A 54,341-nucleotide genomic window follows, 5' to 3' on the forward strand; every position below is an offset into this window, starting at 1 on the left:
CCTCGGACGGACTCAGATACTTCAGTACCTGAAACAACCCTGCACCTGAATATTTCAGGATGTCAAGTAACCGGGTATCCTGGTGGGCATGTCCACCCCACCGAAGCCCCACCGTGCCGACGCCCTCACCATGGAGGTCGTCGAGCTGATCGGTGACGTCGTCGCCCGCTTCTACGCGGACTACGAGACGGCGGCGGGCGAGCACACGCTGACCGGCCCGCAGGCCCGGCTCCTCAGCCTGCTCTCGCTGGAGCCGCTGCCGATGCGCAAGCTCGCCCAGAAGCTCAAGTGCGAGCCCTCGAACGTCACCGGGATAGTGGACCGCCTGGAGTCCCGCGGCCTGGTGGAGCGCCGCCCCGACCCGGCCGACCGCCGGGTGAAGGTGGCCGCCGCCACCGAGGAGGGCCTGCGGGTCGCCCGGGACCTGCGCGAGGGCCTGCACTTCGCCCGCGAACCCCTCGCCGGCCTCTCCACGGACGAGCGGCGCTCCCTGCGCGACCTGCTGCGCCGGATGCTGGACGCCTGAGGCCGTACCTGGTGATCCACGCTTCCCGGGGCCGAGCGCGGCGGCTGAGACGCGCCCTTGGGTAAAGTCTCCGCCATGCGCGATCTTGGGGTGGGATTCGGTTATCTGCTGAAGGGCCAGCGCTGGGTGGCCCGGCGCGGCCGTAGTTACGGCCTCGGTCTGCTGCCCGGCCTGATCACGCTGGTCCTCTACGCGGCGGCGCTGGTCGCCCTCGCCCTGTGGGGCGAGGACGCGGTCACCTGGGCGACCCCGTTCGCGGACGACTGGTCCAGCCCTTGGCAGGGCCTGTTCCGCGGCTTCCTGACGGCCGTCCTGTTCGCCCTCGGGCTGCTGCTGGCCGTGCTCACCTTCACCGCCGTCACCCTGCTGGTCGGCCAGCCCTTCTACGAGAACCTGTCGGAGCAGGTCGACGCCGCCGTCTCGCCCGACGGCACCGCGCCGCAGTCCGCTCTCCCGCTCTGGCGCGAGCTGTGGATCTCGGCCCGCGACAGCCTGCGCGTCCTGGTCCGGGCCGGTCTGTGGGGCGTGCTGCTCTTCGCTCTCGGCTTCCTGCCGTTCGTCGGCCAGACCGTCGTACCCGTGCTCGGCTTCTTCGTCACCGGCTTCTTCCTCACCGAGGAACTGACCGCCGTCGCCCTGCAGCGCCGGGGCGTGGAACTGCGCACCCGGCTCACCCTGCTCCGCTCCCGCAAGAGCCTGGTCTGGGGCTTCGGCACACCCCTGGGCCTGGCCTTCCTGGTCCCGTTCGTCGCGGTGTTCCTGATGCCGGGCGCGGTCGCGGGCGCCACGCTCCTCGCCCGGGACCTGCTGGGCGAGGAGAACGCCGACGACGGCTCCGCCCCCGGCGGGGAGGCCGACACGGAGGACGTGACCTTGTGACCCAGATACTCGCCGTCGCCGTCATCACGGTCCTCGCCGTGATCGCCCCCGGCGCCGACTTCGCGATGATCGTCCGCAACAGCTACCTGTACGGCCGCCGCACCGGGCTGCTCGCCGCCGCGGGCGTGGCGGCCGGCGTCCTGGTCCACGTCACCTACACCCTGCTCGGCGTCGGCCTGCTGATCGCCTCCTCCACCGCCCTGTTCACGGTGATCAAGCTGATCGGCGCGGCCTACCTCGTCCACATCGGCATCCGCACCTACCGCACCCGCGGCGAGCTGCGGATCGACCTGGACGGCAAGCGGGAGCTGACCCCGCTCGCCGCCCTGCGCGCCGGCTTCCTCACCAACGTCCTCAACCCGAAGACGACCCTCTTCGTCGTCTCCACCTTCGCCCAGGTCGTCAGCCCCGGCACGCCGTTGTACCAGCAGGTGGGCTACGGCCTGTTCATGTCGCTGGCCCACCTGCTGTGGTTCGGCGTGGTCGCCGCGTTCTTCTCGCACTCCCGGATGCGTACCGTGATGCTGCGCGGCCAGAAGGTCCTCAACAAGGTGATCGGCTCCCTCCTGGCCGGTCTCGGCGTCAGCCTCGCGCTCGCGCCGTCGCACTGAGATCCGTCGCGCTCAGCGCGACCGCCACGATCGACCGCACCTGGTCGATGATGTCCAGCCGGTTGCGTACGAACTCCGGGTCGGTGACCGTTCCGGTCGCCGGGTCGGTGTTGCCGGTGCCGAACTGGAGAACGGGCGTGTGCACATGCCCGCCCGGCAGGCTGTCGTGCAGGCCGAGGCGGTCCCGCAGCAGTGTGGCCCGGTAGGCGATCTCGTTGGAGAGGTAGTCGCCGCCGCCCCCGGCACGCGCCGTCGAGCCGGGGCTCGGGCCGTCCGGCCGTACGACGGGGCCGGTTCCTCCCGCCGGGATCTCGGTCACCTCCGTGTGGTCGTAGACGGGGAAGCGCCCCGTGCGCGCGGCCACGATGGCGGAGTACGGCAGGGTCGTCGTCGTCCACTGGGGCTGTGAGGACGGATCGGCGACCGGTACGGTCTCCGTCCGCGAGACGTTGTCGTTGTCCGGAAAGCCGCCCCGCCAGGCGCCGTTGGTGCGCTCGATGTCGAACCGGCCGAAGCGGCCCTGGCTCACGGTCGTGAACAGATCCACCTTCGGCAGATACGGTCGCAGTGTCCGCTCCACCGTGCCTCCCCCGGAGCCGGCTGCCGGGGAGGTGCCACCGGTGAAGTCCTGCCAGCGCACCGGGAACACGGCGGTCTCGATGCGCGCCGGGCCCTGGGCGGTCTCGATCACCGTGCCGTCGAGCGCGAGCGCGGTGGCCCCGGAAGGGTTCGAGATGCGGATGTCCCGGTCGAGGGTGAAGGGGTCGAACCCGGTGAGGAGGACCCGCCGCACGTGCCCCTTCGCCGGGTGGCGGATGTCGGTCTGGCCGCGCGAGGTCCGCTCCAACTGGTCCAGAAGAGCCGACCTCTGCCGATCACTGATGCCGAAACCCGGTTGCCACGTGCGCACTTCACGTGTCAGCTCCAGCCGCGCCCAGTACAGCGGCCGGTCGTCGTCCCGGCTGATGTCACCGCCGGCCGGGCCCCGCCCCTGCGCCCGGTCCACGGCCCGCCGCCACAGCGCGGACCCCTCCCGTACGACGATGTGCCGGGCCTGCGCATAGGAGTGCGCGCGCGCCAGCTCGCGGCTGAACCCCGGTGCCACGTCGTCGAATCCGGAGCGGCGGAGAATCTCCTGCGGCACGGCCCCGTCGAGCCGCTGTTCCTCGACGGTGGGGGTGGGGACAGCGGCCGCCGGAGCGGCAAAGGCCGTGGCGGTGGGGGCGGACAGGCCGGTCAGCAGGGCCAGGCCGAGAACGCCGAAGCGAACGCGTGCGGATATCAAGGCGGTTCGGGTCCTTCCGTCGCTGCGGGACGCGTGGTGCGGTGGACGGCGGCAGTATCGCGTGACGGAAGTGACCGCGCCATGGTGCACACGGTCCTGACGGCGTGAAAGAGCCATGCGGCCGGCGCACGGCAACCATGCGAGACGTTCGCCCGTCGCATGTGACGGCCGGTCCCGGTGCCGGGAGCATGCAGACCACCTCGCCGGACCCGCCTCCGTGCCGCAGCCCCTGGGCCCGTACTGCTCCCAGGTCGCCTCAGTCGAACACGCCGACGGCAGCGCCCTGTCGTCGCCCGACCAGCGTGACCTTCGAGGTGCCGCGGCTGTCGGCCCGGAGGCCCGGAGGCCCGGATCGCGATCGTGGCGGCGGTGCCGACGGCGAGTGATACGGCCGCGCAGGAAGACAGCGAAGGCCGCGAACCTCGGCGCCCTCTTCCGCGTCGAACTCGGAGCGGGAGTCGCGGCGCTGTACGCGGCCGGGGCGTACGGGTGGGCGCTCGCCTTCGCTCTGGTGTGCCCGGCGAGCAGGGGCCTCGCGGTCGCCTGGGACCAGTGACCCTTCAGTCCGCCGGCTCGACCAGCGGCCCGCAGCAAGTCCCGGAACGACCCCGGCATGTCGACGGGCTCGCGGCCAATGGAACTGCCCCGGCGTACCCCTTCGGTCACGGCCTCGGCCACACCGACTGGGCCCACGAGTCCCCGCACCTCGACGGCACCACCGCTATCACCACTGCCCGGCCGGCTTCCCGTCCGCCGCGGCCGGACCGGCGGGCGCGTCGAGGTGACCGCGGGCCCCCGCGCCGCGCCTTCGAGGTCTGGGACGAGACGGCGAAGGTGTGGGCCTGTGTGAAGGGTTCGTACGAGATCGCCGCCGGACGCTCGATCGCCGGCCGCGGGCTGGCCACGCCGATTAACGTCTGATCCGGGACAGGTCTCCCCCCACGAACAGCCCCGGTCCGGGACCTGACCCCTGGACCGGGGCTCGTGACCTCCTGGGACGCGCGGCGGAGCCCCGGACCGCGCCCGCACACGTCCGCCGGACAGGCGAAAGAGCCCTTCCGCCGGGTGCCGCCGGTGGCCGCTGCTCGTTTCATCGAGCTGGGTGACCACCACCGCGAGGCCGGGCCCCGAACAACGGCATCCAGGTGGAGACCGAGCTGGGGACGCCGCCGGAAGGGTTTGGACGCCCTGCTCTCCGACGACCCGTGGCCGGGCGGGACGGCGCCGTCAGCAGCCGCGGACGCCGAAGCCGTACACCGTCTCCGAGCGGTACACCTCCCCCGGCCGCAGTTCCGTACGGGGGAACTGCGGCCGGTTGGGGGAGTCCGGAAAGTGCTGGGTCTCCAGGGCGATGCCGGCGCCGGGAGCGAACGGGTCCGAGAGATGGTCGGCCGTGTAGAGCTGGAGGCCCGGCTCGGTCGTCGCCACGGTCAGGGTCCGCCCGGACGCCGGCTCATGCAGCTCGGCCACCTCTTCCGGATGCTCGGTGACCCCCTTGTCCAGGACGAAGTTGTGGTCGTAGCCCGAGCCGACCTTGCGGGCCTCGCGGAAGTCGAAGCGGGAGCCGGACACGTGCTGCAGTACCCCGGTCGGGATCAGGTCCTCGTCGACCGGGGTGAAACGGGACGCCGCGAGCCGCAGTTCGTGCCCGCCGGCGTGGCCCGTGTCGTGGCCGGCCAGGTTGAAGTAGCTGTGGTTGGTGAGGTTGACCACCGTCGGCGCGTCCGTCACCGCCTCGTACGCGATCCGCAGCGCGCCGGACGCGTCCAGCGTGTACGTCACCGACACCTCCAGCCGGCCCGGGAACCCCTCCTCGCCGTGCGCGCTCACCCGGCTCAGCCGCACCCCGTGCTCGGCCGGCTCCGCGTCCCACACCCGCTTGTCGAAGCCGCGGACACCGCCGTGCAGGGAGCTGGGGCCGTTGTTCGGCTCCAGCGCGTACACCCGGTCGTCCAGCCGGAAGCGGGCGCCCGCGATCCGGTTGGCGTACCGGCCGACCAGCGCGCCGCAGTACGGCTCCGGGTGCGCGAGATAACCGTCCAGGCCGGCGAACCCCAGCACCACGCAGGCCCTGCGCCCCTCCCGGTCCGGGACCTCGACCGACCGCACGATCCCGCCGTACGTCAGGATCTCCGCCCGGGTCCCGGCGCGTTCCAGCGTCCAGCGATGGACCTCGGTGCCGTCGGAAAATGTGCTGAAAAGTTCGTTCATGTGGAAATGCTAGGTGATCGGCGCGTTAGGCAACCGGCTTCGGCGCGGTGATCGTCCGGTAGGCGATCGACGCGAGCCGTGCCTGGCCGTCCCTGCTCGGGTGGAACCAGTCCCAGTGGCTGAGCTGCTCGGTGCCGAAGTCGTAGTCGTAGACCGCGTTGCCGTCGAAGCGGCAGCGGCGGTCCTTGGCGCAGACCTCCTTCAGCACCTTGTTGTACTCCACCACCCGCCGCTGCACCTGGTCGCGGCGCAGGGTGGCCGCGCTGGTCAGGTCGTCCGCGTCGGCCAGCATCGACGGGCAGATGCCCAGCTTCCACACCTGCTTGCCCAGCGCATTGCTCCGGCCCTCGGACCACAGCCGCTTGAGGTTCGGCACGCTCGCCACGTACACCTGCGTCTTGGGCAGCGACGAACGCAGCGTGCTCAGCGCCTCCTCGAAGTTCGCGCGGAAGTCGGCGACCGACGTCATCGCCGACGCCGACGCCCGGCAGGCGTCGTTCGCCCCGACCATCACGGTCACCAACTCCGGGTCCCGGACGGCCGCCTGGGTCATCTGCTCCGGCAGGTCGGCCATCCGGGCCCCGGTCACCGCGTAGTTCCAGCTGCGCTCCGCCGCCCCGGTCACCCCGAGCAGCCGCACGGCCAGGCTGTCCACCTCGGCGTCACTGCCCGTCGCCCACGACGCCTCGGGGCAGTCCGACAGCACGGTGCACGCGTCGAAGCCGCGTGTGATGGAGTCGCCGACCGCGGCGATCGAGTGCGGGCTGCGGTTCCACAGCGAGGCGGGTTTCGCGGCCCGCGCCTTGGTCGCCTTGGTCGCCGGCGGACTCCCGCCACCGGCGTCGCATCCGGCGAGGCCCAGCACGGCGGCCGCCACGACGGCCAGGGCCGTCCGTGTACGGCTGCTTCGCTTCCGCATCCCCTGGTGATCCCCTCGTCGTGGCTCCGGTGCTTCCTCGGCGCTTCTCCCATAACAACGTGCGAGGGTTCCCGGCCGGGCCCGCCGGAACGGAGCACCCCCGTACAAGCGTCCCCCTGGGTGAATGACGGCGGTTTCCTGGCACCGGGACCGACGGTACGTCACACTCCTTGCGCCGACGCAGGGTAGCCTCGCCATCAACGCGGCCGTCGTGCCACTGCCGCCCAGCCAGTCCGCAAGATGTCCCGCTCTGCCCGGAGGTTCCGGTGACGACACGTGGAGTTCTGTACGTGCACTCCGCGCCGCGCGCGCTGTGCCCGCACGTCGAGTGGGCCGTCGCCGGGGTGCTCGGCACGCGCGTCAACCTCGACTGGATCCGGCAGCCCGCGGCCCCCGGCACCTGGCGCTCGGAGTTCTCCTGGCAGGCTGAGGCCGGCACGGCCTCCAAGCTCGCCTCGGCGCTGCGCGGCTGGCATCTGCTGCGCTTCGAGGTCACCGCCGAGCCCTGCCCGACCGCCGAGGGCGAGCGCTACAGCTGCACCCCGGACCTCGGCATCTTCCACGCCGTCACCGGCATCCACGGCGACATCCTCATCCCCGAGGACCGCCTCCGAGCGGCGCTGCAGCGCAGCCAGCGGGGCGAGACCGACCTGGAGGCCGAACTCGCCAAGCTGCTCGGCAAGCCGTGGGACGACGAGTTGGAGCCGTTCCGTTATGCGGGCGAGGGAGCACCGGTGCGCTGGCTGCACCAGGTGGTCTGAACACCCGGACATGAGGAAGGGCCCCCACCTGCCGGTGAGGGCCCTTCACTTACGTTCTCAGATGGTCCGGAATGCCAGAACCACGTTGTGACCGCCGAACCCGAACGAGTCGTTCAGCGCGGCGATCCGGCCCTCGACCGGCAGTTTCCGCGCCTCGTCGCGCACGACGTCCGCGTTCGCCTCCGCCTCGGGGTCGAGGTTCTCGATGTTGATGGTCGGCGGCGCCACCCGGTGGTACAGCGCGAGTACGGTCGCGACCGACTCCACACCGCCCGCGCCACCGAGCAGATGCCCGGTCATCGACTTGGTCGCGGACACCGCGATGTGGTCCGTGTCGTCGCCCAGCACCTTCCGCAGCGCCTTCAGCTCGGCGATGTCACCGGCCGGCGTCGAGGTGGCGTGCGCGTTGACGTGAACGATCTCGGCCGGGTCCAGGCCGGTGTTGTCCAGCAGGTTCTGCAGCGCGTGCGAGATGCCGCGGCCCTCGGGCTCCGGCTGCACGATGTCGTGGCCGTCGGCGGAGATGCCCTGCCCGACGGCCTCCGCGTAGACGCGGGCCCCGCGCTTGGCGGCGTGCTCGGCGGACTCCAGGACGAGCACACCGGCGCCCTCGCCGAGGACGAAGCCGTCGCGGTCGACGTCGTAGGGACGCGACGCGCCCTGCGGGTCGTCGTTGTTCTTGGACATCGCCATCATGTTGCCGAACGCGGCGATCGGCAGCGGGTGGATGGCCGCCTCGGTACCGCCGGCGACGACGACGTCGGCTCGGCCGGTGCGGATCATCTCGATGGCGTAGCCGATGGCCTCGGCGCCCGACGCGCACGCGGAGACCGGCGTGTGCACGCCCGCCCGGGCGCCCACGAGCAGGCCCACGTTGGCCGAGGGACCGTTCGGCATCAGCATGGGGACGGTGTGCGGGGAGACCCGGCGGACGCCCTTCTCCTTGAGCACGTCGTACTGGTCGAGCAGCGTCGTGACGCCACCGATGCCGGAGGCGATGACCGCGCCCAGGCGGTCGGGGTCGACGCCGTCGTCTTCGCCGGCCTTGCCGGTGAAGCCCGCGTCCTTCCACGCCTCCTGAGCCGCGACCAGCGCGAACTGCGCCGAGCGGTCCAGCCTGCGGGCCTGCGGCCGCGGGATGACCTCGGTCGGCTCCACGGCGACCGGGGCCGCGATACGGACGGCCTGCTCGGCCGCCCACTCCTGCTCCAGGGGCTTGACGCCGGACTTGCCGGCGATCAGGCCCTCCCAGGTAGAAACTGCGTCGCCACCCAGCGGTGTGGTTGCGCCGATACCGGTGACGACCACAGTGCGATTGGTCGGGCTCACGGGAATTCTTTCTCCAACGGATACGGGATTCTACGGCGCCACCGCCGGGTGGCGGGGCCTTGCAGCCTGCGGCCTAGGGGGTGGCTCAGGCCTGGTGCTTGAGGATGTAGTCGGTCGCGTCGCCGACGGTCTTCAGGTTCTTGACGTCCTCGTCCGGGATCTTCACGTCGAAGCGCTCCTCGGCGGCGACGACGACCTCGACCATGGACAGCGAGTCGACGTCCAGGTCGTCGGTGAAGGACTTGTCCAGCTGGACGTCCTCGGTGGGGATCCCGGCGATCTCGTTCACGATCTCGGCGAGACCGGCGACGATCTCTTCCTGAGTGGCGGCCATGTCAGGCGCTCCTTCTTCGATAATCCAGACGGTTTGTGGCAGTTGTCCCCCTGCCGGACCGCATGATCCGGCACGGAGTGCCTAGGGGAGGGTAACGACCGTGGCGGCGTACACGAGACCCGCCCCGAATCCGATGACGAGCGCGGTGTCACCGCTCTTCGCCTCGCCGGTCGCCAGAAGCCGCTCCATCGCGAGCGGAATGGAGGCGGCCGAGGTGTTGCCGGTGGTGCGGATGTCACGGGCGACCGTGACGTGCTCCGGCAGCTTCAGCGTCTTCACCATCGAGTCGATGATCCGCACGTTGGCCTGGTGCGGGATGAAGACGTCCAGGTCGTCCGCGGTGATCCCGGCCGCGTCCAGCGCCTGCTGGGCGACCTTCGCCATCTCGAACACGGCCCAGCGGAACACCGCCTGGCCCTCCTGCGTGATCGCAGGGAACTTGATGTTGCCCTCGCTGTCGACGGGCAGCTCGGCGACGTCGCCGATCCTGAACCGGTCCCACGAGACGGTCTGCTTGATCGTCTCGGACTTGTCGCCCTCGGAACCCCACACGGTGGGGCCGATCGCCGGCTCCTGCGAGGGGCCGACCACGACCGCGCCGGCGCCGTCACCGAACAGGAAGGCCGTCGCCCGGTCCTCCAGGTCGGTCAGGTCGCTGAGCCGCTCCACGCCGATGACGAGCACGTACTCGGCGGAACCCTCCACCACCATGCCCTTGGCGAGGGTCAGGCCGTAGCCGAAGCCCGCGCAGCCGGCCGAGATGTCGAACGCGGCGGCCTTGTTCGTGCCCAGCTTGTCCGCGATCTCGGTGGCCACGGCCGGGGTCTGGCTGAAGTGCGAGACGGTCGAGACGACCACCGCGCCGATCTGCTCGGCGTCGATGCCGGCGTCGGCGATCGCCTTGCCGGAGGCCTCGATGGACATCGCGGCCACGGTCTCCTCGGGGCCGGCCCAGTGCCGGGTCTCGATGCCGGAGCGCGAGCGGATCCACTCGTCGGACGAGTCGATCGTCTCGAGGATCACCTCGTTGGGCACCACCCGGGTCGGCCGGTAGCCGCCGACACCGAGGATGCGCGCGTACGGGGCGCCCTTGCTGGGCCTGATCTTCGCCATGTACGGCTCCTTAGGCACCTGCGTACTCCGAAAGGAGCGCGCGGGCCGCGTCGAGATCGTCGGGGGTCTTGAGGGCCAGCGTCCGCACGCCGGGCAGCGCCCGCTTGGCCAGGCCGGTCAGCGTGCCGCCCGGGCACACCTCGACGAGCGCGGTGACACCCAGCTCCTTGAAGGTCTCCATGCACAGGTCCCAGCGCACGGGGTTGGCGACCTGGCCGACCAGCCGCTCCAGCACCTCGGTGCCGGTGACGACCGCCTGGCCGTCCCGGTTGGAGACGTAAGGAATCTTCGGGTCGGCGGGCGTCAGCTCCACGGCGGCCTTGGCCAGCGTCTCGACGGCGGGGGCCATGTGACGGGTGTGGAAGGCGCCGGCGACCTTCAGCGGCACGACCTTGCGGACACCCTCGGGCTTGTCCTCGTTCAGCGCGGCCAGCTGCTCCAGCGTGCCGGCGGCGACGATCTGGCCCGCGCCGTTGATGTTCGCCGGCGTCAGGCCCAGCTTCTCCAGGTGCGCGACCGACGTCTCGGGGTCGCCGCCGAGCAGCGCCGACATACCGGTCTCGGTGATCGCGGCGGCGTCCGCCATGGCCAGACCCCGCTTGCGGACCAGGCGCAGCGCGGCGGTGTCGTCCAGGACCCCGGCGAAGGCGGCGGCGGTGAACTCGCCGACGCTGTGGCCGGCGACGGCGCCCGGGCCGGTCTCGGTGCCCGCCGCGTCAGCGGCGAACGAGTACGTACCCAGTGCCGCGCCGGACAGGATTCCGGCGGCGACCAGCAGCGGCTGGGCCACCGCGGTGTCGCGGATGGCGTCGGCGTCGGCCTGGGTGCCGTAGTGGACGAGGTCCAGGCCGATGGCCTCCGACCACGCGGCGACGCGGTCCGCGGCACCGGGAAGGTCGAGCCAGGGAGTCAGGAAGCCGGGCGTCTGGGCGCCCTGGCCGGGAGCGACGAGTACGAGCACTCTCACACTCTCTCTTGGGGGCGGCCACGGCCGCCCGTGGGGACAGGGACGAAGAACACGGAGGGGTTTTGTGGAGCCCCCACAAAACCCTATGCCTGGGCCTCACCGTCGGCCAGACGCCCCAGGATGAGCGCGATCCGCAGTGTGAACGCGGATCGTACATCGGAGGGTGACCATCCGGTGACATCGGTCACACGTCGGAGCCGGTAGCGCACGGTGTTCGGGTGAACGAAGAGCATCCGGGCCGCGCCTTCCAGACTGCTCGCCTGCTCCAGGTAGACACTCAACGTTTCCAGCAGTGCCGAGCCCGCTTCCTCCAGCGGTCTGTAGATCTCCTCCACCAGTTGCTCACGGGCGCTCGGATCGCCCGCGATCGCCCGCTCCGGCAGCAGATCGTCCGCCAGCACCGGCCGCGGCGCGTCCTGCCAGGCGGAACACGCCTTCAGCCCCGCGGCGGCGGCCTGCGCGGACCGCGTGGCGGCCAGCAGGTCGGGTACGACGGGCCCCGCGACGACCGGCCCGGCGGCGAACGGCCCGATCAGCGACTTGGCCACGGCGAGCGGATTGTCGCTGCCCCCGGCGATGACCACGAGCCGGGCCCCCAGGACCCCGGTGAGCACCTGGAGCTTGGCGTGCCGGGCGGCCCGCCGTATGGCCTCGACGGTCAGCTCGCTGTCCCCGTCGGGCGCGGTCCCGAGCACCACGCACACATGCTCGGGCGAGTTCCAGCCGAGCGCGGCGGCCCGGCTGACGGCGCCCTCGTCGGCCTCCCCGCTGAGCACCGCGTTCACCACCAGCGACTCCAGCCGCGCGTCCCAGGCACCCCGTGCCTCGGCGGCCTGGGCGTACACCTGGGCGGTGGCGAAGGCGATCTCGCGGGCGTACACGAGCAGCGCCTCACGCAGCACGCTCTCGTCACCGGGCGCGGCCACCTCGTCGATGGCGCTCTCCATGACCTCGATGGTGGTCCGCACCATCTCCACGGTCTGCCGCAGCGTGATGGCCCGCGTCAGCTCGCGCGGTGCGGTCCCGAAGACGTCCGTGGAGATCGCCTGCGGGGCGTCCGGGCGCCGGAACCACTCGGTGAAGGCCGCGATGCCCGCCTGGGCCACCAACCCGATCCAGGAACGGTTCTCCGGGGGCATGGCCCGATACCACGGCAGGGTCTCGTCCATGCGCGCGATGGCCTGCGCGGCGAGACTCCCGGAGGACTTCTCCAGGCGCTTCAGGGTCGCGGCGTGCGAGTGGACGGCGTGTACTGCGGGAGCGTTGCGGTGGGATTCGGGTTCGGGCACGGGGACAAGACTGCCTTATCGGGACGCCGGGGTGCGCTGCCGGGTCATGCTTGCCGATACCGGACCTGCCCCGCGCCGCCGGCGGGTGGGTCCGCCCGCGGCGGTACGGATGCGGCTGCGGCGGTTGCAGGTCCCCAGGGCGCGGGGAACCGCGCGACCGGCCATGGGGGACCCGCACCCGCGCACGGTCCCACGTGGTCCGGCGGGGGTGCGTTCCCTGCGGCTACCGTGGTGCGCGTGATGGACGTAAGGCGCGCCGACGAGCGCTACCGCGGAGGGGACCCGGAGACCGGCATCGACTCCCGCCACGCCTTCTCCTTCGGCCCCCACTACGACCCGGACAACCTGCGCTTCGGTGCGGTGATCGCCTGCAACGAGGAGCGGCTCGATCCCGGTGCCTGTTTCGACGAACACCCGCACAGCCACACCGAGATCGTGACCTGGGTGGTCGAGGGCGAGCTGACCCACCGGGACTCCACCGGCCACGAGACGACGGTCCGCCCCGGAGACGTCCAGCACCTCAGCGCGGCGGCCGGTGTCCGGCACGTCGAACGCAACGACGGCGACGCACCCCTGACATTCGTGCAGACCTGGCTGGCCCCGCTCGCCCCGGGCGGCACTCCGTCCTACGAGCTGGTCCCCGGCATCGCCGACTCCACGCCGTACGCCGTCCGCGAAGCCGGCGTCCTGCTGCACGTGCGCCGCCTGGCGCCGGGGGAGCGCACCGCCGTGCCGGACGCCGCGTACGTGTACGCGCACGTGGTGCGCGGGGAGGTCCGGCTGGCCGGTGAGGAGCTGCGCCCCGGTGATTCGGCGCGTATCACCGGGGCGACGGACCTGGAGGTGGAGGGGGTCACGCCGGCCGAGCTGCTGCTGTGGGAGCTGACCCGGTGAGCGGCGCGGTACCGCTCACTCCTTGCTGGTGGGCTCCTCGGCGTTCCGCCACACCGTGATGTCCACCGTCATGTAGTCGCCGAGGTCCGACTTGGGGGCGGTGCCCTGGAAGGTGACCAGGGCGATGTGGCCGGATGTGGTGTGCACGCACAGCTGGGAACCCCGGGACAGCTGGGAGAGCTTGGCCTCCTGCGCGTACCGGGTCTCGGCCCGGCAGGTGGCGAGCGAGCCCTGCTGCGCGTTGTTCAGCAGGACGAGCTTCTCGCCGCTGCTGCCGAGGACCTTCTCGTCGCCGAAGCCGTTGGTCTCGTAGAAGAGGTCGGCGTCGTCGACGTAGCGGGCGCCGGTTTCGTCGTACAGCGGTTTGGGGGGCGAGTCCGCGAACCGCACGTAGTAGTTCATCGGGATGTCGATGCCCTTGAAGGAGATCGGCTGGGGGTCGGGCCGGGCCGAGGAGCTGCCGGATCCGGTGTCCGGGCCGGAGCCGGAGCTGGAGTCGGAGCCCGAGTCGGAGTCGGAGCCCGAGTCGGAGTTCGCGGCGGAGCCCTTCGCCGAGTTGCCGGTGGCCTTGTCCTTGGTGTCGCCGCCCGTCTTGCTCAGGTAGAAGGCGCCGCCCCCACCGACCAGCACCGCCGCCACGACGACCGCGGCGATCACACCGACGCGGTTCCTGCGCCGCGGCCGGGCCTGGGGCTGCGGTTGGGGCTGGGGCTGGGGCTGGGGCTGTGCCCCGGGCCACGGAGCGGCCGGGGGAGTGGCGGCCGGCGGGTCGTACGGGTTCGGCGGCGCCGGCGTGTGCGGTGCGGGCGCAGCCGGCGCGGTGTGCGGTGCGGCCACGGTCGGCGCGGTGTGCGGTGCGGCCACCGTCGGCATGGCGTGCGGCGCCGGCTGGTCGACGTGGGTCACCGGAGCGGTCGGCGGCGGCGCCGGTACGGCCGCGGTGGGCAGGCCCGCGGGAGGGGTGGCCGGCGGCGCCGGTATCGCGGTGGCGGGCTGGGTCACCGGTGCGGTCGCCGGGGGCGGCGGTACCGTCCCGGTGGGGTGGGTCACGGGCGCGGTCGCCGGCGGTGCCTGGGTCGGCGCGGTGGGCTGGGCCGCCAGCGCGGCGGACGCCGAGACCCGCCGGGTGATCTGGGTGCCGATCGCCTCCGGCAGCCACTCGCCGGACTGGCGCAGCCCGCCCGGGGACGCCTCCTGGCACAACGCGATGACCTCCGCCGGGGACGGACGGTCGGCGGGATCCTTCGCCAGGCAGCGGGCGATGAACCCGAGTGCGTCGGGCAGGCTGGTGAGGTCGGGTTCCTCGTGGACGATCCGGTACAGCACGGCGTGCGAGGGCCCGTCGCCGTACGCGCCGGAGCCGCGGGCCGCGAACGCGGCGACCTGGCCGAGGGCGAACACGTCGGAGGCGGAGGTGATCTCCCTACCGGCGGCCTGTTCCGGAGACATGAAGGCGGGGGTGCCGACGGAGACGCCGGTGCCGGTGAGGGCCGTGGCGTCGGTGGCCCGCGCGATACCGAAGTCGATCACCCGGGGGCCGTCGCCGGCCAGCAGCACGTTGGACGGCTTCAGGTCGCGGTGCACGATGCCCGCGCCGTGGATGACCGTCAGTGCCTCCGCCACGCCCGCGACCAGCAGCAGGAGCGTGGGCACCGGAAGTGGGCCGTGCTCGGCGACGGCCGCCGCCAGTGAGGGGCCGGGCACATAGGCGGTGGCCAGCCAGGGCCGCGCGCCCTCGGTGTCGTAGTCGATGACCGGCGCGGTGTAGAGGCCCTGCACGCGCTGTGCGGCCTGGACCTCCTGCCGGAACCTGCGGCGGAACTCGGGGTCCTCGCTCAGCTCCGGCCGGATGGTCTTGAGGGCGATCGGATGCCCGCCGGGGGTGTACGACAGGTACACCGTGCCCATCCCGCCCGAACCGAGGCGCGCCGCGAGCCGGTAGGCCGCCACCGCCTGTGGGTCGCCACTCTCCAACGGCCGGAACTGGCCGTCTGCTTGATGCCCGCCCATCACTTTCCCCCGATGCCTGTGCCTGAGATCTCGTGGTGCACCGGGGAGGTTATCGGACGCTGATCAGTGTTCGCCGCGTGACTCCCGAAGCACCGCGTCCGTGAGGACCGGCCATGCCTCGATCGACCAGGGTCCGAACGCCCGGTCCGTCAGGGCGGTACCGGCCAGCCCGGCGTCGGGGTCGATCCACAGGAACGTACCGGACTGCCCGAAGTGCCCGAAGGTCCGAGGCGACGACGAACCGCCCGTCCAGTGCGGCGACTTTGCATCGCGGATCTCGAAACCGAGCCCCCAGTCGTTCGGGTTCTGGTGTCCGTATCCCGGCAGTACTCCCTTGGTGCCCGGGTACTGCACGGTCATCGCCTCCGCGACCGTGCGCGGGTCCAGCAGCCGCGGCGCCTGCACCTCGGCGGCGAACCGCAGCAGATCCTCCACCGTCGAGACACCGTCCTTGGCCGGCGAGCCGTCCAGCGAGGTCGCGGTCATCCCCAGCGGCTCCAGCACGGCCTGCCGCAGATACTCCGCGAACGGGATGTCCGTCGCCTTGGCGATATGGTCCCCGAGCTGCTCGAACCCGGCGTTGGAGTACAGCCGGCGCTCCCCGGGCGGGGCCATCACCCGGTGCTCGTCGAAGGCCAGCCCGGAGGTGTGCGCGAGCAGATGGCGCACCGTGGACCCGGGCGGACCGGCCGGCTCGTCCAGGTCGATGGCGCCCTCCTCGTAGGCGACGAGCGCCGCGTAGGCCGCCAGCGGCTTGGTGACCGAGGCGAGCGGGAAGCGGTGCCCGGCGGGGCCGTGCGTTCCGAGGACGGTTCCGTCGGCTCGTACGACGCCCGCCGCGGCGGTGGGGACGGGCCAGTTCTCGATCAGCGCCAGGCTCTGCAACGACATGGCAGCGAGCCTATGCGGCTCACAGCTCCAACCGCATCGAGGGGTCGGGCTTGCGCACGAAACCCAGCGAGGCGTACAGCGGCTCGGCCGCGGCGGACGCGTTGAGGTCGACCTGCCGGGCCCCCCGCGCGCGGAACCACTCCAGCAGTTCCTCCATGCACGCGCGCGCGTAGCCGCGCCGCCGGGCGTCCGGGTCGGTCGCGACACTGAAGACGTGTCCGACGCGCCCGTGCGGATTGCCGGCCCTGCCGATGCGGTACTCGAGCGTCCCGGCCGCGAGCGCCGCCAGCGCCCCGGGCCGGTCGGGATGGTCGACGACGACGGCCGTGAAGTCACCGTCCCGCCCGGCGAGCCGGTCCCGGAGGGTCCGCAGGGACTCGGCGTGCCAGCCGGTCGGGCCACCTCCCGACTCGGACATCGAATCGATCATGACCTGCCGCAGCCGCAGCACTTCGGGGGCATCCTCGGGCAGGGCCCGGCGTACGAGACTCATGGGCCGCACGCTAATCACCGGCCCTGGACGGCGTCCTGTCGATTTCTCGACCGGCCCCGCTTGCCTGGAGTGCACTCGAAGGCCATAGCGTGGGGGCATGACGGTGATGCAGACCCCGCCAGCGGACAGCGCAACCACCACCACTCCCGCCGACATCTGCTCCGCACCACCCCGGCGCCACCCACGCCCCGACGGCCAGGACCGCTACACGATCAGCGAGGTCGTCGCGTTCACCGGCCTGACCGCGCACACCCTGCGCTGGTACGAGCGGATCGGCCTGATGCCGCACGTCGACCGCTCGCACACCGGCCAGCGCCGCTACACCAACCGCGACCTGGACTGGCTGGACTTCGTGACGAAGCTCCGGCTGACCGGCATGCCGGTGGCGGACATGGTCCGGTACGCGGAGCTGGTGCGCGAGGGCGACGGGACCTACCCGGAGCGCCGCCGGCTGCTGGAGTCGACCCGCCGGGACGTACTGGCCAGGATCGCGGAACTGCACGACACCCTCGGCGTCCTCGACAGGAAGATCAGCTTCTACTCGGCGGAGCCGGTGACGCCCTAGGCGGCGGATGCTAAAGCTCCGCGAGCAGCTCCGCCTTCTTGGAGGAGAACTCCTCGTCGGTGACCAGCCCGGCCCGGTGCAGTTCACCGAGGTGCCGGATCCGCTCGGCGATGTCGGCGGGGTCGCGCCGTGACCGGGCCGGAACCGCCGCCAGGGGCCCTCGCGTCCGCACCGCCGCCAGTACGGCAGCCGCGAACGGCAGCGACTCGTGCACCGGCCCGTACCCGAGCCCGAAGACCACCGACGCCGGGTCCTGGTCGGGCTGCGCCGGCCGGCCGGATCCGGGCTCCCGCGGAAGCAACCGCAGATGCCCCTCGAAGACCTCCGGCGAGCGCCACTCCACTCCGCTGAGGCCGGCGACCGGAAAACTCTGGTCGCCGGCCTTCCACTTCGCCGAGGACGCCCCGGTCCAGGACCAGCGGAACTGCACGGACGCCCCGTCGAAGGACGCCTTCCCGTCGTACGCCTTGAAGTGCAGGGGCGCCTCGGGCGCCGCGATCAGATGCCGTTCGCAGGGGCCGGACGCGGTCAGCAGGCCCTTCACTTCGTCGGCGTAGTACTCGGCGAGGGTCTCCCGCTCGGCGGGCAGGACCAGCCGGTAGGGGTCGGAACCCTCCTTGAGCTGACCGGCCGCCGCCTCCATCAGCGGGTCGGCGCCGGCGCGCGGTACGAGGCGCAGGGCGACGGTGCCGCGTCTGCCCGGCGTGAGTGCCACGTCCTCGACCGCGGACAGCGGGATCCGCCGTTCCCCGAGTGCCTGGAAGAGCTTGGGTGTTCGAATCCCCCGTTCGTAACGGATGAGCACGGAGTCGGACTCGAACTCCCAGACGGCATGAAAACCCGCCAGTACGTCACCCATGCGGCTCATCGTATGCGGCACGTGCTCCTCCGTCGCCACCCGCGCAGACCGCACTTCCTGCTGCTTCTACGCGCGTCCGGCCGTCAGGGTGCCGGGCAGGCCGGCCCGGCACGCATCGTTCTCGCGTGCGCACGTCACCGCCTCGTACGCGCCCACCCCGACCTCGGCGAGGTTGCGCAGGCTGTCCGTGCCCGGCTGGAAGTAGCCGGCGTGCCCCTGCGCGTCCCGCGCGGACAGCACCCGCGCGCCGAACGCCGACGACACCGGATCGGCCCCGTGCCCGAGCCCACCCAGCTCCAGGTACGGAACGTCCCGGACCCAGTCGGTGGCGTCCCGCATGGCCCACACCCGGGCCGTGGTGTTCAGGCGGGACGCCTTGGTGACCCGCATGCCGGGGCTCGCGGCCACCGCTATGTCGGTCACCCGGCGCGGCATGCCGTGCGCGGCGACCCCGCAGACCACGGAGCCGTAGCTGTGGCAGACCATCGCCACCCGGGCGCGGCCGGGCAGGGCCCGCAGCAGGCCGTTCAGCCGTACGGCGCCCTCCTCGGCGCGCAGGCCGGTGGCCGCGTCCACGCCGAGCCCGTCGGGGGAGGTGTAGTCGGCCCAGGCGATCACGGCCGTACGCGTCGTGGGGCCGGCCGAGCGCTCGGCCGCGTACAGCGCCTTCGCCATGCCGACCGGGGCGCTGTACTTGCGATACGTCCTCTGGAAGGTGAGCAGATCGGTGTCGACGCCGGGGACGACCACCGAGATCCGCTGCGCCCGGTCGAGGCTGCCGAACACCTCGGCGACTCGGCCCGACCCCTGGGGGTCGAAGGCCAGGATGTGCCGGCCGGGCTCCAGCAGGGACTCGTAGCGGCGCATCCGGCGGCCCGCGTCCTGCTGTCCGGCCGCACTGAGCCGGCTGTCGTGCATGCGCTTCTGCTCGACCTCGCGCGCCTGCTCCAGCGCGATGTGGTTGGCCTTGTAGCGCAGCGTGGCGGGGGCGCCGTTCATATTGCCGACCGCGAGCGGGTAACGGTGGGCGAGACGGTCGCGATCCTTGTGGGTGAGCGAGGCGAAGAAACGGGTGAGCAGCGCCGGGTCGGCCTCGGGGTCCGGCAGGGGGAGGCCGTGGATGCGGCCGTGCTCCCACTTGGTGAGCGAGGCCTGCAGAGCTGCCGACTCCCGGTGACTGCGCAGGGCGGTCCAGCCGGTGGTCGCGAGCATCACGAACACCACGGCCAGGGCCAGCAGTGCGCGCCAGACGTTGAGTTGCGGGGAGGTGTCGAAGGAAGTCACTGGGAGGACACACTAGGAGAACGGGAGGGTCTCGGGGTAACCGAGTGACAGGGATCACGTTTCGGTGAGCGTCGAACGGTCTGCCGACGATCTCCCCGGCTCCCGGTCGGCCGATCTTCGGGACGACCTGCCAACGACCTCACGTGCTGCGCCGGTTCCCGGTCGGGTGCCGGAACCCACCTGGTCGAGGCACGGCGCGGTGAGCGTGCGCATCGCCTCCTGGCTGAACTCCCCGCCCGTTTTTTACCGCCGTCCGGTGACCCTTGTCACCCCGCCGAACACGGCCACGGCCGGCCGCGGCCGCGGGTCGACGTCCACGCCGACGCCCTCCCACTCGGCCGGCAGGCGCGCGACCGTCTCCTCCGCGGCGGCCGAGCGGCGCAGAGGGGCGGCGAGCAGCGCGGGCGTCGGCATCGCCCCGGTGGCCGAGGGCACCCCGGCACCGGCCACCGCGAAGATCACCGAGGTGGCCCGTCAGGCCTCCGCCACCGGGATGAGCCTCACCTCCCTGGCCGCGGCGGGTGTGGCGGCGGTCGCCGTCGTGGTCGCGCTGCTCTCCCAGCGGGGTGCCGGCGCGGAGGCGGGTGCGGGCGCGGGCCACGTCTGACCCGCGCTCTCCTGACTCGGGCGGATTTCGCCTATCAGGGTGACTCCGCTAAAGATTCCTCGCCCTCGGCGCGAGCCACAGGTCACAGTGGGTCAAGTCCTCCGCAGCGCATGGGAGGGCGGTCGGGCCGTGGCGCGCGCTGCTGGAGGGGGGCAGCGCGCGCAGGTCTGCCCCGGCGGAACCGGGGTACCCGCACACCGAAGCCGAACTGTCCATAGGCATCAGGGAGTTGATGATGGCTGGCTTCGGGCACGGAACGCGCGGGTACCCCCGGTCACGTGGCCGGATGTGGCAACGGACCGGGCCGGACCGTGCGACGCTCGGGATCATCGGAACCATCTGCGCGGTGGCCGGCTTCTTCGCGCTGGGCGTCATCCTCGGCCCGGTCGCGATGTTCTGCGGCTGGCAGTCCATGGGCCGCAAGTGGTCCAACGACCACAACGTCCCGGCCCTGGTGGCCCTGATCCTGGGCGCGATCGACACCCTGCTCGCCATCGTCGCCCTGGCGGGTGCGGCCACGTGGAGCCACGGGCTGCTCTAGCCGACGGCGGCGTCTCGCCGGTGCGGCAGGGGCCGTCGCCCGGCCGCGGGCGCGGGGACCGGGCGCCCAGTTCCCCGCGCCCGTTCAGGCGCTTCTCAGCTGCGGGCGGTCGTGCCGCTGGGACGGCCAGGGCGGGCGCGGCGGCCGGCGTCAGCAGGCGTCCCACCCCCGCCCAGCCCCGGCATCGGGCGCCAAGGTCAACGCCGCTGCTCCTGATATTCCGCCAGTCGAGCCACCTCAGCCCGCAGCAGCCGAACCTCCTCGGTCAAAGAGGTGATCGCCTCCGTCTGCCGCCGCTCCTCCACGTCGTCCTTCTCGAACCGCGCGATGAACCACGTGGCGATGTTCGCGGTCACCACACCCAGCAGCGCGATCCCCGACAGCATCAGCCCGACCGCGATCATCCGCCCGAGCCCGGTCGTCGGCGCGTGATCCCCGTACCCCACGGTCGTCATCGTGGTGAACGACCACCACACCGCGTCACCCAGCGTCCTGATGTTCCCGTCCGGTGAGTCCCGTTCCACGGACAACACCGCCAGCGAGCCGAACATCAGCAGCCCGACCACGGAACCGACGACGTACGTGGTCAGCCGGATCTGCGGAGCCATCCGCGCCCGCCGTCCCACCAGCAGCAGCGTCGACACCAGTCGCAGCAGCCGCAGCGGCTGCAGGATCGGCAGCACCACGGCGCACAGGTCGAGCCAGTGCCGCCGTACGAACTCCTTGCGCCGGGGCGCGAGGGCCAGCCGTACCACGTAGTCCACCGCGAACGACCCCCACACCACCCACTCGACGGCCGTGCAGACGGCCGTCAGCGAGTACCCCGCGGAACCGTCCACGATCGGCACCGCGTACGCGACGGCGAACGCCACCGCCAGCGCCAGCAGTGGCCGCTGGGTGCGCCGTTCCCAGGCCGCCTGCGCCGAATGTCGCTCCATGTCCGCATCGTAAAGAAAAGGTAAGGGCGGTGGAGAATCGGACTCCACCGCCCTTCACCCACTCAGGCTGCGCGGTACTACGCGTCGCCGCCCGCGACCCCCGGGTCCGCCGCCGAGACGTCCAGCAGCTGGTACCGGTCGATGGCCTGCTTCAGAACGGACCGGTCGACCTTGCCCTCGCGCGCCAGCTCGGTCAGCACCGCGACCACGATCGACTGGGCGTCGATGTGGAAGAAGCGGCGCGCCGCGCCCCGGGTGTCGGCGAAGCCGAAGCCGTCCGCGCCCAGCGACTGGTACGTGCCCGGCACCCACCGCGCGATCTGGTCCGGAACCGATCGCATCCAGTCGGACACGGCCACGAACGGGCCCTCGGACCCGCTGAGCTTCCGCGTCACGAACGGCACCCGCTGCTCCTCCTCCGGATGCAGCAGGTTGTGCCGCTCACACTCCACGGCCTCGCGGCGCAGTTCGTTCCAGGAGGTCGCGGACCACACGTCCGCCTTGACGTTCCACTCCTCGCCGAGGATCTTCTGCGCCTCCAGCGCCCACGGCACCGCGACACCGGACGCCATGATCTGCGCCGGGATCGAGCCGTCCGTGCCCTCATTGATCTTGTGGACGCCCTTCACGATGCCCTCGACGTCCACGCCCGCCGGCTCGGCCGGGTGCTGGATGGGCTCGTTGTAGACGGTCAGGTAGTAGAAGACGTCCTCGCCGTGCGGGTGCTCGGGCGAGCTGCCGTACATGCGGCGCAGACCGTCCTGCACGATGTGCGCGATCTCGTAGGCGTACGCCGGGTCGTACGCCACGCACGCCGGGTTGGTCGAGGCGAGCAGCTGCGAATGGCCGTCCGCGTGCTGCAGACCCTCACCGGTCAGAGTCGTACGGCCGGCGGTCGCGCCCAGTACGAAACCGCGCGCCAGTTGGTCGGCCATCTGCCAGAACTGATCGCCGGTGCGCTGGAAACCGAACATCGAGTAGAAGACGTACACCGGGATCAGCGGCTCGCCATGGGTGGCGTACGCCGAGCCGGCCGCGATCAGCGAGGCCGTGCAGCCGGCCTCGGAGATGCCGTCGTGCAGCATCTGGCCGGTCGGCGACTCCTTGTACGCGAGCAGCAGGTCGCGGTCGACCGCCTCGTACTGCTGGCCGAGCGGGTTGTAGATCTTGGCGCTGGGGAAGAAGGAATCCATGCCGAACGTGCGGTACTCGTCCGGCGCGATCAGCACGAACCGCTTGCCGATCTCCTTGTCGCGCATGAGGTCCTTGAGCAGTCGCACGAACGCCATCGTCGTGGCGATGGACTGCTGACCCGAGCCCTTCTTCACGCTCGCGTACGCCTTGTCGTCCGGCAGCGCCAGCGGCTGGGAGCGTACGACGCGGGTCGGGACGTAACCGCCGAGCCCCTTGCGGCGGTCGTGCATGTACTGGATCTCCTCCGAGTTCCGGCCCGGGTGGTAGTACGGCGGCAGGCCGGACTCCAGCTCCTTGTCGGAGATCGGCAGGTGCAGGCGGTCCCGGAAGCGCTTGAGGTCGTCGACCGTCAGCTTCTTCATCTGGTGTGTGGCGTTGCGGCCCTCGAAGTTCGGGCCCAGCGTCCAGCCCTTGATCGTCTTGGCCAGGATGACCGTCGGCTGGCCCTTGTGCTCCTTGGCCGCCTTGAACGCCGCGTAGATCTTGCGGTGGTCGTGGCCGCCGCGCCCCAGGTGCAGGATCTGGTCGTCGGTCATGTTCTCGACCATCGCGCGCAGCCGGTGGTCGTCGCCGAAGAAGTGCTCGCGGATGTAGGCGCCGGACTCGGTGGCGTACGTCTGGAACTGGCCGTCCGGGGTCGTGTTCATCTTGTTGACGAGGATGCCGTCCCGGTCCTGGGCGAGCAGCGGGTCCCAGGAGCGGTCCCAGATCAGCTTGATCACGTTCCAGCCGGCGCCCCGGAAGACCGACTCCAGCTCCTGGATGATCTTGCCATTGCCGCGCACCGGGCCGTCGAGCCGCTGCAGGTTGCAGTTGACCACGAAGGTCAGGTTGTCCAGGCCCTCCCGGGCGGCCAGGGTGAGCTGGCCGAGCGATTCGGGCTCGTCCATCTCGCCGTCGCCGAGGAACGCCCACACGTGGGACTTGGAGGTGTCCGCGATACCGCGCGCCTCCATGTAGCGGTTCATCCGCGCCTGGTAGATCGCGCCGAGCGGGCCGAGGCCCATGGAGACCGTCGGGAACTCCCAGAAGTCCGGCATCGAGCGCGGGTGCGGGTAGCTGGACAGGCTGTCCGGGTACTTGGACTTCTCCTGGCGGAAGCCGTCCAGCTGCCTCTCGGTGAGCCGGTCGAGCAGGTACGCGCGTGCGTAGATGCCAGGGGAGGCGTGGCCCTGGAAGAAGACCTGGTCGCCGCCGTCGCCCTCGTCCTTGCCGCGGAAGAAGTGGTTGAAGCCGACGTCGTACAGCGAGGCGGAGGAGGCGAACGTGGCGATGTGGCCGCCGACGCCGATGCCGGGACGCTGGGCGCGCGAGACCATCACGGCCGCGTTCCAGCGGGTCGCGTTCAGAATCCGGCGCTCGATGTCCTCGTTGCCCGGGAAGAACGGCTCGCTCTTGGTGGGGATCGTGTTGACGTAGTCCGTGCTGCGCATCTCGGGCACGGCCACGCGCTTCTCGCGGGCCCGCTCGATCAGGCGGAGCATGAGATAGCGGGCTCGTTCCCGGCCGCGCTCGTCGACGGCGGCGTCGAGGGAGTCGAGCCACTCCTGGGTCTCTTCGGGATCGAAGTCAGGAACCTGACTCGGAAGGCCGCCAATGATGATCGGGTTGCGATCGGATCCGGAAGCCACGCTGTTCCTTACCTGTCAGAGGGCCGCTTTTTCTGAAGCTTCGTACTCGTGCCTGCACCGTTCCCCATCGTGTACCTCGGGAAGACGTACGTCATCTCTACCGTGGGGTAACCGGGGCGCGGGTCCGGTCAAAACGCAACGATACGCTCGGGATGTGACGCGCTTGGCAAAGTTGTTCGAGATACGCGACACGGGATGATTCCGAACCTCGCAAATCGGGCACCCCGGTGTGATGTGGGTGGCGCGGAATCGGGATACGGTGCCAGAAGTTGCGGCGACACGGCCGGGATCGTCACCGTTTCGGCGGTCCCGGCGGCCGGGTACTTGCGCGATCCGCCCCGCACGTGTGGACTACGGCCAATGCTTCGCGCACGCGCGTGGCTGGGATATTCATCAAGACATGATCAGGAGGCAACCCGTGAGCGCGACCGCGGACCACGCGGAGGAGCGGACGAACCCTGCCGCCAGGCTGGGGTTCCAGCCCGGGCAGGTGGTCCAGGAGATCGGCTACGACGACGACGTCGATCAGGAGCTCCGCGAGGCCATCGAGGAAGCCGTCCAAGGCGACCTTATGGACGAGGACTACGACGACGTGGCCGACGCCGTTGTGCTGTGGTTCCGTGACGACGACGGCGACCTGACGGATGCGCTGGTGGATGCCACCACGTACATCGAAGAGGGTGGCGCCATTCTGCTCCTCACGCCGAAGACCGGCCGTTCGGGGTACGTGGAGCCGAGCGACATCCAGGACGCCGCCACGACGGCCGGCCTGACAGCGTCGAAGAGCGTCAGTGTGGGCAAGGACTGGAGCGGTTCGCGTCTGGCGACGCCGAAGGCCGCGAAGTCCGGCAAGAGGTAAGCCGTCTCGTCCCTCAGCACCGGACGGGCCGAGATCGCTCGGTCCGTCCGGAGGCATGCGGTGATCGCTGCGTAGGCTGGAGCCGAGCGTTTGCTGTGCTCTCACCCGAACAGCCCACCGAAGGGATGCACGACGATGGCGATCCAGGTCGGCGACAAGGCGCCCGACTTCGAGCTCAAGGACAACCACGGCCGCACCGTGAGGCTCTCCGGCTTCCGCGGTGAGAAGAACGTGGTGCTGCTCTTCTACCCCTTCGCCTTCACCGGCGTGTGCACCGGCGAGCTGTGCGAGCTGCGCGACAACCTGCCGAGGTTCACGGACCGCGACACCCAGCTGCTCGCCGTCTCCAACGACTCCATCCACACCCTGCGCGTCTTCGCCGAGCAGGAGGGCCTGGAGTACCCGCTGCTGAGCGACTTCTGGCCGCACGGCGACGTCTCGCGCGCGTACGGCGTCCTCGACGAGGACAAGGGCTGCGCCGTCCGCGGCACCTTCATCATCGACAAGGAGGGCGTCGTGCGGTGGACCGTGGTCAACGGCCTTCCGGACGCCCGTGACCTGAACGACTATGTGAAGGCGCTCGACACCCTGTAGGCCGACCGTGGCCGACACCTGTTCTTCTCCGGCTCCACGGTCCGCGGGCGGCGGGAACCCGTCACTAGGATCGGCACGTTGATCCCATATCCGAAGCACGACGGGGCTCCCCGCCCCTGGACACCACATGGAGGACCCGTGGGAGTCAGCCTCAGCAAGGGCGGCAACGTATCGCTGACGAAGGAGGCTCCGGGCCTGACCGCCGTCATCGTCGGTCTGGGCTGGGACGTGCGCACCACGACCGGCACGGACTTCGACCTCGACGCCAGCGCGCTGCTGCTGAACAACTCCGGCAAGGTCGCGAGTGACCAGTACTTCGTCTTCTTCAACAACCTCAAGAGCCCCGACGGCTCGGTCGAGCACACCGGTGACAACCTGACCGGTGAGGGCGAGGGCGACGACGAGCAGATCAAGGTCGACCTGGCGGGCGTACCGGCCGACGTCGAGAAGATCGTGTTCCCGGTGTCGATCTACGAAGCCGAGAACCGCCAGCAGTCGTTCGGGCAGGTGCGCAACGCCTTCATCCGCGTCGTGAACCAGGCCGACATGCAGGAGATCGCCCGCTATGACCTGAGCGAGGACGCCTCCACCGAGACCGCGATGGTCTTCGGCGAGCTGTACCGGCACGGGGCGGAGTGGAAGTTCCGCGCCATCGGTCAGGGCTACGCCTCCGGCCTGCGCGGCATCGCGCAGGACTTCGGCGTCAACGTCTGATCGGCGGGGTTCCGACGCCCCTACCGTCCGGCGCCGCACCGTTTACGGGCGGCGCCGGACGCGCAGGACAACCAGGGAAGCACCACAAGGGGAGGACCAGCATCATGGGCGTCACGCTCGCCAAGGGAGGTAACGTCTCCCTCTCGAAGGCCGCACCGAACCTCACCAACGTCATGATCGGGCTCGGCTGGGACGCCCGGTCCACCACCGGCGCCCCCTTCGACCTGGACGCCAGCGCGCTGCTGTGCGGCGGCGGCAACCGGGTGCTGGGCGACGAGTGGTTCGTCTTCTACAACCAGCTCAAGAGCCCGGACGGCTCCGTGGAGCACACCGGTGACAACCTCACCGGTGAGGGCGAGGGTGACGACGAGTCCCTCCTGGTGGACCTGGCCAAGGTGCCGCAGCAGTGCGAGAAGATCATCTTCCCGGTCTCGATCCATATGGCGGACGAGCGCGGCCAGACCTTCGGCCAGGTCTCCAACGCCTTCATCCGTGTGGTCAACCAGGCCGACGGCCAGGAACTGGCCCGCTACGACCTCAGTGAGGACGCCTCCACGGAGACCGCCATGATCTTCGGCGAGCTGTACCGCTACCAGGGCGAGTGGAAGTTCCGTGCCGTCGGGCAGGGGTACGCGTCGGGGTTGCGGGGCATCGCACTCGATTTCGGGGTGAACATCTCGTAACCGAGGTACCCCGCAAGGGCCTGTGCCGTGGCTTTTCCGTGAGGGTTGCCCTGACCGGTACCGCCGGTAGGGTGCCCCTCTAGACTCGTGGTCAATATTTAGCAAAGCCGAGTACGGCGCGGGGGAGACCCGTACACACACGATTGGGTAGCCAGTGCTTCTGAAAACCTTCGGCTGGTCGTTCGCGGTCACCGCGCTCGGTCTGGTCGCGGCGGCGTTCTACGGGGGGTGGACCGCCTTCGGCATCGTGGCGATCCTCGCCATCCTCGAGATCTCGCTGTCGTTCGACAACGCGGTGGTCAACGCCGGAATCCTGAAGAAGATGAACGCCTTCTGGCAGAAGATCTTCCTCACGGTCGGCGTGCTCATCGCCGTCTTCGGCATGCGGCTGGTGTTCCCTGTCGTCATCGTCGCGATCAGCGCCAAGATGGGCCCCCTCGAGGCCGTCGACCTCGCCCTGAACAACAAGGACCGCTACCAGCAGCTGGTCACCGACGCCCATCCGGCGATCGCCGCCTTCGGTGGCATGTTCCTGCTGATGATCTTCCTCGACTTCATCTTCGAGGACCGGGACATCCAGTGGCTGCGCTGGATCGAGCGGCCCCTGGCCAAGCTCGGCAAGGTCGACATGCTGTCGGTCTGCATCTCCCTGATCGTCCTGCTCATCACCTCCTTCACCTTCGCCGCCCACGCCCACCAGCACGGCGGCGCCCACGCCGACAAGGCGGAGACGGTCCTGATCGCCGGCATCGCCGGCCTGATCACCTACATGATCGTCGGCGGCCTGTCCGGCTACTTCGAGGACAAACTGGAGGAAGAGGAGGAACGCGAGCACGAGGAGGAGGAAGAGGCCGTCCGCAGCGGCAAGCAGCGCTCGGCGGTCGTCCTGGCCGGCCAGGCGGCGTTCTTCATGTTCCTCTACCTGGAGGTCCTGGACGCGTCCTTCTCCTTCGACGGCGTGATCGGCGCCTTCGCCATCACCAACGACATCGTCCTGATGGCGCTGGGCCTCGGCATCGGCGCGATGTACGTCCGTTCGCTGACGGTCTACCTGGTCCGCCAGGGCACCCTCGACGACTACGTCTACCTGGAGCACGGCGCCCACTACGCCATCGGCGCCCTGGCCGTGATCCTCATGGTCACCATCCAGTACGAGATCAACGAGGTCATCACCGGTCTCGTCGGCGTCGTCCTGATCGCCTGGTCCTTCTGGTCCTCCGTCCGCCGCAACCGCGCCCTCGCGGCAGCGGGCGAGGGCACCGACGAGAAGGCCGAGGTCTCCTCGGGAGTCTGAGCCGGGCCCTCCCGGATCCCTTACGGGGCAGATCCGGGGTGTGAAGGGGTGTGGCACCCCTTCGGGTGAGGAACGCTCTGTTCGGGGCGGCCGACATGGTCGGCCGCCCCGACGGCGTGGTGAACGAACACCTGGGGGCGGGAATGGGTTTCTTCGACGGACTGCTGGGCGGGCGCGCTGCCGACTTCGACTCGGGCAACGCCTCGAGCAACGCCATCGAACTCACCAGGCGGCAGCAGACGGTGTCCCTCACCAAGCAGGACGCGGCCACCGGCCATCTGCGCGTCAACCTCACCTGGCGGATGCGGACCTCCGACTTCGACGGAGCCCAGCGCACCAGCCTGCTGCGCCACCCCTTCAAGGCGCTGAAGCCGCCGGAGGTGCTCGGGCACGGGCAGAGCATGGTCAACGTCGACCTCGACCTGGGCTGTCTGTACGAGCTGGCCGACGGCACGAAGGGGGTCGTCCAGCCGCTCGGCGGCTACCTCGGCGACGTCAACGCACCGCCGTACATCAAGCTCAGCGGCGACGACCGGTTCGGCTCCGCGTCAGGCGAGACCATGTACGTCAATCTCGACCACCGGGACGCCATCAAGCGGCTGCTGGTCTTCGTCTACATCTACGACCAGACGCCGGCCTTCGACCGTACCCACGCGATCGTCACCCTGTACCCGAGCAACGGGCCGCGCATCGAGATAGGCCTCGACGAACGCCACCCCCAGGCCCGCTCCTGCGCGGTGGTCATGATCGAGAACGTCAAGGACGAACTGATCGTCCGGCGCGAGGTCAAGTTCGTCTACGGCTTCCAGGGCGAACTGGACCGGCTGTACGGGTGGGGGTTGCAGTGGGGCCGTGGCCACAAGGCCAAGGTGGCCCGCTAGACGCCCCGGGGGAAAGGCGTCCCGGAGGGGCGCGGGGAACCGCGCGACCGACCGGGAACGGCCCGCACTCGGCCTCACCGGCTCAAGCCCCGAGCCGGTGGGCGCCCTACCGCCCGATGAACTGCGGCCCCTGCGGAGGCAGCCGGAAATCCGGGTCCAGAGCCACCGGCACGGGTTGCGGCTCGGGATACCCGTAGGCGCGCTGGCTGCCCGGCTGGGGGTACCCGTACCCCGCCTGCGGAGAGGCCGACTGCGGATAGCCGTAGGCGGGCTGCTGCGGCACCGCCGACGTCGGCTGCTCCGGAGGCAGCGGCTGGGACGCCGTCTCCGGCAGGCGACGCTCCTCCTCCGCCTCCGACTCGTCCACCGAGATGCCGAAGTCCGTGGCCAGGCCCTTCAGCCCGTTGGAGTAGCCCTCACCCAGCGCGCGGAACTTCCAGCCCTCCCCGCGCCGGTACAGCTCGCCGCAGATCAGCGCCGTCTCCGCGCCGGTCTCCGGCTTGATGTCGAACCGGGCCAGCGGCTCCCCGTCGGCCATCGCCGCGTCGTACAGCAGGATCCCCAGGGCCGGTACCCGGTCGAAGGAGACGCCGTCCGCCGAGGCGACCAGCACGATGCGGCCGACACTCGGCTCGACACCGTCGAGATCCGTCTGGATCGTGTCGGTCAGGCCTTCGGCGATACGCTTCTTGCCGAGCCGCCACACCTTTCCCGAGGGGTGCCGGGGCTGGTTGTAGAAGACGAAGTCCTCATCGGAGCGCACACGGCCGTCGGAGCCCAGCAGCAGCGCGGAGGCGTCCACGTCCGGAACCCCCTGCCCGGGCGTCCAGCGCAGTACGGCGCGTACCGTGGTGGCTTCCAGCGGGACGTTCGACCCCTTCAGCATCGCGTGCGTCATGCGGTCATCCTGCCCTCTCGGTCCTGGTCACGACAATGCGGGGGGTGCCGGGGCCGACACGGGCGAGTCACCGGGAATTCACGCCCCCGGGGAACCCCTGACATGAATCCCTACGTACTATTACCGGCCACCCTTTACCGAATCCACAGGCCCGGCTCGCACCCCTGAGGGAGTCCTATGCGTCATTTCGGGCACATCGCCCCCGAGGCGCGGCAGCGCCTCTTCCACCAGGAACCGTGCGCGTTCACCGCCGACGCCCCGGCCCGGCTGCTCTCCGCGGCCCTGGGCGCCACGCTGTACAGCCCGGCCACCCGGCCCCGGCTCGCCGACGACATCGTCAAGCAGGCCGCACACGGCGTGGTCTCGATGGTGCTGTGCCTGGAGGACTCGATCGACGACGCGGACGTCGTGGCGGGCGAGGAGAACCTCGTCCGGCAGTTCGCCGACCTCGACTCCCGGCCCGGTACGGAACCGCCCCTGCTCTTCATCCGGGTCCGCACCCCCGGGCAGATCCCCGACCTCGTGCGACGCCTCGGCCCGACCGTGCGGCTGCTGTCCGGATTCGTGCTGCCGAAATTCACCGGGGAACGCGGCGTCCCCTTCCTGGAGGCCCTGACCGCAGCCGAGACCGCGAGCGGCCGGCGGCTCTTCGCCATGCCGGTGCTCGAATCCCCGGAGCTGCTCTACCGCGAGAGCCGCGTGGACACCCTGGAGGGCATCTCCCGCGCGGTCGACAAGTACCGCGACCGGGTCCTCGCGCTCCGCCTCGGCGTCACCGACTTCTGCTCCTCCTACGGTCTGCGCCGCGCCCCCGACATGACCGCCTACGACGTCCAGATCGTCGCCTCCGTGATCGCCGACGTGGTGAACATGCTCGGCCGGGCCGACGGCACCGGGTTCACCGTCACCGGGCCCGTGTGGGAGTACTTCCGCGTCCCCGAGCGCATGTTCAAGCCGCAGCTGAGGCAGAGCCCCTTCCTGGAGGTGCAGGCCGTCGAGCTGCGCGAGAGGCTCATCGAGCACGCCATGGACGGACTGCTGAGGGAGATCTCCCTCGATCAGGCCAACGGCCTGCTCGGCAAGACCTGCATCCACCCGTCCCACGTCCTGCCCGTGCACGCGCTGTCCGTGGTCAGCCACGAGGAGTTCAGCGACGCCCAGGACATCCTGCGGCCGGAACGCGGCGGTGGGGGTGTACTCCGGTCGGCTTATACGAACAAGATGAACGAGGTGAAACCGCACCGCGCCTGGGCCGAGCGGACCCTGCTGCGCGCCGAGGTCTTCGGTGTCGCCAACGAGGACGTCGGCTTCGTGGAGCTGCTCGCCGCCGGAATACCCGGCTGACGCCGCCGGAACGTCCGGCTGACCTTCCCACATCCAAGGAACGCATGAAGAACGCAGTGAACGACGGGGTCTGGTCCGGCAGCTGGGTCGCCGAGCGACTCGGGGTCGAACTCGTGGGCGACGACGGGCTGCCGGCCCTGCTCGGGCTGGCGCTGCGCCGCAACCCCAGGCGGGCCCACCTGCTGGTCTCGAACGTGCTCGGCAAGCACGTCCCCCAGTCACCGTCCGTGGTCTACGGCCACGGCTTCCGCCTGGGCCGCCGCGTCCACGAGCTGCTCGGCGAGACCGAGGCGGCCCAGGCGGTCGTCCTCGGCTACGCGGAGACCGCCACCGGCCTCGGCCACGCGGTCGCCGACGGCCTGGGCCCCGCCCCGTACCTGCACTCCACGCGCCGCCCGGTCCCCGGTGTCGCCTCCGCCGGCGGCTTCGAGGAGTCCCACTCCCACGCCACCTCCCACCTGCTGCTCCCCGAGGACCCCGCCCTGCTGGCCGGCGACGGCCCGCTCGTCCTGGTCGACGACGAGTTCTCCACCGGCAACACGGTCCTCAACACCATCCGCGACCTCCACGAACGCCATCCGCGCCGACGGTACGTGGTGGTGGCCCTGGTCGACATGCGCTCCGCCGAGGACACGGCCCGCCTCCGGCGGTTCGCGGATGACATCGGGGCGCGGGTGGACGTGATCGCCACGGCGTCCGGGACGGTGCTCCTGCCGGAGGGGGTGCTGGAGAAGGGCCGGGAACTGGTTGCGCGGTACGAGTCCGCCGAGGGCCGGCTCTCCCCCTCGTCCGGCCACGACGGCCGCGTATCCCGTGTCGACCTCCCCTGGCCCTCCGGCCTGCCCGACGGCGGCCGGCACGGCTTCACGCCCGCCCACCGGGCCCGCCTGGAGGCCGCGCTGCCCGCCATGGCCGCCCGCATGGCCGAGGCCCTGCCCGCCGGCACCCGCCGCGTCCTCGTCCTCGGCTTCGAGGAGCTGATGTACGCCCCGCTGCGCCTCGCACACGAGCTGGAGCGGGTCGCGGACGCCGAGGTGCGCTTCTCCACCACCACCCGCTCACCCGTCCTCGCCCTCGACGACCCCGGCTACGCGATACGCACCCGCCTGGTCTTCCCCGCCCACGACGATCCGGCCGACGGTCCCGGCGAGCGCTACGCCTACAACGTCGCGGGCGCCGGCTACGACGCCGTGGTCGCCGTCGTCGACTCCGTCGCCGACACCCCCGCCCTGCACGCCCCCGACGGCCTGCTGGCCCGTCTCGCGGCGCACGCCCCGCGCGTCCTGCTCGCGGTCGTCCCCTCCTACGTCCCCGAGCCCCCGCACGCTCCCGAAAGGCCGGCCATGCTGCCCGAGCCCCTCCGCGGCCCCGCATTCTCCTCGTACGCGCCCGAGGAGGTCGGCTGGCTGCTGCAGGACCTCTCCGACGTCACCCTGGAGGCGCCGACCGAGGAGCGCGAGGAGGCCATCCAGAGCGGCGGCGCCCACTACGCCGAGTCGCTGCCGGTGGAGTACCAGCCCAGCGAGCAGTACCAGGAGCTGTTCCAGACCGCTCTCGACGCCTCCGCCGCCCGCCTCGCCCACGCGGTCGGCGTGGTCACCGAGACGGTGATCACCGAGCGCTCGCCCCGCCCCGTGCTGGTCTCCCTCGCCCGCGCCGGCACCCCGATCGGCGCCCTCATGCGCCGCTGGGCCCGGTTCCGGCACGGCCTCGAACTCCCGCACTACGCCGTCTCCATCGTCCGCGGCCGGGGCATCGACGCCAACGCGCTGCGCTGGCTCGCCGCCCACCACGACCCCCGTGACGTCGTCTTCGTCGACGGCTGGACCGGCAAGGGTGCCATCACCCGCGAACTCGCCCAGGCCATTCAGGAGTTCGAGGCGAAGCAGGGCGTCACGGGCTTCGATCCGGAGATCGCGGTCCTCGCCGACCCGGGCTCCTGCGTACGCACCTACGGCACCCGCGAGGACTTCCTCATCCCCTCCGCCTGCCTCAACTCGACCGTCTCCGGGCTGATATCCCGTACGGTCCTGCGCGCCGACCTGGTCGGACCGGACGACTTCCACGGCGCCAAGTTCTACCGCGAACTCGCCGGCGCCGACGTCTCCGTGGCCTTCCTCGACGCCGTCTCCGCACGCTTCCCCGAGGTCGCCGACACCGTCGAGTCCGCGGTCAAGGAGCTGATGGCCGAGGACCGCACCCCGACCTGGGCCGGCTGGCGGGCCGTCGAGCGGATCAGCGAGGAGTACGGCATCCACGACGTGAACCTCGTCAAGCCCGGCGTCGGCGAGACCACCCGGGTACTGCTGCGCCGGGTGCCGTGGAAGATCCTCGCCCGCGAAGGGGCCGGCGCCGACCTGGACCACGTGCGCCTGCTCGCCGAGCAGCGCGGGGTGCCGGTGGAGGAGGTCGGTGAACTGCCGTACACGTGCGTCGGATTGATCCACCCCAAGTACACGCGGGGCGCCACGGGCGCCGACGGCAAGGCGGTGAACGTCTGATGCCGGTGCTCGTGGCGAGCGACCTCGACCGTACGCTGATCTACTCCGCGGCGGCCCTCGCGCTGACCATGCCCGACGCTCGGGCACCCCGGCTGCTGTGCGTGGAGGTGCACGAGGCCAAGCCGCTCTCCTACATGACGGAGACCGCGGCCCAGCTGCTCACCGACCTCGGCGACACGGCCGTCTTCATGCCCACCACGACCCGGACGCGCAAGCAGTACCAGCGCATCAACCTGCCCGGACCGCCCCCGAAGTACGCGATCTGTGCCAACGGCGGCCACCTGCTGGTGGACGGGGTCACCGACGCCGACTGGCACACGGGCGTACAGGCGAGGCTCGCCGACGAGTGCGCGTCGCTGGACGAGGTCCGCGAACATCTGCTCCGGTCCGCCGATCCGGTCTGGGTGCGCAAGCACCGGGTCGCCGAGGACCTCTTCGCCTACCTCGTCGTCGAGCGCGAGCTGCTGCCCGAGGACTGGGTGAAGGAACTGGCGGTGTGGGCGGAGAACCGCGGCTGGACGGTCTCCCTGCAGGGCCGCAAGATCTACGCCGTACCGAAGCCGCTCACCAAGAGCGCCGCCGTGCGCGAAGTCGCCCGCCGTACGGGCGCGGAACTGACGCTGGCCGCCGGTGACTCCCTCCTGGACGCCGACCTGCTCCTCGCCGCCGACCGCGGCTGGCGCCCCGGCCACGGCGAACTGGCCGACACCGGCTGGACCGCCCCGCAGATCAGCGCGCTGCCGGAGCGGGGAGTACTGGCCGGGGAGCGGATCGTCCGGGAGTTCCTCAGGGTGACGCGGGGGGCGACGGCAGCGGGCCAACAGGCGTAGGCCAACACGGGTTGGCCAACGCCTGTAGGTCTAGGCGCCCAGCCACCATGCGTGGGGCCGACGCCTGTAGACCTGCCTACGCAGGCCAACACTGGTAGGTCCTGCGGCATAGCCCAACGTGGTAGGCCACCGGGCGTAGTCACCGGCTGTAGACCACCGGCCGTAGGCCAACACCCGGTGATCACCCTGGTGGTCAGCCTGGGGGTCAGCCGCAGCAACCCCCGCCGCAGCAGCCGCCGCCTCCGCCCGCCTGCGGGGCCGGGGCAGAGGCGTTCGACGTGCCGCCCACGGCCACCGTCGACAGCAGCTTCACCGTGTCGTCGTGGCCCGCGGGGCAGTCGGCGGGGGCGGAGGACTCCGCCATGGGACGGCTCAGTTCGAAGGTGTCGCCGCAGGTCCGGCAGCGGTACTCATAGCGAGGCATGGGCACAGACTAACCGGCCGTGGTCCCTGTCCCCAGGGCCCACGGCCGATTGCGCGGTCACTCCGTCTGGGGCCGGTGCGCGTCCCGCGTGCCGCGCAGCGCCCGGTTGGCCGGCGGCGTGCCGACTTCGTGCGCACGCCACTCCTGCTCGTCCGCTTCGGGGTGACGGGCCCGCCAGTACGGGTTGTCGTGCGGCAGGGACGAGCCGACCCGGCCGTACATGCCGAAGGTCATCAGCAGCAGGCCCACGATGAAGCTGAAGAACACGTTCTGGATCTTGAACGCCAGGAAGTTGCTGCTGGTGTCCAGCAGGCCGAGGAAGAGAAAGCCGTTCAGCAGGAACAGCACGCCGAGGACCATGTTCAGGGTCGAGGCGAAGTTTCCGCCGATCACCATGCCGACCAGCAGCAGCAGGCCGATGCAGATCGACAGCACACTGAGCGCGCCGTTGGTGTTCAGCCCGGTGACCGTGTCACCGCCGGTGTTGAAGAAGCCGATGTGGTCGATCAGGCCGAGGATGCCGAAGACGATCAGGAACGCGCCGATCAGGCCCGCGCCGATCCGGTAGACCCTGTTCAGCCGGTGGTCCACGGGCAGGTGGTCGTCCAGCCGCATCCGGGGCTGTTCCCCGGTGTTCCTCGTGTGCGCTGCGTGTGTGGCCATATCCGCCTCCCTCGGGCGCTAGCGGAGGCCATCCGTCCACTTCAATATCCGCCCGACCGGCCCCACCCGGCAACACACGCGGACGACCCCCGGCCCGCCGCTGCCCCGCCTCAGTGCCCGCCGCCGCGCTCCTCGCGGATCTGCGCCACCACCCGGGCGACCGTCTGCCGCACCGCGTCCGTCTCGGTCAGAAAGTGCCAGTAGTCGGGGTGCCGGCCCTCCAGCGCGCCGATCGCGCGCTCCAGCCGGGCCACCGCGTCGTCCAGCGGCCGGGCGTGCCGCGAATCCGGGGTCGTACGGCCCGCCATGGCCAGCCGCTGGGCGTCCCGGATCGCGAACCGGGTGCGCTCGATCTCCGCGTGCGGATCCTTCTGCACGGCGTTCAGCCGCCGCAGCCGCTCCCCGGCGGCCGAGACGGCCTCGTCGGTGGCGTTCAGCAGGGCCCGTACGGTCGACAGCAGCGAGGTCGCGTCCGGCCAGCGCTGGGCGTCCCGCGCCGCCTGCGCCTCGCGCAGCTTCAGCTCGGCCTGCCGTACGTTCTCCGCGGCCTGCTCGGGCACCTGCTGCAGGTCCTGCCAGCAGGCGGCCACGAACCGGCGCCGCAGCTCGCTCAGCACCGGATCCACCTGCCCGGCACGGGTGGTCAGCGCCTGTGCCCTGGTCCGCAGGGACACCAGCCGGTGGTCGGTCTCGGCCGCCTTCTCCGGCAGCCGCTCGGCCTCGGCCCGGATCGCCCCGGCCTCCCGCTGCACCCGCTCGGCCCGCTCCAGTGTCGGCGCGACCCCGTGCTGCCCGGCGCCCTGGTTCAGCCTGGTCAGCTCCGGGGAGAGGGCGGCCAGCCGTGCCGCGAGATCGTCGGCCCTGAGACCTTGCTCCCGCACGGCGTCCAGGGCGTTGCTCGCGGCCAGCAGCGACTGCCGGGCCCGCTCCACGGCGGGCGCCAGCCGGGCCAGCTGCGTCTCGGCCGTGCCGAGCAGCGGCCCGAGCGAGTCGCCGAACCGGTCCAGCTCCTGCTTGACGCGTATCAGCTCGTCCCTGGCCGCGGTCAGCTCGGAACGCGCCCGGGCGGCATGCGCGGCCTCCAGACCGTCCCGATCCAGATCATGGGCGTCGACGGCCTGGATGTATTGCCGGCTGACCTCGTCGATACGCCGGCCGAGCGCCTCGAAGTCGGAGGCGGCGCGCCGGGCGGCGGGGGAGTCGTCCACGGCCGTGATGGTCTCGATGGAGATCCGCAGATCCCGCTGGGAGGTGTCGAGTTCGTAGAACGCGGCCGCCGCGGCGTCCTTCGCGCTCTGCGCCTCCGCCCGCTGGCTCTCCGCCCGCCCCCCGAACCAGCGCCGGGTGCCCCCGCCGGCGAACGCTGCGGACAGCCCGAGCGCGGCCAGCACGGGCAGCGTGATCAGGGTGAGGGTGTCCCGCAGGGCCGTGGGCCCGGACCGGGCCCGGGCGCTGGACGGCGGTGGGTACGGCCGCGTCGATGGCGTGCCCCGTGTCGCCGTCACATCCCTCTCCCGTGCTGTGGTTCGCCTGGGTGGTGTCATTCTCCCACCAGTTGAAGACGAACACACGGGCCGGTCAGTTCGCGGCGTGTACCGTGACTTTGCCGTTCGCGGACCGGCCGGACGGGTTGTGCCGGCTCCGGTCGTCCACCGGTGCGCCGGCCGAAACCGGCCCGTCGTCCTACCCGGCCTTCCGGTGGTAGCCGGCGGTAGGCGGGGAGGCGGTCACCACACCGTTGCCGCTGGGGGCGGTCACCGCGCCCGGCGCGCCGCGGAGTTCGACGGCCGGCCTCGGGCCCGCGGTCGACGGCGACGGAGCCCTGGAGCACCGGGCGACCGTCCGTCACCGACGATGCATGATCACCCCCGCCCCGACCGGCGACCTCCCGGATCAGGGGTGGGGTCAACCCCCGTGCGTGCCGCGCGGGGCCCGTGGGCGTGGTCGTCGCGGGTTTGCGGTGCACCGGCCCCGGCAAGGTAGTCTGTCCACTCGGCCTGGGCTCGCGGTCCAGGCGTTCAGGGTGCGTAGCTCAGGGGTAGAGCGCCTGCCTTACAAGCAGGATGTCGGCGGTTCGAAACCGTCCGCGCCCACCGGCCGGCCCCTCGGAGACGTCTCCGGGGGGCCGTTCTCGTGCCTTACTCTTCCGCCGTCCGCTCGTGGGCGTGCTTGAGTTTCGAGCGGGCATCCATGCGGTCCGCCGCCGCGACCTCGGCCCAGAAGCGGTGCGTGCTGACGAACACCGCGAGTTCGTGCTCGCGGCGCCGCAGCTTCTCCACCTCGGCCTGCTCGTCCGCCGTCCAGCCGGGGGACGCGGGCCGCTCCGTCCTGCGCCAGCCGGTGTCGTCGCTGAAGCCGTCCATCGGCTCGACCGACCAGGGCAGCCGCTTGAGCAGGGCCGACAACTCGGCCCGGACCTGGTGCAGCTCCTCCTGGCCGGCGAGGAGGTCACTGGGGAATTCATAGGTCGTAGCCACGCGGCAATGCTACGCCTGTTCGATTTTGAGGGTCGAGTTCGTTCGTGAGGTTGCGGGGAGGTTCAGCCGAACGGGTGATCGATCGGCGGGGTGCCTCTTCGTGCGCACGATCGCCGGCCGCCCTGGCCCCTGATCGCTGATCGGCGAGGTCAGGGCGGTGGCGGACCGGGTCAGCGGCCGGCGTCCCGTAGCTCTCGCACCAGGCGTGCCGTCACCGGTACGGGTACCCCGTGCCGCTCGGCCGCGCGCAGCAACGCCCCGCCGATGGCGTCCAGTTCGAGCGGACGGCCCGCCTCGGCGTCGCGCTGCATGGACGACCTGGCGCCGGGCGGGAAGGCGTCGTAGCGGGCGAGCGCCTGGGCGGGGTCGGCGGGGGCGCCGCAGGCGCGGCTGACGGCGGTGGTCTCGGCGACCAGCGCCTGCAGTTCGTCCCGGTGGCGGGTGCGGGCCTCGCCGAGCGGCAGACCGTACCGGGTGGTGAGCAGGGCGAACGGGGCGAGGAACGCCATCTTGGCCCACAGGGCCGCCGTCTCGTCCTCGACCACGCGGGCGGTCGTACCGGCGGTGGCGAGGACGGCGGCGAGCGCGTCGAGACGCGCGTGGGGGACGCCGTCCCCGGTGAGGTCGATCTCCGTGAACGGACTGCCGTGTTCGATCAGGCCCGGTGCGACGCGGGTGGACTCCACGCGGATCACGGCCGGGGCGACACGGTCGGGGCGGTAGCGGGTGCGCAACGCGGCGGGGTGCTCGACGCCGTTCAGAAGCGGTACGACGAGGGCGTCGCCCAGGGCGTCGGGCGGGATCCGGGTGAGCGCGGCGTCGAGCGCGGTGTGCTTGACGGCGATCAGGCAGGCGTCCACCGGTTCCCGCAGCCGGGTGTCCGCCTCGACGGGGGCGGTGAACTCGCCGAACTGCGCGCTGCTGACCGTGATGCCGGTACGGCGCAGGGTGTCCGCCGTGCCGTTCCGGGCCAGGCAGATGACGCGGTGGCCGGAGCGGGACAGGAGGGCGGCGAGGAGGCCGCCCGTACCGCCGGGGCCGAGGACGGCCATGGTGTGCTGGGTCGCCATGAGGCTGTTCCTTTCGACGGTCGGCCCCGGGAGTCGGTGGCCGCCTTCGGCGTGATCATCGCAGGGATGCCTGGAGTGCGTGAGACTGGGGTCATGTGCCGGAGTATCAAGACGCTGCGACCGCCCGCGCTGCCCGATGAGGCCACGGACGAGGACATCCATGCCGCCGCGCTGCAGTACGTACGGAAGGTGTCGGGCTTCCGGGCCCCCGCCGCCCACAACCGCGAGGTCTTCGACCGCGCGGTGGACGCCGTGGCCCGGGCCACGGCGGAACTGCTCGGCGGCCTGGAGGTACGCGGCCACTCCGGGCGGGCCGCCGATTAAGGGGGAGGGGGGAGCGGGGCAGCCGGCTCAGGGGCGCCGGGCGTATCCGATACGCGGCCCCGCCGCGTGGAGGTGACCGGCCGGGAGGAGCCGCGACGGGCCCGCGTGCCCGGAGACCTCCCGTGTCCCGCGACCCCTCGTACCGCCCCCGTCATCCGCACACCGGTGTCCGGGCCGTACGGGGAGCGGGAGTTCACGGGGCCTCGGGAGTGGTGGGGCGCGGCTGCTGGAGCATCTGCGTGAGGATGCCGCGCAGGCCGCCCTGGGCCATGTGCACGGGCCGCTCGAGGCGGCGCTCGACGAGCTGCGCGATCCGCGCAACGAGATACGGCTGGTGGTCGACCACGGGGGTGAGTGGCGCCTCCGTCGCGCGCACCCGGACCGCTGGGACATCCCGCTCACCCCCTTCCCATCCGCCGGGCCGTCCCGGCGCCGTATCGAGAGTCGCCGGCCCTGCTCGCGGCGGACGTGGTGGAGGTGCTCGGTCCGCGGCGCGAGGTCCGCGCGGCGGACGACGGGCTGGACGACGGGCTGGACGGCGCACTCGCCGGCGGTGCCGGGGTCGGCGGTGCCGGGGTCGGCGGTGCCGGGGTCGGCGGTGCGGGTGACGACGCTCATGAGACGCGTCTTCCGGAACCGGATGTGAGGCGCGGGCGACGAGTTGCTCGCGGGTCTGCTCGCGGGGCGGAGGCGGCCGACCGCACACCGTGGACGGTTACGAGACCGGAGGAGTGGCCGTGACCCGGCGGCCGTACTACCTGACTGAGCATCACGAGAGCGTGCATTCAGGGCAGTTGGCGTCGGTGGTGTCGATGGAGGGGTGCGCCGTGTGACCACTGCGGGGGTCCGGCCGGGCGTGGACTCGGTCACGCTTTCGGATGTCGTTGCGGTGGCGCGGACCCTGGTGCGCGTGCCCGCTCCCTAAGCGGAACCGTGCGCGGAAACGGCGGCACGGCAAGATGTTGAACTTGCAAGCACTGGTTAGGTTCCCCTAACCTGGCCCCTCGTTTCGGTACCGCCGCCCCCACGGCCGGCCACGTCCCCGGCCGGTCCGACCGACACCGAAGAGGAGAACCTCCCTCATGTCCGCACGCCTCGATACCGCTCAGCCCTACGTCATCGGCCTCTTCCGCATCGTCATCGGCCTGCTCTTCGCCGTGCACGGCGCCGCCTCCCTCTTCGGCGTCCTCGGCGGCGCCGCGGGCACCCGGGGCGGCACGATCGACGCGGGCACCTGGCCCGGCTGGTACGCGGCCGTGATCCAGCTCGTCGCGGGCGGCCTGGTGCTCCTCGGTCTCGGCACCCGCGGGGCCGCGCTGATCGCCTCCGGCTCGATGGCGTACGCCTACTTCGACGTCCACCAGCGTGCCGCCCTGTGGCCCATCCAGAACGGCGGCGAGCCGGCGGCCCTGTTCTGCTGGGCGTTCTTCCTGCTCGTCTTCACCGGTTCCGGCGCCTTCGGTCTCGACCGGCTCGTCGGCCGGCGCGCGGCGGTGAACGGCGAACCCGCCGCGGAGCGGACCTCCATAGCGGCCTGACCGCACCGGCACGTGAGCGACGGCGCCCTTCCCCGGCCGTGCGGGGGGAGGGTGCCGTCCCGTTCCCTTTCCCGGCGCCCCGGACGCCGTGGCGCTCCCACGACGCCCCCGCAGAACACTCCGTCACACCCCCGGCGTACGCTGTATGGCTGTCAACGGGGGAGCGGTGGGGAGTCGTCGTGTTCGAGAGCGTGGGGTCGCTTGCGGCCGGACCGTGGATCTATGCCGTGGTGGCCCTGTCCGTGCTCCTTGACGTGTTCGTGCCGGTGCTGCCGAGCGGCGTGCTCGTCATCACGGCCGGCACGGCCGCGGCCGCGGGTTCGGGCGCGGCGGCGGGCCGGGTCCCGCACGACGTGCCGGACATCCTGGTCCTGATCCTCTCCGCGGCGACCGCCTCGGTCCTCGGTGACCTGGTTGCCTACCGTCTGGCCTGGCGGGGCGGGGAGCGCCTGGACCGGGCGATAGCCCGCTCCAAGCGGCTGACCACCGCGCAGGAACGTCTCGGCGATGCGCTCGCCCGGGGCGGTGGCGCGCTGGTCGTGCTGGCCCGCTTCGCCCCGGCCGGCCGCTCGGTCGTCTCCTTCTGCGCGGGCGCCGCCCACCGCCGAGCCCGCGACTTCCTGCCCTGGTCCGCCCTGGCCGGGCTGTCCTGGGCCGCCTACAGCGTCGCCCTCGGCTACTTCGGTGCCCAGTGGCTGGGCGCGACCTGGCTGGCCACGGCGGTTTCGGTGGCCGCGCTGTTCGCGGCGGGCGGCGTGGCGGGGTACCTGGTGGGCCGCCGCCCGGTCGGCTGATCGGGTGCCCGGCCGGTTGATCCGGCACCTGGCTGGTTGATCGGGTGCCCGGGTCGATCCGGCGGGTCAGCCGGGCCCGCTGACCCGCCGCCCAGTCGGCTGACCCGCTGCCCGGCCGGATGGCCCGGCGCCGTCCGGTCCGCGGACGCAGCGGAGGCCGGCCTGGTCCGGCGGGCCCCGCTCGCCCGGATTCCTCGAGAGGTCAGCAGCTCGCCAGGTCGTTCGTCAGGGCGCTCTTCTCGGCGGAGTCGACCGAGAGGTCGTAGTGGTACTTCACCTGCACCCAGGCGCGGACGTATGTGCAGACGTACGCGGAACGGGACGGGAGCCAGGTGGCCGGGTCCTGGTCCCCCTTGGCCTGGTTGACGTTGTCGGTGACGGCGATGAGCTGAGGCCGGGTCAGGTCGTTGGCGAAGGCCTGGCGCTGGGCCGTGGTCCATTTGCTCGCCCCGGAGTCCCAGGCCTCGGCCAGCGGCACGAGGTGGTCGATGTCGAGGTCGGAGGCGGCGGTCCAGGTGGCGCCGTCGTAGGGGGAGTACCAGCTGCCGCCGGTGGCCGCGCAGGAGGAGTCGGTGGTGACGTTCGTGCCGTCCCGCTTCAGGACCGTCTCACGGGTGTTGCAGGAGCCGCTGATGGTGATCCAGTGCGGAAACAGGTCGCGGCTGTAGCCGGTGCGGTTCTCGGTGGCCACGGTGAGCTGGGAGAGGTAGCTGCGGGCGGTGGCGGCGCTGACCGGCGTGGGGAGGGCGGCGGACGCGCTCGGGGCGCTGAACAGGGCCGCGGAGGCTGTCAGGCCGGTGAGGGTCGCGAGTACGCTCAGCCGTCGACGCGCGTAGAGTTTGGGCATGGGAACTCCCTTGGGGGGTGGGGGTGTTGGGCGCGAGCGAGGGAATGCTCGCGGTGCCGCGTTGACGGCGGGTGAGCGCTCGGTAAGAAGTTAGTGACGTGCTCATGACACGACAAGGTTCACTGCGGAACTTTCACATCCCGTACGATGGGCAGCGCAGAAGGGGAGTAGCTCTTCGCCGGACCGTCGACACACTGCTCAGCCAGCCTGAGCCGGCGCCCGGAGGCGGACCTCGTCAGGACCGCCAGCGAGACCTTCGGCAAGCAGTGCACGCCCGTGCCCCGGCACGGGCGCCGAGTGTGCTGCCGTGCCGAGGTGTCATCGCGTGACGTACCGCACTCTCGGCGGGGCAGCCCCGACCGATTGAGGAACCTTGATCAGCATCACCGTGACGGCACTCGTCTTCGGCGTCATCTTCCTGGCCGAGATGCCGGACAAGACCGCGCTCGCCGGCCTCGTCCTCGGCACCCGCTACCGCGCCGGTTACGTCTTCGCGGGGGTCGCCGCCGCCTTCCTGCTGCACGTCGTGCTCGCCGTCGCCGCGGGCAGTGTGCTGACCCTGCTGCCGCAGCAGATCGTGCACGCCCTGACCGGCGTCCTCTTCCTCGGCGGGGCCGCGATGCTGCTGCTGAAGAAGGACGAGGACGAGGAGGAGATCGAGAAGCCCGCCGACCAGTCCTTCTGGAAGGTCGCGGGTACGGGCTTCACGCTGATCCTCGTAGCCGAGTTCGGCGATCTCACCCAGATCATGACCGCCAATCTCGCCGCCCGCTACGACGACCCGGTTTCCGTCGGACTCGGCGCGGTGCTCGGCCTGTGGGCGGTCGCCGGACTCGGCATCGTGGGCGGAAAGGCCCTGATGAAGCGGGTGCCGCTGCGGCTGATCACGCAGGTCGCGGCACTGCTGATGCTGGGCCTCGGGGTGTGGAGTCTGTACGAAGCCGTGGCCGGCTGAGCCGAACGGACGGTGAACCCTCGCCGAAAGGCGGTGGCGGAACCCGCTCCGGATTTTGTACCGTGGAGAAACAAAGTGGCTCCCGCCCGTTTTCCCTGACCGGCGGGCGGGGCCGCCTTGTCCCCTTTGTCCCTCCTGCGGTTGGAGCTGCCGATGCCGGCCACCGTCCTCACCGCCCATGCCCTCCTGCTCGACATGGACGGCACCCTCGTCAACTCGGACGCCGTGGTCGAGCGCGTCTGGCGGCGCTGGGCCGAGCGGCACGGGCTGGACGGCGACGAGGTGATGAAGGTCGTGCACGGCCGGCAGGGGCACGCCTCCATGGCCCTCCTGCTGCCCGACCGGCCCGTCGAGCAGAACCTCGCCGACAACGCCCGCCTGCTCGCCGAGGAGACCGCCGACACCCGCGGCGTGATCGAGATCCCCGGCGCGAGCGCCTTCCTCGCCTCCCTGCGCGGTCTCCCGCACGCCCTGGTGACCTCCGCCGACGTCGCCCTGTCCACCGCCCGCATGAACGCCGCCGGGCTGCCCCTGCCCGAGATCCGTGTCACCGCCGAGTCGGTGGGCGCGAGCAAGCCCGACCCCGAGGGCTTCCTCAAGGGCGCGGCCGAGCTGGGCATCGACCCGGCCGACTGCGTCGTCTTCGAGGACTCCGGCGCGGGCATCGCGGCGGGGCGCGCCGCGGGGATGCGGGTCGTGGGTGTCGGCCCGCGCGCCGGCTCCCACGCGCCCGATGTCGTCGTACGGGACCTGACGCAGGTGACCGTCGACGCCCTCGACGACGGGACGATCCGGCTGCACGTCGGCTGACGGCACGACCCGGCTGCACATCATGCGGGGGCGCGGGGCGCGGGGCGCGGGGTGCGGGTGTGGGTGCCGGTGCGTGGCGGGCTCCCGCGCGGTTCCCCCCGCCTCTGAGGGCCGGCCCGGCACGGCCGCCCAAGGGCGCGGGGAACCGTCCGACCGGCCAGGAACGACTCGGCATCGCCTACGGCTCCGGCGTCTCCGCCTCCAGGCTCGCCCGCGTCGCCGGTCCGTACACCCCCGGCTCGTCGCCCCGGACGCCCCGGGCCAGCTGGTAGTTGCGTACGGCGTCCTCGACCGGGCGCGTGAACAAGCCGTCGATCTGGTCGCCGTAGAGGTTCAGCCCACGCAGCCGCTGCTGGAGTTCGGTGACCTCCGGGCCGAAGTCGCCGCGCCGAAGCACCGGCGCGACGGCGGGGGTGGCGGGGGCGGTTCCCGGGGGCGCGGAGACCGTCACGGGTGACGGGGTGGCGGAGGCGGAGCCGGACGGGCTGCGGGACGCCGAGGGGCTCGGGGACGACGACGGCGAGGGCGACGGGCTCGGGGCGGCCGACGTGGAGGGGGCCTGCGCGGGCGGCCGGGACGCGGCCGGTGCCCCCGGTGCCGTCGGCGACGCCGGGCCCGGTGCGGTCACGTCCGGGACGCTCTCCCTGACCTCCTCGGCCGCCCGGTCCCGGGACGGCGTGTGGTACGAGAACGGTCCGCCGGCGAAGCCGGCCGCCACCACGACCGCCACGCCCGCTCCCGCGACGGCCAGCGGAACCACGCGCCGGGACCGGCGGCGGGGCCGCTCGGCCGCGGGCTCCGCCGCACCGGGCTCGTCCGTCCCGCCGGCCTCGAACATCCGCAGGCCCGCCGTGGTCGGCCCGACCGCTGCGCGCAGCGGCCGAGGGGCCTCGACGGCCGGCACCGGGCGGGTCTCCGCGTCGGCTGACGCGCCGGCCGCGGCTGGGGCCGGCCGCGGCTGCTCCACGTCCACGTACGGCCGTATCCGCAGAGGATCGAAGTCCTCCGCCGCTGCCGCCTCGGCCGTGCGTGCCTCGCGCAGGGCCTCCGACGCCCGTTCGGTGCAGTCGCACGACGGGGTGTGGTCCGGTCCCCTCGGCGCCCCGCATTCCGGGCAGGTGCGGCCCTCGGATTCACTCACGCGCTCGCCCCCTCCCCTCACGAACTTCAGAGACTATGCGGACTTCCTCCACATCCGCAGGGCTCAAGAGGCCATAAACGGTGACACCGATCACGATGGAAGAGGTGCACTCGAGCCCCGGGAGGTCTCCATGGCCCTGGACACGCACGGCGCGGCGAAGGACGTGAGCAGCGGCGAACACGTTCCGGGCAGCGTGTTCGTCCCGATCGGCGCCCTGCTGCTCGGGCTGCTGCTGGCCGCGCTCGACCAGACCATCGTGTCGACCGCGCTGCCCACCATCGTCAGCGACCTCGGCGGCCTGGAGCACCTGTCCTGGGTGGTCACCGCCTATCTGCTGGCCTCGACGGCCGCGACCCCGCTGTGGGGCAAGCTCGGCGACCAGTACGGGCGCAAGCGGTTGTTCCAGACGGCCATCGTGATCTTCCTGATCGGCTCGGCGCTGTGCGGCATGGCGCAGGACATGCCCCAGCTCATCGCCTTCCGGGCGTTGCAGGGCCTGGGTGGCGGCGGGCTGATGGTGCTGTCCATGGCGATCGTCGGCGACCTCGTGCCGCCGCGCGAACGTGGCCGCTACCAGGGCCTGTTCGGCGCCGTCTTCGGTGCGACCAGCGTGCTCGGGCCGCTGCTCGGCGGGCTGTTCACCGAGCATCTGAGCTGGCGCTGGGTGTTCTACGTCAACCTGCCGGTGGGCGTCGTGGCCCTCGCCGTGATCGCCGCCGCCCTGCACATCCCGCGCCGCACCTCCCGCCATGTCATCGACTACCTCGGCACCTTCCTGATCGCCGCGGTCGCCACCTGCCTGGTCCTCGTCGCCTCCCTCGGCGGCACGACCTGGGCCTGGGGCTCGGCACAGATCATCGCTCTTGCCGTGCTGGGCGTCCTGCTCGCCGTGGCGTTCGTCGCCGTGGAACGCCGGGCCACCGAACCGGTCCTGCCGCTCAGGCTGTTCGGCATCCGCACCTTCACGCTCGCCGCCGTCATCAGCTTCATCGTCGGCTTCGCCATGTTCGGTGCGCTGACCTACCTGCCGACCTTCCTCCAGGTCGTGCACGGTGTCTCCCCGACGCTGTCGGGCGTGCACATGCTGCCGATGGTGTTCGGGCTGCTGCTGTCGTCCACGGTGTCCGGGCAGATCGTCAGCCGCACCGGCCGCTGGAAGATCTTCCCCGTGGCCGGAACGGCCGTCACCACCCTCGGCCTGCTCCTGCTGCACCGGCTCGACGAGCGCAGCTCGCCCACCGAGACGAGCGTCTACTTCTTCGTCTTCGGCCTCGGCCTCGGCCTGGTGATGCAGGTCCTGGTGCTCATCGTGCAGAACGCGGTCTCCTACCAGGACCTGGGCGTCGCCACCTCCGGCGCGACCTTCTTCCGCTCCATCGGCGCCTCCTTCGGCGTCGCCATCTTCGGCACGGTCTTCGCGAGCGGCCTCGGTGACAAACTCGCCGACGCCCTCCGCGGGGTGAGGCTGCCGCCCGGCGCGACCGCCGACGCGCTCAAGTCCGACCCGCGGGGCATCGCCGCGCTGCCGCCCGCGCTGCGTTCGGCCGCCCTGCACGCCTACGCGTCCGCCATCACCGACGTCTTCCTGTACGCCGCCCCGGTCGCCCTGCTCGGCTTCCTGCTGGCCTGGTTCCTGAAGGAGGACCGGCTGCGCGGTTCGGTCACCGCGCCCGACGTCTCCGAGACCCTTCCGCCCAACCCGGTGGAGCGCTCCTCCTACGACGAGGTGTGCCGTTCCCTGTCCGTGCTCGGCACCCGAGAGGGCCGCCGCGAGATCTACCGGGAGATCACCGAACGCGCCGGCTACGATCTGCTGCCCGCGGCCAGCTGGCTGCTGCTGCGCATCCGCAGGTACGGCTCGGTGGAGCCGGCCGTGCTCGCGGAGCGCACCCCCGTCCCGCTCCAGGCGGTCATGGCCGCCGCCCGCCAGGTCGAGGAACGGCGCCTCGCCCAACGTCAGGGTCTGGATCTGGTGCTGACCGACTCCGGCCACGAGGTCGCCGAACGGCTCGCCACGGCCCGTGAGGAGTCCCTCGCCGAGTTGCTCGGCGACTGGTGGCAGCCGGACCGCTCGACCGACCTGATGCACCTCGTCAAGGAACTCACCGGCGAACTGTGCGGAGCGGAACGCGAACGGCCGCACAACGGCACGGTCAAGAAGGCCCGTTGACGCACTCCGTCGCCACCAGTTCCTTGCGGAACCAGTGTTCGGCGTAGGGGTCGTCGTTGTGCGGACCCGTCTCGGTGTAGCCGAGGCGGGCGTACAGGGAGCGGGCCTCGACCAGGTCGGAGCGGGTGTCGAGGACGATCCGCCGGGCGCCGAGGGCGCGGGCGGCCTCCTCGGCGGCCGCGACGAGGAGCGGAGCCCCGCCCTTGCCGCGCATCCCCTCCACCACGAAGACCCGGGTGAGTTCGGCCGTGTCCGGGTCCAGCAGCCGTACGCCCGCCGAACCGGCCGGCTTCCCCTCGTACCGGCCGATGAGCAACTGCCCGCTCGGCGGGGCGAGTTCGGACCCCGGCTTGGCCGCGATCTCCCGCTCCAGCTCGTCGGGGTCGGTGCGGTGCCCCGCGTGCAGCAGGTACCAGCGGTCGCTGACCTCCGTGTAGTACGCCCGCCACAGCGCGGTGGCGACCGAGGAGTCGTAGGGCTCGGGGGCGATCGTCCACGTCATGCCGGCCATTGTCGGGCGCCGGCGCGCACCCTTCGCAACCGGATATGCGTGACCTCGCCCCGGGCCGAGCGGGGCGGGGTGATTTTCCGGAGACTGGGCGTCGTGAACCGCACCGACCGCCTCTACGCCCTCGTCGAGGAGCTGCGCGCCGCAGCGCCCCGCCCCCGCAGCGCCCGCGCGCTCGCCCGGCGCTTCGAAGTCAGCCCGCGCACGATCGAGCGGGACCTGGCCGCGTTGCAGCAGTCCGGCGTGCCGATCCACGCCGAACCGGGCCGCACCGGCGGTTACGTCCTCGACAGAGAGCGCACCCTGCCACCACTGACCGTCACCCCGGCCGAGGCGACCGCCCTCGCGGTGGCGCTCCACGCCCTCGACGGGACGCCGTTCGCCACGGACGCGCGCAGCGCACTGCACAAGGTGCTGGCCGTCATGCCGGAACGGGAGCGACGGGCGGCGGACGAACTGTCCGGGCGGGTACGGGTGCTCGTTCCGGCGGCGCGCCCGGCACGGCCCGCCCGGCCGATGGTGCCCACCGCCCTGCGTGAGGCGCTGACGGCGGGCCGGGTGCTGCGTCTGGAGTACGCCGACGCGGCCGGCCGGGTCTCCGCGCGGGACGTCGAACCCCTCGGCTTCCTCGGCGCCACGGAGCACTGGTACCTGGCCGCCTGGTGCCGGCTGCGGGACGCACCCCGTGGCTTCCGGCTGGACCGGATCCGCTGCGTCACGGCCCTGGACGAACGGGCCCCGCACCGCGCCGTGGACCTCGCGACCCTCGACACCCTCGGTTCGGACGCCGTACCCCTCGATGTGACGGCGGTGATGTGACGGCAAACACCGACAGGGGGGTGTCGCGCGCGGGACGGAGGCTGAAGGCCCGTAAGCCGTGGGATCTTTCCCGTGACCGGAAGGGCATATCAGCCATGACCCCCCTGACGACCGAGACCCTCACCGCCGAGACCGGCCTCGCCCTCTTCGAGCGCTGGACCGCCCTGTGGAACGGTGACTTCACCGACCCCGAGCACTTCCTCGCACCCGACTTCCGCATCCGGTTCGGCAACGACCCCGAGAACGCGGCCACCGACGCGGTGCGCGGACCGGCCGGGATCGTCGGCCTGATCTCCGCCTTCCGCACGGAGAAGCCCGGCCTGCGGTATGCCGTCGAGGGGACCCCGCTGGTGGACACCGGACTCGGACGGGTCGCCTCCTGCTGGTACGTGACCCGGCCGGACGGAGCGCAGCGGAGCGGCATCGACCTGTTCGAGGTGGTGCGGGGGCGCATCGCCACCGTGTGGTCGGTGACCGGACTGCGCCGTTTCGCGGACTGACCCGAAGCCTTCGCGTACCGGCCGCCGTTTGTCGCCTGTCTTCCGGGTCACCCGAAGGGAGAACCGGCCAGCGGGGCCGGTCCGATCGGAAGGCAACCATGTCCACAGGCCTGATCATTTTGTTGATCGTGATCGCGGCGGTCGTGGTCGTCGGCGGCGCCGCCGCTCTCACTCTCGGCCGCACACGGCGCGGCGGGCCGAGCCTCAAGCGACGCTTCGGACCCGAGTACCAGCGGACCGTGGCCCTGCACGACGGGGACACCAAGGCCGCCGAACGAGAGCTGGCCCGGCGCCTAGAACGCCACGGTGACCTGCGGGAACGGCCGCTGGATCGCGACGGGCAGGAACGGTACGCGGCCCGCTGGACGGCCGTCCAGGAACGCTTCGTCGACTCGCCCCGGGAAGCGGTGGCCGAGGCCGACCGGCTGCTCGCTGAGCTGGCCGCCGTCCGTGGCTACCCCGAGGGCGGGCAGTACGAGGAGCAGCTCGCTGCGCTGTCCGTCCACCACGCCGAGCACGTCGACGGCTACCGGCAGGTGCACCGGATGGCCCGCGTTGGGACGAGCGGCGGCGCGAGCGACACCGGCGCCGGGACCGAGGAGATGAGGACCGCCCTCGTCGAGGCCCGCGCCCTCTTCGACGACCTGACCGGCCCCGGCACGGACACCGGCCGGCACCGCGCGTCTTCCGGCACGGCCGGGTCCCCGGCCACCTCCGGTACCCGCTCCCATGCCCGCCCCCATGCGCCGTGGGCCCTCCACAGGAGCCGGCCGAAGGAGAGTTGAGCGTCATGACGGATCAGACGACCGGCTCCGGTGACGAGCGGTACCCCACCGGGCGCTCCCCGCGGACGCCGGACGACGCACGGGCGCCGGAGGATGCGGCACGGGGCCGGACGCCGAGGGAGGCCCGGCCGGAGGAGCGGCTGACCGGGGAACCGGCGCCGGGCGAGAGCGCGGGCCGGGTTCCGGGCGAGGCTGCGGGCGGCCGTCAGGCCTTCCCGGCCGGGGCCGGCCGGGAAGGCCTGACGGCCGACGACCGCACCCCGCAGGACACGGCACAGCCACCGCCGGGACCGGCGGGAACGCCCACCTCCGGGGATGCCGCGGGACCGGGTTCCGCAGCGCACGGCATGCCGCACGGCTCCGAGGGCCTGCGACCCGGCACGGAGGACCTGGGGCGGGCCGCACCGGGCACACCCGGCACGGACGCCGACGAGGAGCCGGTGTCCGAGAAGCGCCGGATGCCGGACGACGGGCTCGGCGCTGCGTCCGCCGGGGGCGTCGCCCGACGCGAGGCCGGCACGACCGGGTCCCGGACGGCGGACACCGGGACGGCGGCGCCGGGCGGCCCGGCCGCATCCGGCGGCACGGCGGCCCACGGCGATGATGCCTCCGGCACCGGTGCCCCGCTGCTGCCGCACGACGAGATGGACCGTTTCGAGCAGCGGATGCGGCAGGTGGTCGCCGGATTCGTGGACGAGCCCCGGGGCGCGGTGGAGGAGGCCGACCGGGCGCTGGAGGAGATCGCCGCGCGGTTCAGCGAGGCCGTGACCCGGCGGCGCCGCACCCTGCGCATGTCGTGGGAGGGCACCGAGGAACGCGGGCCCGGAGCCGAGACCGACACCGAGCGACTGCGGCTGGCCCTGCGCGACTACCGGGAACTGGCCGGCCGACTGCTGCACAGCTGACCCCGGCACGTCCCCCATGGCGGCAGCCCTGCGCTGCCGCCATGCGCGCAGGACCTCCTCGACGTCATACGGCTTCCTCCCAGCGGAGAGCCGGGCGGCGGCCTGGACACCAGGTGGGCAGCCGCTCGGAACTCGCCGCGCGCCGGCGCGTCGCGGATCTGCTCCGCGCCCCTCCCCCGCTCTCCACTACGTCCGAGCGGGGCAGACGCCCCTCCCGAACGGGACATCCGGTGGCTTTCGCTCGGCCATGAGCCCATTGCGCCGGACGCGACCCGGCCGGGCGTTTTATCATGCGGCGGCGGTACGGCGATCCGGCCACCGCACAAGGACGCTCGGGCGTTGCAGCCGCTTCACTGCTCAGGGGGAACACGCGTGCTCGAACTCACCATGGCCACCGTCTCGGGGGCCGACGCGGGCGCCACGGCCGGCATGACGATGGCCGAGGCACCCAGCGAGCCCGGCGCGGTGCTGCGGGTCGGCCGCGACGCGTCCGCGTGCCGGCTGGTCACCCCCGAGGACTGGCTCTTCCTCTCCCGTGTCCACCTGGAGTTCCTGTGCGGCCCCGACGGCCGCTGGCAGGTGACCTGGCTGCGCGGTTCCCAGGCCGACCCGGCGTCCGAAGTGCGGCTGATCATCGGGGAGTACACGCAGCCCGTCGCCTACGGCGCGACCGTGCCGCTCCCGCACGGCGGGGCCGGCGAGATCGTCGTCCAGGACCGCACCGCGCCGCGCAGCGTCAACGTGGGCTTCTACCACGAGGTGTGAGCCCGGCCCGGCAACACGCTCAGCCCAGCACGCGGGCCACTGCGAAGCCGTCGTAGCCCTTGTGGCCGACCGTCTGGATCGCCGTGCCGCTCAACCTGGGGTGCGCGGCGATCAGTTCGATCGCGGCACGGGTGCCGACCACGTCCGGCTCGGTGCTGCTCGCGTCGGCGATCCGGCCGTCGCGCACCACGTTGTCCACGACGATCAGGCTGCCCGCGCGGGTGAGCCGCAGCGCCCACTCCACGTAGTGCCCGTTGTTGGCCTTGTCGGCGTCGATGAACACCAGGTCGAAGGGGGCCGGGTTCTCGTCGGCGAGCTTGGGCAGCGACTCCAGGGCCGGGCCCACCCGCACCTCCGCGATCCGGTCCAGGCCCGCGCGGGCGATGTTCCGGGTGGCCACCTCGGCGTGCTTGGCGCTGTACTCCAGCGAGATCAGCCTGCCGTCCTCGGGCAGGGAACGGGCCAGCCAGATCGTGCTGTAACCGGCGAGCGTGCCGATCTCGAGGATGGTGCGCGCGCCCTGCACCTGGGCGAGCAGCTGCAGGAACTTGCCCTGCGCGGCCGTGACGCCGATGGGCGGCAGCCCGGCGGCCTCACTGTCCCGCAGAGCCGCTCGGAGCGCCTCGTCGTCCGGGGAGAGTTGGCTGATGAAGTAGTCGTCGACGTCGTCCCAGAGCTGCGACCCGCTCATGCGTCTGCTGCCTTTCCCGAGTGTCGTCCCGAGGCTTCTCGGCCCTGCCCACGCCGATCATCTCAGCCGAGCGGCGCGGACGGGGAGAAGGGCGGCGGGGGCTGCACCGGCGGCGGGGGAGTCACCGGCCGCCGGGAGCGGCGCATGACGACCACGGCGACGGCCGTGACGATCACGAGCAGTCCGCCCCCGAACGTCAGCAGCCAGGCCGGGATCCCGGCGACCTCGCGCAGCTCGTCGTCGTAGATCACCTGCTGGACCGGGGTGTCCGCGGCGGCCCGGCGCAGCTCGTGGTCGCCGGAGATGCGGCCGGGCTCGGGGAACGCCTGGGTGAACGCCGTCAGATACGGCGTCCCGGCGGCCAGCTCGCCCAGTGCGCCGTCGCGTGCCGCGAGACGGCCCGCGAAGACCACCTGGGGCGGTGCGCCGCCGATCGCCGTGCGTGTCTCCATACGGTGCGCGGCCAGCACGTACAGGCCGAGTGACTGCGGGGTGCGGGCCAGGCGGGACAGCCGCATCGGGTAGACCGGGCGGTCGGCGGCGAAGGTGAGGTGGAGCGGGTCCAGGGCGCCGTGCAGCGGGGTGCCACCCGTGTGCGGGGCGAGGCGGACGGCCACGTACTCCCAGTGCCGGTCGACATACGGCTGAAGGGCGGTTCTCAACCGGTCCGGAAGGGAGAAGCCGTGGGCGAGCAGCCAGTCCCCGAGGGCGGCCGGGTCGGTGGCGGTCAGCCGGGCCACGTCGAACGGGCCGAGCCGCTGCCGGTCGACCACGGAGACACCGCCCGCCGCGGGGGGCGCGGCGGCGCCGACCTCGTCATGGCCGTCGAAGGGCCAGTCGCCGTTCCGGGGCCAGAAGTGGTAGCGGGTGCGGTGCACGGGGGCGATGGCCCTGGCCAGCCGGCCGAAGACGGCCGGGTCGCCGAGGCGGACGGCCGCCCGGTGCGGGACCGGCATGATCCAGGCGGCGTGCTCGGCGTCGCCTCCCACCGTCAGCCGCATGACGATCTGTTCCCGCCGGCCGTCCCAGCGCAGGATCGACTGCTCGTCGGAGACGGCGATCCGCGTCGCCGGGTCCGGGACCATCGCGCCGCAGCCGCAGGCGTACGCGGGGGCGATGAGCCAGGCCAGCTGGAGGCCGAGCAGAGCCAGAACGGCGGTGAGTATCCGGGCGCGCATCACAGGGCTACAGACGGCGCCGGTGCCGGACCGGTTCCGGCGCCGGAGGCTGGAAGGGGGCGGGGTCGCTCACCGGCGCCGGCAGGGTGCCCTTTCCTTCGGGACGGGCCCCGAGCGGCAGGGCTGCCCGCAGCCCCGGAGCCGTGAAACCGGCGGTGCCGCCCCCGGGGCGCGGGGAACCCGCGATCAGCCCGCCGCGCGCCCGCGGCCGGAAGACGGCGTCAAGCCCTACGGTGCTTACGGATGCT

At 71.9% G+C, this 54,341-nt stretch carries 58 protein-coding genes, 1 tRNA gene and 1 pseudogene (1 of these 60 cut by a window edge); 31 read left to right on the forward strand and 29 right to left on the reverse strand.

The features are described from left to right. Positions 1-88 precede the first annotated feature (88 nt). The 3 genes from ABZ079_RS04110 to ABZ079_RS04120 all read left to right on the forward strand — a co-directional run bounded on the left by ABZ079_RS04110 (position 89) and on the right by ABZ079_RS04120 (position 2,016). Positions 89-526 carry a MarR family transcriptional regulator gene (locus ABZ079_RS04110; RefSeq protein ID WP_356937829.1) on the forward strand — a complete coding sequence of 146 codons (438 nt, stop codon included), beginning with the start codon at positions 89-91 and terminating at the stop codon, positions 524-526. A gap of 75 nt (positions 527-601) precedes the next feature. After that, positions 602-1,405 carry an EI24 domain-containing protein gene (locus ABZ079_RS04115; protein ID WP_356937830.1) on the forward strand — a complete coding sequence of 268 codons (804 nt, stop codon included), beginning with the start codon at positions 602-604 and terminating at the stop codon, positions 1,403-1,405. After that, positions 1,402-2,016 carry a LysE family transporter gene (locus ABZ079_RS04120; RefSeq protein ID WP_356937831.1) on the forward strand — a complete coding sequence of 205 codons (615 nt, stop codon included), beginning with the start codon at positions 1,402-1,404 and terminating at the stop codon, positions 2,014-2,016. Before ABZ079_RS04115 ends, ABZ079_RS04120 begins: the two co-directional genes overlap by 4 nt. On the opposite strand, the gene ABZ079_RS04125 is transcribed toward ABZ079_RS04120, so the two are convergent. Then, on the reverse strand, positions 1,988-3,301 hold the full coding sequence (locus ABZ079_RS04125) for a pyroglutamyl peptidase (protein ID WP_356937832.1): 1,314 nt from the start codon (positions 3,299-3,301) through the stop codon (positions 1,988-1,990). The genes ABZ079_RS04120 and ABZ079_RS04125 overlap by 29 nt on opposite strands. A gap of 382 nt (positions 3,302-3,683) precedes the next feature. Here ABZ079_RS04125 and ABZ079_RS04130 point away from each other — a divergent pair, with 382 nt between their 5' ends. Next, complete coding sequence (locus tag ABZ079_RS04130; RefSeq protein WP_356937833.1) at positions 3,684-3,857, forward strand: hypothetical protein; 174 nt, start codon at positions 3,684-3,686, stop codon at positions 3,855-3,857. Then, entirely contained in the window at positions 3,854-4,222 is a 369-nt protein-coding gene (locus ABZ079_RS04135) for a hypothetical protein (RefSeq protein ID WP_356937834.1), read from the forward strand. The genes ABZ079_RS04130 and ABZ079_RS04135 overlap by 4 nt, the downstream gene beginning before the upstream one ends. A 306-nt stretch (positions 4,223-4,528) precedes the next feature. On the opposite strand, the gene ABZ079_RS04140 is transcribed toward ABZ079_RS04135, so the two are convergent. After that, complete coding sequence (locus ABZ079_RS04140) at positions 4,529-5,512, reverse strand: aldose epimerase family protein (RefSeq protein ID WP_356937835.1); 984 nt, start codon at positions 5,510-5,512, stop codon at positions 4,529-4,531. Positions 5,513-5,537: 25 nt separating this feature from the next. Next, positions 5,538-6,431, reverse strand: coding sequence for an SGNH/GDSL hydrolase family protein (locus ABZ079_RS04145; protein ID WP_356937836.1), 894 nt, complete (start codon positions 6,429-6,431; stop codon positions 5,538-5,540). A gap of 266 nt (positions 6,432-6,697) precedes the next feature. Here ABZ079_RS04145 and ABZ079_RS04150 point away from each other — a divergent pair, with 266 nt between their 5' ends. Then, positions 6,698-7,192, forward strand: a complete 495-nt coding sequence (locus ABZ079_RS04150; RefSeq protein WP_356937837.1) for a DUF3145 domain-containing protein — start codon at positions 6,698-6,700, stop codon at positions 7,190-7,192. 57 nt (positions 7,193-7,249) lie between these two features. Here the strand turns inward: ABZ079_RS04150 and fabF are convergent, their stop codons facing one another. The 5 genes from fabF to ABZ079_RS04175 form a co-directional block, all read right to left on the reverse strand. After that, positions 7,250-8,521 carry a beta-ketoacyl-ACP synthase II gene (gene fabF, locus ABZ079_RS04155; RefSeq protein ID WP_356937838.1) on the reverse strand — a complete coding sequence of 424 codons (1,272 nt, stop codon included), beginning with the start codon at positions 8,519-8,521 and terminating at the stop codon, positions 7,250-7,252. Positions 8,522-8,606: 85 nt separating this feature from the next. After that, positions 8,607-8,855 (reverse strand): acyl carrier protein, encoded by a 249-nt coding sequence (locus tag ABZ079_RS04160; protein ID WP_018545314.1) that lies wholly within the window; start codon positions 8,853-8,855, stop codon positions 8,607-8,609. An 81-nt stretch (positions 8,856-8,936) separates the two neighbouring features. Continuing rightward, positions 8,937-9,968: a ketoacyl-ACP synthase III gene (locus ABZ079_RS04165; protein WP_356937839.1), complete on the reverse strand. Its 1,032-nt coding sequence runs from the start codon at positions 9,966-9,968 to the stop codon at positions 8,937-8,939. Between the two features lie 10 nt (positions 9,969-9,978). Further along, a complete protein-coding gene (locus ABZ079_RS04170; RefSeq protein ID WP_356937840.1) occupies positions 9,979-10,929 on the reverse strand; it encodes an ACP S-malonyltransferase in 951 nt (316 codons plus the stop codon). Positions 10,930-11,018: 89 nt separating this feature from the next. After that, positions 11,019-12,224, reverse strand: coding sequence for a helix-turn-helix domain-containing protein (locus ABZ079_RS04175; protein WP_356937841.1), 1,206 nt, complete (start codon positions 12,222-12,224; stop codon positions 11,019-11,021). Between the two features lie 240 nt (positions 12,225-12,464). Here ABZ079_RS04175 and ABZ079_RS04180 point away from each other — a divergent pair, with 240 nt between their 5' ends. Further along, positions 12,465-13,118, forward strand: coding sequence for a pirin family protein (locus ABZ079_RS04180; protein ID WP_356938118.1), 654 nt, complete (start codon positions 12,465-12,467; stop codon positions 13,116-13,118). A gap of 15 nt (positions 13,119-13,133) precedes the next feature. Here the strand turns inward: ABZ079_RS04180 and ABZ079_RS04185 are convergent, their stop codons facing one another. From ABZ079_RS04185 to ABZ079_RS04195, 3 genes are all read right to left on the reverse strand, one after another. Further along, on the reverse strand, positions 13,134-15,128 hold the full coding sequence (locus ABZ079_RS04185) for a serine/threonine-protein kinase (protein ID WP_356937842.1): 1,995 nt from the start codon (positions 15,126-15,128) through the stop codon (positions 13,134-13,136). Between the two features lie 63 nt (positions 15,129-15,191). Further along, entirely contained in the window at positions 15,192-16,019 is an 828-nt protein-coding gene (locus tag ABZ079_RS04190; protein WP_356937843.1) for a serine hydrolase domain-containing protein, read from the reverse strand. Positions 16,020-16,038: 19 nt separating this feature from the next. After that, positions 16,039-16,512, reverse strand: a complete 474-nt coding sequence (locus tag ABZ079_RS04195) for a GNAT family N-acetyltransferase (protein ID WP_356937844.1) — start codon at positions 16,510-16,512, stop codon at positions 16,039-16,041. 97 nt (positions 16,513-16,609) lie between these two features. On the opposite strand from ABZ079_RS04195, the gene ABZ079_RS04200 reads away from it, so the two are divergent. Further along, on the forward strand, positions 16,610-17,077 hold the full coding sequence (locus tag ABZ079_RS04200) for a MerR family transcriptional regulator (protein ID WP_356937845.1): 468 nt from the start codon (positions 16,610-16,612) through the stop codon (positions 17,075-17,077). 10 nt (positions 17,078-17,087) lie between these two features. On the opposite strand, the gene ABZ079_RS04205 is transcribed toward ABZ079_RS04200, so the two are convergent. The 3 genes and pseudogenes from ABZ079_RS04205 to ABZ079_RS04215 all read right to left on the reverse strand — a co-directional run. Continuing rightward, positions 17,088-17,936, reverse strand: coding sequence for a DUF4429 domain-containing protein (locus ABZ079_RS04205; RefSeq protein ID WP_356937846.1), 849 nt, complete (start codon positions 17,934-17,936; stop codon positions 17,088-17,090). Positions 17,937-18,002: 66 nt separating this feature from the next. Continuing rightward, positions 18,003-19,220, reverse strand: a complete 1,218-nt coding sequence (locus ABZ079_RS04210) for an alpha/beta hydrolase (RefSeq protein WP_356937847.1) — start codon at positions 19,218-19,220, stop codon at positions 18,003-18,005. A gap of 54 nt (positions 19,221-19,274) precedes the next feature. Next, positions 19,275-19,628 (reverse strand): annotated as a pseudogene (locus ABZ079_RS04215) (hypothetical protein); the annotation flags it as partial. 13 nt (positions 19,629-19,641) lie between these two features. Here ABZ079_RS04215 and ABZ079_RS04220 point away from each other — a divergent pair. Both ABZ079_RS04220 and ABZ079_RS04225 read left to right on the forward strand, forming a co-directional pair. Next, positions 19,642-19,827, forward strand: coding sequence for a hypothetical protein (locus ABZ079_RS04220; protein ID WP_356937848.1), 186 nt, complete (start codon positions 19,642-19,644; stop codon positions 19,825-19,827). A 235-nt stretch (positions 19,828-20,062) separates the two neighbouring features. Continuing rightward, positions 20,063-20,368, forward strand: a complete 306-nt coding sequence (locus ABZ079_RS04225; protein WP_356938119.1) for a small hydrophobic protein — start codon at positions 20,063-20,065, stop codon at positions 20,366-20,368. Between the two features lie 197 nt (positions 20,369-20,565). On the opposite strand, the gene ABZ079_RS04230 is transcribed toward ABZ079_RS04225, so the two are convergent. Beyond that, complete coding sequence (locus ABZ079_RS04230) at positions 20,566-21,306, reverse strand: ion channel (protein ID WP_356937849.1); 741 nt, start codon at positions 21,304-21,306, stop codon at positions 20,566-20,568. A 77-nt stretch (positions 21,307-21,383) separates the two neighbouring features. Beyond that, positions 21,384-24,131 (reverse strand): pyruvate dehydrogenase (acetyl-transferring), homodimeric type, encoded by a 2,748-nt coding sequence (gene aceE, locus ABZ079_RS04235; protein WP_356937850.1) that lies wholly within the window; start codon positions 24,129-24,131, stop codon positions 21,384-21,386. Between the two features lie 418 nt (positions 24,132-24,549). On the opposite strand from aceE, the gene ABZ079_RS04240 reads away from it, so the two are divergent. The 6 genes from ABZ079_RS04240 to ABZ079_RS04265 all read left to right on the forward strand — a co-directional run bounded on the left by ABZ079_RS04240 (position 24,550) and on the right by ABZ079_RS04265 (position 29,156). Further along, the gene (locus tag ABZ079_RS04240; protein ID WP_356937851.1) at positions 24,550-24,990 is read left to right on the forward strand and encodes a DUF3052 domain-containing protein; all 441 of its coding nucleotides are present in this window, start codon (positions 24,550-24,552) and stop codon (positions 24,988-24,990) included. Between the two features lie 135 nt (positions 24,991-25,125). Next, positions 25,126-25,584 carry a peroxiredoxin gene (locus ABZ079_RS04245; RefSeq protein ID WP_356937852.1) on the forward strand — a complete coding sequence of 153 codons (459 nt, stop codon included), beginning with the start codon at positions 25,126-25,128 and terminating at the stop codon, positions 25,582-25,584. A 138-nt stretch (positions 25,585-25,722) separates the two neighbouring features. Further along, entirely contained in the window at positions 25,723-26,298 is a 576-nt protein-coding gene (locus ABZ079_RS04250; RefSeq protein WP_356937853.1) for a TerD family protein, read from the forward strand. A 104-nt stretch (positions 26,299-26,402) separates the two neighbouring features. Next, positions 26,403-26,981, forward strand: coding sequence for a TerD family protein (locus ABZ079_RS04255; RefSeq protein ID WP_356937854.1), 579 nt, complete (start codon positions 26,403-26,405; stop codon positions 26,979-26,981). A 154-nt stretch (positions 26,982-27,135) separates the two neighbouring features. Beyond that, positions 27,136-28,275 (forward strand): DUF475 domain-containing protein, encoded by a 1,140-nt coding sequence (locus ABZ079_RS04260; RefSeq protein WP_356937855.1) that lies wholly within the window; start codon positions 27,136-27,138, stop codon positions 28,273-28,275. A 143-nt stretch (positions 28,276-28,418) separates the two neighbouring features. Next, positions 28,419-29,156: a Tellurium resistance gene (locus tag ABZ079_RS04265; protein ID WP_356938120.1), complete on the forward strand. Its 738-nt coding sequence runs from the start codon at positions 28,419-28,421 to the stop codon at positions 29,154-29,156. A 106-nt stretch (positions 29,157-29,262) separates the two neighbouring features. On the opposite strand, the gene ABZ079_RS04270 is transcribed toward ABZ079_RS04265, so the two are convergent. Then, positions 29,263-30,054 (reverse strand): TerD family protein, encoded by a 792-nt coding sequence (locus ABZ079_RS04270; protein WP_356937856.1) that lies wholly within the window; start codon positions 30,052-30,054, stop codon positions 29,263-29,265. A 177-nt stretch (positions 30,055-30,231) separates the two neighbouring features. Here ABZ079_RS04270 and ABZ079_RS04275 point away from each other — a divergent pair, with 177 nt between their 5' ends. Genes ABZ079_RS04275 through ABZ079_RS04285 form a run of 3 tightly spaced genes read left to right on the forward strand, consistent with a single transcriptional unit; the run spans position 30,232 to position 34,729 of the window. After that, positions 30,232-31,398 carry an HpcH/HpaI aldolase/citrate lyase family protein gene (locus tag ABZ079_RS04275; RefSeq protein ID WP_356937857.1) on the forward strand — a complete coding sequence of 389 codons (1,167 nt, stop codon included), beginning with the start codon at positions 30,232-30,234 and terminating at the stop codon, positions 31,396-31,398. 44 nt (positions 31,399-31,442) lie between these two features. Beyond that, positions 31,443-33,899 (forward strand): phosphoribosyltransferase, encoded by a 2,457-nt coding sequence (locus tag ABZ079_RS04280; RefSeq protein ID WP_356937858.1) that lies wholly within the window; start codon positions 31,443-31,445, stop codon positions 33,897-33,899. Further along, complete coding sequence (locus ABZ079_RS04285; protein ID WP_356937859.1) at positions 33,899-34,729, forward strand: HAD family hydrolase; 831 nt, start codon at positions 33,899-33,901, stop codon at positions 34,727-34,729. Before ABZ079_RS04280 ends, ABZ079_RS04285 begins: the two co-directional genes overlap by 1 nt. A gap of 205 nt (positions 34,730-34,934) precedes the next feature. On the opposite strand, the gene ABZ079_RS04290 is transcribed toward ABZ079_RS04285, so the two are convergent. The 3 genes from ABZ079_RS04290 to ABZ079_RS04300 all read right to left on the reverse strand — a co-directional run bounded on the left by ABZ079_RS04290 (position 34,935) and on the right by ABZ079_RS04300 (position 37,321). After that, positions 34,935-35,153: a zinc ribbon domain-containing protein gene (locus ABZ079_RS04290; protein WP_356937860.1), complete on the reverse strand. Its 219-nt coding sequence runs from the start codon at positions 35,151-35,153 to the stop codon at positions 34,935-34,937. A 57-nt stretch (positions 35,154-35,210) separates the two neighbouring features. Further along, a complete protein-coding gene (locus ABZ079_RS04295) occupies positions 35,211-35,816 on the reverse strand; it encodes a DUF4383 domain-containing protein (protein ID WP_356937861.1) in 606 nt (201 codons plus the stop codon). Between the two features lie 110 nt (positions 35,817-35,926). Continuing rightward, positions 35,927-37,321 carry a hypothetical protein gene (locus tag ABZ079_RS04300; protein WP_356937862.1) on the reverse strand — a complete coding sequence of 465 codons (1,395 nt, stop codon included), beginning with the start codon at positions 37,319-37,321 and terminating at the stop codon, positions 35,927-35,929. A 516-nt stretch (positions 37,322-37,837) separates the two neighbouring features. On the opposite strand from ABZ079_RS04300, the gene ABZ079_RS04305 reads away from it, so the two are divergent. Beyond that, positions 37,838-37,909: transfer RNA gene (locus tag ABZ079_RS04305), tRNA-Val, on the forward strand. Between the two features lie 45 nt (positions 37,910-37,954). On the opposite strand, the gene ABZ079_RS04310 is transcribed toward ABZ079_RS04305, so the two are convergent. Both ABZ079_RS04310 and ABZ079_RS04315 read right to left on the reverse strand, forming a co-directional pair. Then, a complete protein-coding gene (locus ABZ079_RS04310) occupies positions 37,955-38,293 on the reverse strand; it encodes a hypothetical protein (RefSeq protein ID WP_356937863.1) in 339 nt (112 codons plus the stop codon). Positions 38,294-38,463: 170 nt separating this feature from the next. Then, positions 38,464-39,363: a 2-dehydropantoate 2-reductase gene (locus ABZ079_RS04315; protein ID WP_356937864.1), complete on the reverse strand. Its 900-nt coding sequence runs from the start codon at positions 39,361-39,363 to the stop codon at positions 38,464-38,466. Positions 39,364-39,456: 93 nt separating this feature from the next. Between ABZ079_RS04315 and ABZ079_RS04320 the strand changes: the two genes are divergently transcribed. Continuing rightward, positions 39,457-39,687: a DUF2277 domain-containing protein gene (locus ABZ079_RS04320; RefSeq protein WP_356937865.1), complete on the forward strand. Its 231-nt coding sequence runs from the start codon at positions 39,457-39,459 to the stop codon at positions 39,685-39,687. Between the two features lie 193 nt (positions 39,688-39,880). On the opposite strand, the gene ABZ079_RS04325 is transcribed toward ABZ079_RS04320, so the two are convergent. Next, positions 39,881-40,033: a hypothetical protein gene (locus tag ABZ079_RS04325; RefSeq protein WP_356937866.1), complete on the reverse strand. Its 153-nt coding sequence runs from the start codon at positions 40,031-40,033 to the stop codon at positions 39,881-39,883. Between the two features lie 736 nt (positions 40,034-40,769). Here ABZ079_RS04325 and ABZ079_RS04330 point away from each other — a divergent pair. Both ABZ079_RS04330 and ABZ079_RS04335 read left to right on the forward strand, forming a co-directional pair. Continuing rightward, positions 40,770-41,225 (forward strand): DoxX family protein, encoded by a 456-nt coding sequence (locus ABZ079_RS04330; protein WP_356937867.1) that lies wholly within the window; start codon positions 40,770-40,772, stop codon positions 41,223-41,225. A gap of 179 nt (positions 41,226-41,404) precedes the next feature. After that, positions 41,405-42,019, forward strand: coding sequence for a VTT domain-containing protein (locus ABZ079_RS04335; protein ID WP_356937868.1), 615 nt, complete (start codon positions 41,405-41,407; stop codon positions 42,017-42,019). Positions 42,020-42,221: 202 nt separating this feature from the next. Here the strand turns inward: ABZ079_RS04335 and ABZ079_RS04340 are convergent, their stop codons facing one another. Further along, positions 42,222-42,866 (reverse strand): HNH endonuclease family protein, encoded by a 645-nt coding sequence (locus ABZ079_RS04340; RefSeq protein ID WP_356937869.1) that lies wholly within the window; start codon positions 42,864-42,866, stop codon positions 42,222-42,224. A 373-nt stretch (positions 42,867-43,239) separates the two neighbouring features. Here ABZ079_RS04340 and ABZ079_RS04345 point away from each other — a divergent pair, with 373 nt between their 5' ends. After that, a complete protein-coding gene (locus tag ABZ079_RS04345; RefSeq protein ID WP_356937870.1) occupies positions 43,240-43,821 on the forward strand; it encodes a TMEM165/GDT1 family protein in 582 nt (193 codons plus the stop codon). Between the two features lie 153 nt (positions 43,822-43,974). Next, positions 43,975-44,631 (forward strand): HAD-IA family hydrolase, encoded by a 657-nt coding sequence (locus ABZ079_RS04350; RefSeq protein WP_356937871.1) that lies wholly within the window; start codon positions 43,975-43,977, stop codon positions 44,629-44,631. A 178-nt stretch (positions 44,632-44,809) separates the two neighbouring features. On the opposite strand, the gene ABZ079_RS04355 is transcribed toward ABZ079_RS04350, so the two are convergent. Continuing rightward, positions 44,810-45,772, reverse strand: coding sequence for a peptidoglycan-binding protein (locus tag ABZ079_RS04355; RefSeq protein ID WP_356937872.1), 963 nt, complete (start codon positions 45,770-45,772; stop codon positions 44,810-44,812). A gap of 130 nt (positions 45,773-45,902) precedes the next feature. Here ABZ079_RS04355 and ABZ079_RS04360 point away from each other — a divergent pair, with 130 nt between their 5' ends. Beyond that, positions 45,903-47,942, forward strand: coding sequence for an MDR family MFS transporter (locus ABZ079_RS04360; protein WP_356937873.1), 2,040 nt, complete (start codon positions 45,903-45,905; stop codon positions 47,940-47,942). Here ABZ079_RS04360 and ABZ079_RS04365 read toward each other — a convergent pair. Continuing rightward, positions 47,926-48,444 (reverse strand): GNAT family N-acetyltransferase, encoded by a 519-nt coding sequence (locus ABZ079_RS04365; RefSeq protein WP_356937874.1) that lies wholly within the window; start codon positions 48,442-48,444, stop codon positions 47,926-47,928. The two genes, ABZ079_RS04360 and ABZ079_RS04365, sit on opposite strands and share 17 nt — an antisense overlap. A 102-nt stretch (positions 48,445-48,546) precedes the next feature. Here ABZ079_RS04365 and ABZ079_RS04370 point away from each other — a divergent pair, with 102 nt between their 5' ends. The 5 genes from ABZ079_RS04370 to ABZ079_RS04390 all read left to right on the forward strand — a co-directional run bounded on the left by ABZ079_RS04370 (position 48,547) and on the right by ABZ079_RS04390 (position 52,224). Beyond that, positions 48,547-49,269, forward strand: a complete 723-nt coding sequence (locus tag ABZ079_RS04370) for a YafY family protein (RefSeq protein ID WP_356937875.1) — start codon at positions 48,547-48,549, stop codon at positions 49,267-49,269. Positions 49,270-49,364: 95 nt separating this feature from the next. Beyond that, a complete protein-coding gene (locus tag ABZ079_RS04375; RefSeq protein ID WP_356937876.1) occupies positions 49,365-49,769 on the forward strand; it encodes a nuclear transport factor 2 family protein in 405 nt (134 codons plus the stop codon). 98 nt (positions 49,770-49,867) lie between these two features. Continuing rightward, positions 49,868-50,554 (forward strand): hypothetical protein, encoded by a 687-nt coding sequence (locus ABZ079_RS04380; RefSeq protein WP_356937877.1) that lies wholly within the window; start codon positions 49,868-49,870, stop codon positions 50,552-50,554. 5 nt (positions 50,555-50,559) lie between these two features. Continuing rightward, positions 50,560-51,459, forward strand: coding sequence for a hypothetical protein (locus ABZ079_RS04385; RefSeq protein WP_356937878.1), 900 nt, complete (start codon positions 50,560-50,562; stop codon positions 51,457-51,459). Positions 51,460-51,831: 372 nt separating this feature from the next. After that, complete coding sequence (locus ABZ079_RS04390; RefSeq protein ID WP_356937879.1) at positions 51,832-52,224, forward strand: hypothetical protein; 393 nt, start codon at positions 51,832-51,834, stop codon at positions 52,222-52,224. 19 nt (positions 52,225-52,243) lie between these two features. Here ABZ079_RS04390 and ABZ079_RS04395 read toward each other — a convergent pair whose 3' ends face one another. The 3 genes from ABZ079_RS04395 to proP all read right to left on the reverse strand — a co-directional run. Continuing rightward, entirely contained in the window at positions 52,244-52,915 is a 672-nt protein-coding gene (locus ABZ079_RS04395) for an O-methyltransferase (protein ID WP_356937880.1), read from the reverse strand. A 62-nt stretch (positions 52,916-52,977) separates the two neighbouring features. After that, complete coding sequence (locus tag ABZ079_RS04400; protein WP_356937881.1) at positions 52,978-54,093, reverse strand: DUF2330 domain-containing protein; 1,116 nt, start codon at positions 54,091-54,093, stop codon at positions 52,978-52,980. 237 nt (positions 54,094-54,330) lie between these two features. Continuing rightward, positions 54,331-54,341, reverse strand: the 3' portion of a protein-coding gene (gene proP, locus ABZ079_RS04405; protein ID WP_356937882.1) for a glycine betaine/L-proline transporter ProP. The gene runs 1,363 nt beyond the window's last position; 11 of the gene's 1,374 nt are visible here — the last part of the coding sequence; its start codon lies beyond the right edge, outside the window; its stop codon occupies positions 54,331-54,333.

Source organism: Streptomyces sp. NPDC006314 (genome assembly GCF_040613075.1).
Lineage (GTDB): Bacteria > Actinomycetota > Actinomycetes > Streptomycetales > Streptomycetaceae > Streptomyces.

What these genes read in the sequence shown, in the direction of transcription:
- ABZ079_RS04110 (WP_356937829.1), top strand. Translation starts at nt 89, where the DNA reads ATGTCCACCCCACCGAAGCCCCACCGTGCCGACGCCCTCACCATGGAG.
- ABZ079_RS04115 (WP_356937830.1), top strand. Translation starts at nt 602, where the DNA reads ATGCGCGATCTTGGGGTGGGATTCGGTTATCTGCTGAAGGGCCAGCGC.
- ABZ079_RS04140 (WP_356937835.1), bottom strand. Translation starts at nt 5,512, where the DNA reads ATGAACGAACTTTTCAGCACATTTTCCGACGGCACCGAGGTCCATCGC.
- ABZ079_RS04145 (WP_356937836.1), bottom strand. Translation starts at nt 6,431, where the DNA reads ATGCGGAAGCGAAGCAGCCGTACACGGACGGCCCTGGCCGTCGTGGCG.
- ABZ079_RS04160 (WP_018545314.1), bottom strand. Translation starts at nt 8,855, where the DNA reads ATGGCCGCCACTCAGGAAGAGATCGTCGCCGGTCTCGCCGAGATCGTG.
- ABZ079_RS04165 (WP_356937839.1), bottom strand. Translation starts at nt 9,968, where the DNA reads ATGGCGAAGATCAGGCCCAGCAAGGGCGCCCCGTACGCGCGCATCCTC.
- ABZ079_RS04180 (WP_356938118.1), top strand. Translation starts at nt 12,465, where the DNA reads ATGGACGTAAGGCGCGCCGACGAGCGCTACCGCGGAGGGGACCCGGAG.
- ABZ079_RS04185 (WP_356937842.1), bottom strand. Translation starts at nt 15,128, where the DNA reads ATGGGCGGGCATCAAGCAGACGGCCAGTTCCGGCCGTTGGAGAGTGGC.
- ABZ079_RS04190 (WP_356937843.1), bottom strand. Translation starts at nt 16,019, where the DNA reads ATGTCGTTGCAGAGCCTGGCGCTGATCGAGAACTGGCCCGTCCCCACC.
- ABZ079_RS04195 (WP_356937844.1), bottom strand. Translation starts at nt 16,512, where the DNA reads ATGAGTCTCGTACGCCGGGCCCTGCCCGAGGATGCCCCCGAAGTGCTG.
- ABZ079_RS04200 (WP_356937845.1), top strand. Translation starts at nt 16,610, where the DNA reads ATGACGGTGATGCAGACCCCGCCAGCGGACAGCGCAACCACCACCACT.
- ABZ079_RS04205 (WP_356937846.1), bottom strand. Translation starts at nt 17,936, where the DNA reads ATGGGTGACGTACTGGCGGGTTTTCATGCCGTCTGGGAGTTCGAGTCC.
- ABZ079_RS04225 (WP_356938119.1), top strand. Translation starts at nt 20,063, where the DNA reads ATGGCTGGCTTCGGGCACGGAACGCGCGGGTACCCCCGGTCACGTGGC.
- ABZ079_RS04230 (WP_356937849.1), bottom strand. Translation starts at nt 21,306, where the DNA reads ATGGAGCGACATTCGGCGCAGGCGGCCTGGGAACGGCGCACCCAGCGG.
- ABZ079_RS04245 (WP_356937852.1), top strand. Translation starts at nt 25,126, where the DNA reads ATGGCGATCCAGGTCGGCGACAAGGCGCCCGACTTCGAGCTCAAGGAC.
- ABZ079_RS04255 (WP_356937854.1), top strand. Translation starts at nt 26,403, where the DNA reads ATGGGCGTCACGCTCGCCAAGGGAGGTAACGTCTCCCTCTCGAAGGCC.
- ABZ079_RS04265 (WP_356938120.1), top strand. Translation starts at nt 28,419, where the DNA reads ATGGGTTTCTTCGACGGACTGCTGGGCGGGCGCGCTGCCGACTTCGAC.
- ABZ079_RS04270 (WP_356937856.1), bottom strand. Translation starts at nt 30,054, where the DNA reads ATGACGCACGCGATGCTGAAGGGGTCGAACGTCCCGCTGGAAGCCACC.
- ABZ079_RS04275 (WP_356937857.1), top strand. Translation starts at nt 30,232, where the DNA reads ATGCGTCATTTCGGGCACATCGCCCCCGAGGCGCGGCAGCGCCTCTTC.
- ABZ079_RS04280 (WP_356937858.1), top strand. Translation starts at nt 31,443, where the DNA reads ATGAAGAACGCAGTGAACGACGGGGTCTGGTCCGGCAGCTGGGTCGCC.
- ABZ079_RS04285 (WP_356937859.1), top strand. Translation starts at nt 33,899, where the DNA reads ATGCCGGTGCTCGTGGCGAGCGACCTCGACCGTACGCTGATCTACTCC.
- ABZ079_RS04290 (WP_356937860.1), bottom strand. Translation starts at nt 35,153, where the DNA reads ATGCCTCGCTATGAGTACCGCTGCCGGACCTGCGGCGACACCTTCGAA.
- ABZ079_RS04295 (WP_356937861.1), bottom strand. Translation starts at nt 35,816, where the DNA reads ATGGCCACACACGCAGCGCACACGAGGAACACCGGGGAACAGCCCCGG.
- ABZ079_RS04315 (WP_356937864.1), bottom strand. Translation starts at nt 39,363, where the DNA reads ATGGCGACCCAGCACACCATGGCCGTCCTCGGCCCCGGCGGTACGGGC.
- ABZ079_RS04320 (WP_356937865.1), top strand. Translation starts at nt 39,457, where the DNA reads ATGTGCCGGAGTATCAAGACGCTGCGACCGCCCGCGCTGCCCGATGAG.
- ABZ079_RS04330 (WP_356937867.1), top strand. Translation starts at nt 40,770, where the DNA reads ATGTCCGCACGCCTCGATACCGCTCAGCCCTACGTCATCGGCCTCTTC.
- ABZ079_RS04340 (WP_356937869.1), bottom strand. Translation starts at nt 42,866, where the DNA reads ATGCCCAAACTCTACGCGCGTCGACGGCTGAGCGTACTCGCGACCCTC.
- ABZ079_RS04350 (WP_356937871.1), top strand. Translation starts at nt 43,975, where the DNA reads ATGCCGGCCACCGTCCTCACCGCCCATGCCCTCCTGCTCGACATGGAC.
- ABZ079_RS04360 (WP_356937873.1), top strand. Translation starts at nt 45,903, where the DNA reads ATGGCCCTGGACACGCACGGCGCGGCGAAGGACGTGAGCAGCGGCGAA.
- ABZ079_RS04365 (WP_356937874.1), bottom strand. Translation starts at nt 48,444, where the DNA reads ATGACGTGGACGATCGCCCCCGAGCCCTACGACTCCTCGGTCGCCACC.
- ABZ079_RS04375 (WP_356937876.1), top strand. Translation starts at nt 49,365, where the DNA reads ATGACCCCCCTGACGACCGAGACCCTCACCGCCGAGACCGGCCTCGCC.
- ABZ079_RS04380 (WP_356937877.1), top strand. Translation starts at nt 49,868, where the DNA reads ATGTCCACAGGCCTGATCATTTTGTTGATCGTGATCGCGGCGGTCGTG.
- ABZ079_RS04385 (WP_356937878.1), top strand. Translation starts at nt 50,560, where the DNA reads ATGACGGATCAGACGACCGGCTCCGGTGACGAGCGGTACCCCACCGGG.
- ABZ079_RS04395 (WP_356937880.1), bottom strand. Translation starts at nt 52,915, where the DNA reads ATGAGCGGGTCGCAGCTCTGGGACGACGTCGACGACTACTTCATCAGC.
- ABZ079_RS04400 (WP_356937881.1), bottom strand. Translation starts at nt 54,093, where the DNA reads ATGCGCGCCCGGATACTCACCGCCGTTCTGGCTCTGCTCGGCCTCCAG.